This is a genomic window from Egicoccus sp. AB-alg6-2, from assembly GCF_041821025.1.
In the GTDB taxonomy this organism is placed as follows: Bacteria; Actinomycetota; Nitriliruptoria; order Nitriliruptorales; family Nitriliruptoraceae; genus Egicoccus.
On record NZ_JBGUAY010000005.1, the window covers coordinates 401,303 to 457,011 of the forward strand.

Genomic DNA, 55,709 nt, shown 5'->3' on the forward strand with positions numbered 1-55,709 from the left:
CAGCACCTGTTCGTCGGCGGCCTCGCTGCCCTCGCCCGCGGCCAGCCGCCAGGCGCCGGCAGCCGCCCGTTCGATGGTGGCGACGTAGGGGTCGAGGTCGTCGACGCCCGGCGGCGGTCCGAGGCGCTGGAACAGGGCCGAGGGGTCCTCGACCGGCGTGGGGTGCAGCGCGATCGCGTCGAGATCGCCGCCCGCGGCGTACAGGCCGCGTCCGAGGTCGAGTTCGTCGGTGACGAGCGCTGCGCCGCCGCCGCGCTGTGCCCGCAGGTCGCGCAGCAGACGGTCGTGGTCCCGCCCCCGCAACCGCAGCAACACGAACGGGTCGCGGTCGATGGCCGCCCCGGCGACGGTGTAGACGCCGGCCGCGTGCCGGCACAGCTGGTGCCCCTCGTCGCAGCTGCACCGGAAGCGCAGGTCCTCCGGTCGGGGCAGCACCCGCACACCGGCGTCCGCGAGCACGTCCGCGACCCCCTGGGGCAGTTCACCGTCCAGCAGCGCCGCCGTGAACCGCAGTTCCGCGGCCAGCACGCCGGTGGCCCGCACCCACGCCGCCTCGGCCGGTGGTGGCCAGTGGATGGTCACCTGGCACGGCGCGGAGCGGTCCTCGCGGACCGTGCCGCTGACGACGCCCGGCTCCACGCGCACGTCGGTGACCGCGCCACGCCTGGCCAGCCCCTGGCCCCGCTGGACCCGACGGGCGTTGGCGGCACCCGTCGCGTCGAGCACCTCGAGCCACCGCTGTCCCCACCAGCGGCGTGGATCGACCAGGTCGCTCGGCCCGCCACCGGGTCCCACGATGCCGCTGCTCACGCCCGGCCACCGGGGATGGAGGTCAGCATCGGCCGCTGCGGCGCGACCGACGGCGCCTCGTCGTCGTCCTCGTCCGCGAGGTCGTCGGTGGACAGCGACACCAGCTCGCGGAGTTCGTCGTCGCCGAGCTCGGTGATCCAGGTCTCGCCCGTCTCCACGACGGCGTCCGCAAGTGCCCGCTTGCGGTCGAGGAGCGCGGCGATGCGTTCCTCGATGGTGCCCGCCGTCACCATCGTGTGGACGGTCACGGCCCGCGTCTGGCCGATGCGGTGGACCCGGTCGGTCGCCTGGTCCTCCACCGCGGGGTTCCACCACCGGTCGAAATGCAGGACGTGGCTGGCGCGGGTGAGGTTGAGGCCGGTGCCCCCGGCGCGTAGCGACACCAGCAGGATCGGTGGTGCGTCCTCGTCCTCCTGGAACCGATGCACCATCGCGTCACGCCGCGGCAGCTGCAGGCCGCCGTGCAGGAACGGCAGCTCGGGCACGCCGAGCTCCGCGCCGAGGTGGCGCACCAGGAGCTCGCCCATCTCGCGGAACTGCGTGAAGACCAGGGCCCGCTCGTCGTTGTCGACGATCTCTCCGAGGATCTCGGTGGCGCGCGCGAGCTTGCCGGAACGGTTGGCGAGCCGACGGTCACCGTCGGGCCCACCCGCGTCGCGCAGGTACTGGGCCGGGTGGTTGCAGATCTGCTTGAGGGCGGTCAGCAATGCCAGGATCCGGCCGCGACGCTCGAACGCGGTACTGCCCAGCCCCTTGCCACTGAAGGCCTGGTCGATGGCCGCCTGGTACAGGCTCGCCTGCTCCCGGGTGAGCGAGCAGTTGACCGTCAGTTCCTGCTTGGGCGGCAGGTCCACGGAGACGTCGGGATCGGCCTTGCGGCGTCGCAGCACGAACGGCGCCACGAGGCGTTTCAGACGCATGGCGGCATGTTCGTCGTGCCACCGCTCGACCGGGACGGCGAACCGCTCGTTGAACGAGCGTTGCGAGCCGAGCAGTCCCGGGTTGGTCACGTCCACGATCGACCACAGCTCGGCGAGCCGGTTCTCGATGGGTGTGCCCGTCATGGCGATGCGTGCCCGCGCCGTCAGCGACCGCGCGGCCCGGGCACCCTTGGACGCCGCGTTCTTGATCTGTTGCGCCTCGTCGAAGACGACCACGTCCCAGTCGATGTCACCCAGCATCCCGATGTCGCGTCGGAGCAGCGCATAGGAGGTGACGGTCACGAAGCCGGGCTTGAACGCCCGCCGAGACACGGGTCGTTCCGGACCGTGGTGGCGGACGACCGGCACGTCGGGCGCGAACCGTTTCAACTCGCGTTCCCAGTTCCCGACCACCGACGTCGGGCACACGACGAGGTGGGGTCGGTCCTGCGGTCGCGAGGTCAGCAGGGCGATCGCCATCAGGGTCTTCCCGAGGCCCATCTCGTCGGCCAGCACCCCGCCCATGCCGAGCTCGGTCAGCTGCTGCAGCCACGCCACGCCGCGCCGCTGGTATTCGCGCAGGTCCCCGTGGATGTGCTCGATGCGGGCCTCGCCGGGTTCCTCGGTGCGGCGCAGCCGATCGATCAGCTCACCGAGTGCTCCGTCGGCCACGGCGTCGACCCAGCCGACGTCTGGCACCTTGTGCTGCCCCGAGAGCGCGGCCGCGAGCGCCTCGGTGAGCTCCAGCGACGCGGTCTGGCCGGCGAGCTCCGCCATGCGGTCGACCTCGTCGAGGTCCACGCGGATCCAGTTGCCCCGCCAGCGGACCAGCGGCTGCTTGAGCGCGACGATCTCGGCGAACTCGTCCGCGCTGAGCGCGTCGTCACCCAGCGCCACCTCGTAGCGCAGGTCGGCGATCGAGGACAGTCCCAGGGGGTTGGCGCCCTCGACCCGTGGCGCGAGGTCGGTGCTCCGGCCGATACGGATCCGCAGACGCAGACGCTGTTCGCCCGCGTCGCGCAGCTCGGGCGGTACCTCGACGCCGATGCCGCCGGCCGCCAACGCGTCGGCGCCCTCGCTGAGCAGGTTCGCGACCTCGGTGGCCCGCAGATCGAGCCCCTCGGGGCGGGCTTCGGACAGACTGCGGTCGATGGGGGCGTACAGGCGGGCGGCGCTCGCCAGACCGCGCACGAGGGTCGCCTCCGGATCGGGCAGACGCCGGCCGCCGAGTTCGAGTCCGGCGCCCCCACCGGCCCACACCTGCGCGGCCTCGACCCGCGACTGTGGGTCGATCGTGGACTGCAGCAGGTAGGTGAGGTGCCAACTCGATCCGGATGCCGACAGCCTCGCGGCGACGTCCGTGGCACCGTCGTCACCGACGACGGGTGGTTCGAGGCGGACGGCGAGGCGCGCCACGGCCTCGCGGTCGCCTCCGAGCAAGGGACCGGCCCAGTCCTCGATCTCGGCGGCGACTTCGTCGGCCGGCACCCGCAGGTGCCCGACCGTCGGGTCACTTCCCGCGAGGGCATCGGCCCACATCTCCTGCCAGGGCCGACGTGGCCCACGTCGCCGCGGGTCGAGCTCGGGACGCCGGCCCTCGCGTGCACAGGCGTCCGCCACGGCGTCCAGGAAGGCACCGAGCAGTTCGCCGGGTCGCCACAGCTCACCCGACGGACGCCGCACGGCGTGGGCGGCCAGTGGGAGGACCGCGGCCAGTTGCGCCACGCGGGTGTCCGAGGGCGCCGCGACGCGCCAGGAGGCGAGACCCGACGTCGGATGGTCCCCGGGGCGGAAGGTCGGCAGCATCCGGCCGGCCGCCACCGACTCGAGCGCCAGCTTCGCCGCGACGCTCCACGCCAGCACCGAGGCGGCCGGGCGGGCCCAGGCCGGCCAGTCGGCACCGGGCGGAAGCGCGGCCAGACGCCGGACCACCGGCAGCAAGGCCACGATGCGGGCCGGGCGGTCCCGCGGTTCGACGGCACCGTCGACGAGGTCGATCGTCGTCAGCGTGCCGGACTCCCCCTCGGGCAGTTCCAGGCCGCGCATGGCCTCGAGCAGGGCGTCGTCGCCGGGCGACGCGCCGTCGTCGGCCGCCGGCAACCACACCGCGAACACGCCGGAGGCGGGCACCAGCTCGCCGGGCACGAACGTCAACTGCGCACGCTCGGCCAAACGCGGACTCCTCACCACAGACGGCCCACGAGCGTAGCGGTCCGCGCCCGGGCGACCGGTGGGGCGCTCGCCGCGGGAAGACAACCCACCCCTCCGAACGTTGTACGGACAGGGAATCCCGCCCGGTCCCGTCCGGGCGGTCACCCCGAAGCCCCTGACGGCACACCCGCGAGACCGTTTCCTACGAACCACGGGGGAACGACTCGCCATACTTCCCGCTCCCCACCCCCTGTTACGGAGGTTGATCGTGACCGACGCGACCCAGACCACGGCCCCCCCGCGCCAGGCCGGATCCACGCGGACGGACACGCCTCACGGATCGGTCATCGACTGGCTGCACACGGAGTTCCCGGGTTGGCAGTTCAGCGTCGATGAGACCGCGACCTGGGAGGGCGACGCCCGCCCCCTGTGGATCGCCCGTCGAGGCGGCCACCACCCGCAGTCCGAGCTGACGGCGGCCAAGCTGCACACCCGCCTGACCGAGTACCTCGAACGCGAGGCCCGGCGGACCGCGCACACCAACTGAGCGTTCCTCCGCTCCTGACACGACCACGGCGTCCGCGCGAGCGGACGCCGTTCTCGTTCTCCCCCGCCCGGTGCGTCCAGCGCTCCTGCTCCCGCCCTCCAGCGCTCGTGGGAGCGCCCGCTCGTCCCGCGCAGGAGCGGGCTGCTGACGTGTCGTGGCTACGGTTGTCCCCGTGAACCTCCTCGATGTCCTGCTGGTGCTGCTGGTCCTGGTGGCCATCGGCGGTGGCCTGCGCCTGGGCTTCGTCGCCCGGGCGGCGTCGTGGCTCGGCCTCGGCGTCGGTGTGGCGCTGGCGACGTGGACCGTTCCGACCGCGCTCACCTTCGTCGAGGGTGGGCAGCCGGGTGTGCGCCTGTTCGTCGGACTGATCGTGCTGGCCATCACCGTGACCGTGATCGCCTCGCTGTTCCAGGCGGTCGGACTGCGGGCCAGACGCACCATCGCCGCGACGCCGCTCTCGGGCCTGGACCGCGCGCTCGGGGCCGTGGCGGGCGCCGTCGCGATGGTGGCCGTGGTCTGGTTCCTGCTGCCCGCCGCGGCACAGGTGCCCGGCGAGGTGTCGCGGCAGGTGCGCTCGTCGACGCTGGCCGCGACGATCGAGCGTTCGACGCCCGAACCCCCCGACGCCGTCCGCGCGATGCGCAACCTGGTCGACACCAGCCGCTTCCCCGAGGTCTTCGCCGACCTGCAGCCGGCACCGGTCACGGGGCCGCCCCCCGAGGACATCCCGGTTCCGCAGGACATCGTCGACCGGGCGACGGCCGCAACGGTCAACGTCGAGGCCGACGGCTGCAACCGGCGCTACGAGGGCTCGGGCTTCGCCATCGCCGCGGACACCGTGGTGACCAACGCCCACGTCGTGGCCGGCGCGGAGGACGTCGTCGTCAAGCGGCCCGACGGGGAACAGCGCTCGGCGACCGTGGTGGTGTTCGACCCGGACCGGGACCTTGCGATCCTCGCCGTGCCCGAACTCGGACAGGACCCACTGTCCACCGCCCCGCCGGAGGTCGGCGCGGACGGCGCGGTCATCGGCTACCCGGGCGGCCAGGACACCCCGCGGGTCGCTCCCACCCGCGTGGACGACCAGCGCACCGCCGTCGGTCGTGACATCTACGGCCGGGACCGCACCGAGCGAGAGGTGCTGTTCCTCTCCTCCGCCCTCCAGCAGGGGGACTCGGGCTCGCCGGTCATCGACGTGGCCGGCAACGTCAACGGGGTCGTGTTCGCGATCAGCCCGGACAACCCCACCGTCGCGTTCGCGCTCGCCCTCAGTGAACTCGAGGCGATCGTCGCAGCGCCGCGCACGCCCGGCGAGACCGGCCCCTGCATCTGATCGGTGCCGTCGCGGCAGGACGGTCCGGTCGGTCTACGCTGACGACATGAGCCCCACCTTCGCCACTGCCGACCGCGTCGATCGTGACGCGATGCTGGCCTTCGTCCGCCCGCGTCACCACGTGGTGTTGACCACCTTCCGCAGGGACGGCTCGCCACAGTCTTCGCCCGTGTCCGCGGGCGTCGACGCCCAGGGACGCCTGGTCGTGGCCACCTATCCCCAGCGCGCCAAGACCCGGAACCTGCGGCGCGACTCCCGTGCCAGCGCGGTCGTGCTCTCCGACGACTGGAACGGCCCGTGGGTCCAGCTCGACGGCCGCGTCGAGGTCCTGGACGTCCCCGAGGCGGTCGAACCACTGGTCGAGTACTTCCGGGCCATCTCCGGCGAACACCCCGACTGGGACGAGTACCGGCAGGCGATGGTGGGGCAGGGCAAGAGCCTGCTGCGGCTGACGATCGAGCGCTGGGGCCCGATCGCCACCGGCGGCTTCCCACCCGAGCTCGCCGAGCGCGACTGACGGCGTTACGAGGACCGCGTGACTCTGCACATCGCCCTGCTGCTGTTCGACGGCTGCGACCTGCTCGACGTCGGCGGGCCGTACGAGGTCCTGCTGACGGCGAACCGACTGGCGGTGCGGGCGGGCGACGAGCCGCCGTTCGCGGTCACGACGGTGGCCGTCGACGACCGGCAGATGACCGCGTACGGGGGCCTGGGTCTGCGGGCCGAGGTGACGCTCGAGGACCTGGGACCGGTGGACGTGGTCGTGGTCCCCGGCCTCGTCGACGTCGCGGCCGGGACCGGGGACGCGCGGCTGGTCGAGGCCGTACGCGAGTTGGTCGCGGCCAGCGAGGTGGCGACCTCGGTGTGCACGGGATCGTTCCTGCTGGCGGCGGCGGGTGCGCTGCGGGACCGGCCCGCGACGACCCATCACGAGGACCTCGAGGCCCTCGGCCGGCGGCACGACGTCGGATCCGTGGTCGCCGGGCGCCGGTGGGTCGACACCGGCGAGGTGGTGACCGGAGCCGGGCTGTCCAGCGGCATCGCGCTCGGACTCCACCTCGTCGACCGGTTCGCCGGCCGGGATCTCGCCACGGCGACGGCCGCCCAGATCGAGCACGCCTGGGACCCCGAGGGCGCCGACCAGGTGGTCTGACCGGTCCCGCTACGCCAGGCCCGCCCGCACCCGGAGGAGTTGCGCGAAGCCGTTGGGGTCGGCGACGGTCACGGTCATACCGGGATGGGGCAGCCGGTCGCGGCCGGCCAGTGCACCGACCGGCTCGTGGAAACGGACGCACACTCCCGCCCGGGTGTTGGTCCCGAAGGTGACGCCGCGGTCGGCCAGCGAGAGGTGGGGGCCGACGACCCGGTGGGCGCGGTAGGGGCCGCCGACCGTGACGTCCGCGACGTTGTCGAGGGTGGTCGTCAACAGCCAGGGGCCGAACCGGGCCCGGAGCACGCCCTGCGGGCCGCGACCGACCACGACCTGTGCGGTGGAAGGCGTCACGCCCGCCAGCCGGAGCAACGGCTGGTAACGACGGTCGAACTCGAAGTCGAATGCCTGCAGGGCACCAGCGTGGTCGGCCATCACGGGCTCCTCGTCGCGTCGCTGCCGTGGGTACCGGCCGGCGTCGCTGCGCGTGGGCCGCTGCCTCGTCCGCCGGTCCGCCTCCTCAGACGCCGGTACGCTGGAACGTCCCCCTTCGCGCGTCCGTCCGGCGCCCGGGGCTCCACCCCTTCCTCGAACGCTCGGGTTCTCGCTGTGGCTGTCCGTTCCGACCTGCGCAACGTCGCAATCATCGCCCATGTCGACCATGGCAAGACCACGCTGGTCGACGCCATGCTGTGGCAGTCCGGCGCCTTCCGCGAGGGACAGGACGTCGGCGAACGCGTCATGGACTCCAACGACATCGAGCGCGAGCGCGGCATCACGATCCTCGCCAAGAACACCGCCATCTCGCTGCCGGGTATCAACGGCGCTCCGCCGACGATCGTCAACGTCGTCGACACGCCCGGCCACGCCGACTTCGGCGGCGAGGTCGAGCGCGCACTGACGATGGTCGACGGTGCCCTGCTGCTCGTCGACGCCTCCGAGGGCCCGCTCCCCCAGACCCGGTTCGTGCTGCGCAAGGCGCTGGCGAGCAAGCTGCCGGTCATCGTCGTGGTCAACAAGATCGACCGGCCCGACGCCCGCATCGACGAGGTCGTCGAGGAGACGCTCGACCTGCTCATCGACCTCGGTGCGGACGACGACCAGATCGACCTGCCCGTGCTGTACACCAACGCGAAGGACGGCACGGCGACGCTCGACCTCGACACACCCGGCACCGACCTGCTGCCGCTGTTCCAGACGATCCTGGACCACGTGCCCGCCCCCACCCACGACCCCGACCACCCCTTCCAGGCGTTGGTCACCAACCTCGACGCGTCGAAGTACGTCGGCCGGCTCGCGCTGTGCCGCATCCAGCACGGCACCGTCAAACGCGGCCAGACGGTGGCCTGGTGCCGCGCCGACGGCAGCGTCGAGAACGTCAAGCTCAGCGAGCTGTATCTCACCGACGCGCTCGACCGGGTGCCCGCCGACGAAGCCGGTCCCGGCGACCTGATCGCCGTCGCCGGCATCGCCGACGTCACCATCGGCGAGACGCTCACCGACCCGGGTGACCCCCGACCGCTGCCGGTCATCACCGTCGACGAGCCGAGCCTCGGCATGACCCTCGGGGTCAACACCTCGCCGTTGGCGGGCCGCAGCGGCAACAAGCTGACGGCCCGGCTGATCGAGAGCCGTCTGCAGCAGGAGCTGATCGGCAACGTGTCGCTGCGGGTGCTGCCGACCGAACGTCCCGACACCTGGGAGGTCCAGGGCCGCGGTGAGCTCCAGCTTGCGATCCTGGTCGAGAACATGCGCCGCGAGGGCTTCGAGCTCACCGTCGGCAAGCCCCAGGTCGTCACCAAGGAGATCGACGGCACCGTCCACGAGCCGTTCGAGCACCTGTCGATCGACGTGCCGGAGGACTACGTCGGCGTCGTGACCCAGCTGCTCGGACTGCGCAAGGGCCGCATGGAGCAGATGATCAACCATGCGACCGGCTGGGTCCGGCTCGAGTACCGCGTGCCCGCGCGTGGGCTGATCGGGTTCCGCACGGAGTTCCTCACCGAGACCCGCGGCACGGGCATCCTCCACCACGTCTTCGATGGCTACGAGCCGTGGCAGGGCGAGATCAAGACCCGGCCCAACGGTTCACTCGTCGCCGACCGGCAGGGGGCGACCACCCAGTTCGCGCTGCTCAACCTGCAGGAGCGCGGCCAGCTCTTCGTCGGTCCGGGCGTCGAGGTCTACGAGGGCATGATCGTCGGCGAGAACGCCCGCTCCGAGGACATGGACGTCAACCCCGCCAAGGAGAAGAAGCTCAGCAACGTGCGCTCCTCCACCGGCGACGAACTGGTCCGGCTCGCCCCGCCGCGGGCCCTGTCACTGGACCAGGCGCTCGAGTTCATCCGCGAGGACGAAGCGGTCGAGGTCACGCCCGAGCACGTCCGCCTGCGCAAGGTCGAGCTCGAGGCGACCATCCGTGGCCGGCAGGCGAAGCGGGCCAAGCACGGCGGCGCACCGGCCTGAACCGGGGGTCAGACGCTGCCCTCGCTTCCCTCGTAGTCGAAACCGCCCAGCGGGTCGTCCCGGGTCGGCAGCTGCAGGATCTCGGGCACGAGCTCCTCGGCGAACGTGTCGTGGCGCTCGTGGATCGCGCGCAGCGGATCGTCCGCGTCGTCGATGCGCAGGTCCCAGAGCGGATACAGCTCCGTGCCCATGACGACGACCGTCGCGGAGCGGTGCCCCATGGTGTCGCCACCGGCGTCCTCGCCCGCGTCCAGGGCGGCGAGCAGACGCTCGACCAGGGGTTGCCCCTCGCTGGACAAAAACGCCTCGACGGCCCGGTCGACCACCTCGGGTCCGGCGAGCCGGTTGCCCTGACAGGCGTAGTTCGGACCGGTGCGGTGCCCCTTCCAGTCCTCGGGCAACGACCCCGTGAAACTGCCCGCACGGCCCTTCGCGTCCACGAGGCCGAACTGTCGTCCTTCGCGTCCGGGATCGGCGGCGACGAGCCGCTCGACCGCCTCGTCGGCGGCCACGCCCTCGGCCAGGAGCTCCAAGCCGTCGAAGGCCAGGTACGGGTTCATCATCGCCTGCGACGCGGCCGCACCCGTCCGGGCCCGGGCATGCGCCACGAGTTTGCCGACACCGGGCATCGCGGTCATGGCGCCGACGCCGATGTGGCCGCTGTCGGGGTCGAGGGCGACGAGCGAGAAGGTCACGCGGGGTTCCTGTCCTGACGGGGAGAATCGGTCCGCCAAGGTGCCGTCCGAGCGGCGGTCCGGCGCCCCATCGACCCCGTCCTTCGTCGCGCTACCGTCCCCGGGGTGGAACGGCGGAGGAGCGCGAGCATGTTGCGATGGATGCTGCTGCGGGCGGCGGGCGACGAGCGCCTGGCGCGCTGGGCGGCGGCGAGTCCGACGGTGCGTCCGGTCGTCGACCGCTACATCGCCGGTGACACCCTGGGCGCCGGGCTGAAGGCTGCGCGCGGCCTCGCCGACGCCGGCATGGCGGTCACGCTCGACCACGTCGGCGAGTACATCACCGACGCGTCCCAGGCCGACGAGGCGGCACAGGTCTACCGCGAGGTGCTGTCGCAGGTCGCCGCCGAGGACCTGCCGGCCGGCATCAGCGTGAAGCCGACCCAGCTCGGCCTGTTGCTCGAGCGCGACCGCTGCGAGAAGTTGGTCGCCGACCTCGCGCAGCGCGCCGCGGACGCCGCCGTCCACGTCACCCTCGACATGGAGGACCACCCCGTCACCGAGGCGACGGTGGCGCTGGTGGAACAGGCCCATGCCGCCGGCGCGACCAATGTCGGTTGCGCCATCCAAGCGGCGCTGCACCGCACCCCCGACGACGTCCGGCGGCTGACCCGGCTCGGCGCCAGCATCCGCCTGTGCAAGGGCGCCTACGCCGAGCCCGTGCACGTCGCCTGGCAGCGTCGGGTGGAGGTCGACCGGGCCTACCTGGAAGCGGCACGCCACCTGCTCCGGGAAGCCGACTATCCGCGCTTCGCCACCCACGACCACCGTCTGGTCGCGGCCATCAAACGCGAGGCGGCCCACCTCGGGCGGCCCCGCGACAGCTACGAGTTCCAGATGTTGTTCGGTGTCCGTGCCGACATGCAGCGCGCACTGGTCGCCGATGGCTACCGGCTGTGCGTCTACGTTCCGTTCGGGACCGAGTGGTTCCCGTACTTCACCCGCCGGCTCGCAGAACGCCCGGCGAATCTGGCGTTCTTCCTGCGCGCCCTCACCAGTGGAGATCAGCGATGAGCGACGGCCGATTCCAGGTCCCCGAGCCCGTCAACGAGCCGATCAAGGGGTATGCCCCGGGCAGCCCCGAACGCGCGTCGATCGAGGCACGTCTGCGCGAGATGTCGGCCGAACGCATCGAGGCGCCCTGCGTGATCGGGGGTCGCGACGTCACGACGGGCGACACCTTCGTCGCCCGCTCCCCCCACCGCCACGACCTCGAGCTCGCCGACGTCCACGCCGCCGGCCGCGACCAGGTGCAGCAGGCCATCGACGCCGCCCTCGAGGCCAAGCACGACTGGTCCCGCACGCCGTTCGAGCACCGCTGCGCGGTGTTCCTGCGTGCGGCCGACCTCCTCGCCGGCTCGTGGCGTGACACGCTCAACGCCGCGACGATCCTGAACCAGTCCAAGTCGATCCAGCAGGCCGAGATCGACGCCGCCTGCGAACTGATCGACTTCCTCCGCTTCAACGTGGCCTTCGCCCAGCGGGTCTACGACGAGCAGCCGATGTCGGTGCCCGGCGAGTGGAACCGCACCGACCACCGGCCGCTCGAGGGCTTCGTGCTCGCGGTGACCCCGTTCAACTTCACGGCGATCGCCGGCAACCTGCCCACCGCCCCCGCACTCATGGGCAACACCGTGGTGTGGAAGCCCTCCGAGAAGCAGGCCCTGTCCGCGCACCACCTCATGCGCCTGCTGCAGGCTGCCGGTCTGCCAGACGGGGTCATCAACCTCGTCCACGGCGACGGCGCGCAGGCCGTCGACGTCGCCACCTCCTCGCCCCACCTCGGCGGGTTGCACTTCACCGGCTCCGCCGCCGTGCTCTCCGGACTGTTCCGGCGCGTCGGCGAGCGGATCGACACCTTCCGGGCCTACCCGCGCATCGTGGGCGAGTCCGGCGGCAAGGACTTCGTGCTCGCGCACCCCTCGGCGGCGGTCGAACCCCTGGTGGTCGCCCTCGGTCGCGGGGCGTTCGAGTACCAGGGGCAGAAGTGCTCCGCCGCCTCACGGGCGTACCTGCCCCGAAGCGTGTGGGAGGGCGTCCGTGACCCACTCGCCGACCTCGCCAGCTCGCTCACGATGGGTGACGTCGGCGAAGACCTGTCGACGTTCATGGGTGCGGTCATCGACGGCAACGCCTGGGCCAAGCACCGTGACGCCATCGAGCAGGCACAGGAGGCGGGCGCCGAGCTGCTCGTGGGCGGCAAGCCCGACGACGCCGACGGCTGGTTCGTTCCCCCGACCGTGCTGGTGACCGACGACCCGCGGTCGCGGACCATGACCGAGGAACTGTTCGGACCGATCCTGACCGTGCACGTCTACGACGACGGCGACTGGGACGGCATCCTCGACGAGGTGGACCAGGCGGCGCCCTATGCACTCACCGGCGCGGTGTTCGCCGAGGACCTGCGGGCCGTCGCGCAGGCCACCGACGCCCTGCGTGACGCCGCCGGCAACTTCTACGTCAACGACAAGCCCACCGGTTCGATCGTCGGCCGCCAGCCCTTCGGTGGTGCCCGCCGCTCGGGCACCAACGACAAGGCGGGGTCGGTGCTCAACCTGCAGCGCTGGGTCTCGCCGCGGGTCATCAAGGAGACCTGGGCCGCCCCGGTCGACCACCGCTATCCCCACCAGGGCTGAGCGGCAGCGGGCCATGGCCGGACGGCGGCGGAGGGTGGACCGTCCGGCCACGGCACCACCCGAACGACCGCACCCGGACCTGCCGTCGACACGTCACCTTGGCCGTCATCCACCCGGAGGTCATCGTGGCCGAAGTCGCCCGCATCATCCCGGCGTCGCGTGACGCGGTCTTCGCCGCGCTCGCCGAGCCGGACACCTACCCGCGCTGGGTCGTCGGCGCCCAGCGGATCCGTGCCGTCGAGGGGAACTGGCCGGCTCCCGGCGCGACCTTCCATCACGTCGTAGGCGCGTTCCCGCTGCGGCTGCGCGACTCGACCTCGGTGCTCGAGTGCGCCGAGGGACGGCTGCTGGTGCTCGAGGCCCGAGCCCGCCCGATGGGTCGTGCCCGCGTCGAGCTGCACCTCGAGGAGGTACCGGGGGGCACCCGGGTGCGCATGGTCGAGTTCCCGACCTCGGGACCGGCGAGATTCGCGCCCGATCTGGTACTCGCACCCTCGATCCGGCGGCGCAACCACGTCTCGCTGGAACGCCTCGAGGCGGTGGTGACGGGGAGCAGCGACTGACCCGTCAGCGGAGCACTGCGGCGATCGCCCACACCGCGATCATGACGATGCCGACGACCAGCTCGACGATCACGCCGATCCCGTAGGCCCGTGCCACGCCCGCCAGCGACCGCCAGGCGGGTTGCCAGTCCCCGAGGCGGTCGCGCTCGGCGACCAGCAGTCCGACGGCCGCCCCGAGCAGGAAGCCGACGATGGGGACGACGAAGAACCCGACGACGGCACCGACCGCCGCGGAAACCAGCGAGCGCATGGGCACCCCACCACGGCGGCCGTGACGGGCCGGCAGCCACACGGTGGCGGCCGTACCGACGGCGAACAGCACGCTGAGCACGCCCGCGACGGCCCAGCCGGCCGCGTCGGTGCCCGCCAGCAGCGTGCTGCCCACGGCCGCCCCCCACACCAGCAGCAGGCCGGGCAGGACGGGAACGACCACCCCGATCATGCCGACGAGCATCACCGCGAGGGCCAGCGCGGCCACGGACGGGTCCATGTGCGTCGTCTCCTGCTCCCCCGGGCGCCGGTCCGGCGACACCTCGTGGGCCGGGCGGGGCTCGAACCCGCGACCAAACGATTATGAGTCGTCTGCTCTGACCAGCTGAGCTACCGGCCCGCGAAGGACGCGAGGGTAGTCCCCGGTGCCAGCGGGTCAGGGCACCTCACCGAAGGGCGCGGTGGTCGCGGCCAGCGTCGCCTCGGCACGGGTCGCGGCTGGCGCGCCGTCGACGAAGACGGCGACGCGGTACTCCTCGGTGCTGCCCGACGGCAGGGTGGTGGCCCAGGTCACCGGCAGCGCCACGCTGCTGGTGCCGCTGGCGCCGGCCTGGCCGGTCAGGATCGACCACGAGGAGGGGCCCTGGCGGTCGTCACTCGCGCGGAAGACGAACGCCTCGACCTCGCACGGACACGAGCTCGCTCCCTGGTCGGTGAAGACGGTCACCGACCCCTGCAGGACGACGTAGCCGGAACCACCGCGCTCACCGGTGGCATCCACCGTCACAGTGACCGGGACGCCGCTGCCTGCGCTGAGCGTGGTGGTGCTGTGGTCGGCCGTCACCCGCGGCAGCCCGCGGGTGAGGAAGGTCGCCATCTGGCCGCGGTTGACGGCGTTGCCGGCGCAGTAGCGGTCGGTGGTGCAGCCCGCGGTGATCCCGGAACCGGCGAGTTCACCGATCGCGGCGTGGTGGGTGCTGTTGGCGGGCACGTCGGTGAACACGTGGCTGGCCGCGGCCGGGACGGCGACCGCGAGGATGGCGAGCGAGAGCACGAGCAGCAGGCTGCGGCGGCGGGTCGTCAGCATGGGGGAACGCCTTTCGCGGTCGGATTCGGTCGAGGCGACCGACGAGGTGGCGGGACGGCCCGAGCGGGAGGTGGAGGACGACGGATTCATGACAGCTCCGAGGCGCGTCGGGGCGTACGGGGAGCGGTTCCGTCCGGACCGCTGCCGTCGACCGCACGCGCCGGGCGCGGCGACCGGCGCGTCAGACGCTGCACGGCACCGTTGCGGTCGATGACGATCGCGCCGCCGACGAACGATGCCCGCTGCTGCCCGTTCGCGACGCGGACCACGTCGCTGGTGGGAAGCCCGAGCGCGCCGGCAGGACCGCCGGCCTCGTCGTAGGCGGCCAGGATCGGTCCGGACAGTACGCGGGCCCCGGTCCCTGGGCCGACGAAGATCGCCCCGCGTTCGAGGTCGAGGCGACGGCCGCCTCCGACCGCGCGTGGTCTGCCGGCCGGTCGACCGAGCGTGCCGCCAGGGCCGCCCTCCTCGAGGTAGCGGGCCGCGAGGTCGTCGCCGACGGCGACCAACCCGTCGCCGCCGGACGCGACCACGATGCCGCGTTCGAACCGCTGCAGGCGGACCCCACCGGAGCTTTCCTCCTCGGCGACGGGCAGCCCCACCGCGTCGGGCGATCCGGCCGCGGGTACCCGGGCGGCGGCGAGCACGTCGGCGGCCACCTGCACGACCGGTCCGCCCGCCGCCTGTGCCACCGTGACGTGCTCGAACGTGACGACCTGGCCGCCACCGGTGCGACTCGTGCCGGTCGGGTAGCCCCAGGCGCCGGTGGGCCCGCCGGCGGCACGGAACCGTTCGTCGATGGCGCCGAGCACCGGCTGGGGCGTGGCCGAGCGGGTACGGAGGTAGATCGTCCCGCCCTGGTAGCGGACGTGCAGGCCGGCGCCGTCGCCGACGGCCGTCACCTCGGTCAGCGGGTACGCCAACGCGGACGTGTCACCACCGAGTGAGCGATGGGTGGCATCGATCGCGCCGTAGACCGCGAGCGCACCGGTTGCCGAGCGGTAGAAGATCGAGCCGTTCTCGTACCGGCGGTACCGGCCTCCGGCGGCGCCGGCACGTTCGGGCGTGGTTGCGCGTCCGAGGATCGAGCCCGACTGCCCCAGGTCCTGGTAGCGGAGGTCGATGTGCGTGGCGTTGCTGCCGGGCAGACACGTCGAGTTGTGGCTCCGTGTGCGGTTGTCGACCCGCAACGTGCGGTTGCACGAGGCGTCCCACTCCCAGGGGGTCATGCAGGTGACGACGCGGCAGACCACCTCGGTGACGCCGGCGACCTGGGTGTTGCACTGCCCGTAGCGGAAGTTGTTGCAGCAGACCCGTCGCTGGTCGCAGGTGCCGTCGGCGCATCGGCACGAACACGACGCGGACGGGCTGCGGTTGCAGTCGATCACGTAGCGGGCGCGCCCCATGCAGTACGGGGAATCGTCGATCCGCCACCATCCCGCGGCGTACGAACCCGGTGGGCAGGTGTTGGCGCCGTTGTTGACCGTGCAGCAGAAGGCGGTCCAGCCGCTCGAGCACGACGCGCCGGTGCCACACACCTGCGCGTACGCGCTGCCGGGCTTGAGCGCGTAACGGATGGGGTCGACCGCCAGGGCGGAGCCGACGACCGCGACCCGGCCGAGGAAGCGCCGGCGCGAAAGGCCCCGACCGGCGAGGGCACGTCCGAGACGGTCGACGACCCGGACGCTGATGGGACCCGTGTCTTCCGGTGACGCCTGCGGCTCCGTTGCGATGGTCATCTCGTGACCTCCTCCGCCGCGACGGGATCGAGGCGGATCTGCGCCAGGACCTCCTCGACGCGGCGAACCTGTCGGTTGGCGTCGCGGCCGTCGCCGAGGACGACGTAGAGGCAGAAGGCACGACCGGCCTCGGTGAAGAAGTGCTGCCAGCCGGCCTGACCCGGCAGGGAGCGCTGCAGGGACCGGCCGCTGAACTGCCGCGGGTCGAGCCTGCGTGGCAGGCCGTTCGCGGCGAACAGCGGCGTGCCTGCCTCCTCCGCTCCGTACTCGAGCAGCGCGACAAAGCTGTCGTCCCCGGCCATCAGGTCGACGGCACCGGAGCCGAAGTCGCCGCGCTCCGCCGGCAGGGCGAACGTGCCGAGGTGGACCACGGGCGGTGCCTCGGCGACCGCGGCAGGCGCCAACTCGCCGTCGCCCGCCTCGGGAGGCACGCGTTCGCGCCGGATGGCGCCCTCCCAGCCGTCCGGTAGTTCGGCCCGGATGCCGTGTCCACGCAGGTGCATGACGTCCCTTTCAGATCACGGCGCCGGCGACCCCGACAGCGAGGACCGCAACCGAAGCGGCGAGGGCCCCGTCGGTGATGCGCTTGGCGAGTGACGATCGCGCGTCGAGGTGGCGGTGGTAGCGCTGCAGCGCGAGCGGCTCACGCAGCGGTGCAGTCGTCAGCAGGGGCAGCGCCCGCACCAGGCCGAAGGTCGCGCCCAGGGCCGCTCCCGCGGGGATCGACGCCGACGCGACGGCGAACAGCAGCAGCAGGTGGATCGCCGCGGTAGGGATCCGGGTGAGGACCGCCGCCCCGAGCTGGAACCCGAAGCCGGCGCCGTACACCCAGCCGCGGTAGTGGGTCAGCCACCGCTCGTCGACCTGCCGCTGCCAGCTCGGCAGGCGCAGCGGCGCCCGTCCGGCGTCGACGGCGATCGCCAGCAGCCCGGCCAGCGCGAGCCCGCCGAGCACCGCCTCGCGGGGCGGGACGAGCCCGGCCGCACCGAGCCCGCCGAGGAGTGCCCACCCGAGCGCCCCCGCTACGGCGAAGACGGCGCCACCACCGAGGACGGACGCGAGCAGGTAGGCGGCGACCGTGAGGTGCCACCGTTGGCCGCGCGAGGCCTCCCCGACCGGGGAGATGCTGGCGAGCATCGACATGCCTCAGGGGGACCAGGAGCTGCGCAGCGCGGCCACGGCGGCCAGCGTCATCCCGATCGCGAAGATCACGCGTTCGGCTCCACGTCGGCGGCGAACTCGTCGGCGCGGCGGTACAGGCTCGGGTCACCGGGAGCGATCCCCGCCGCCAGCAGGTGCCGGTCGGCATCGCGTTCACGGCGCGCGTCGGCGGCGGCCTTGTCCCGCCCCGATGACCCCTGCAGCAGCAGGCGCCGCACCGCCGGCCAGGTCGCCGCCGTGCCCTCGCCCCGAACGCGGCCCGTCGTGCCGTCGACGTGGACGACATAGGGGCTGCCGGGCACGTCGTGGGCGTCCCAGGTGGCGCTGCTCATCACCACGGTTGCGCCGGGCGGGGCCAGGCGTGCGATGGCGTCCCGGTCCTCGTCCGGTTCCTCCCTGGTCACGATGACGACGCGGGTGTCGGCGGGAACGTCCGGCGCCTCGAGCGCGGGCCAGTAGGGCCGGCAGCCGGTGCACGTCGAGGACAGAAACACCAGCACGGTGTCCTGGCGCACGCCCCGGATCCGCAGGGCGAGCACGTCACCCGTCGGACTGACGCCGACGACGTCCTCCGCGAGGCGTCCGTCGACAGGCGCGGCGGGCGCCGTCTCGAACGCCGTGACGCCCTCGGGCAGCCGGGCACCGAGGCCGGGCTGCTCGGGATCGACGCCCGCACCCAACTCGTGCAGCCGGCGCAGGATCTCGGCGTGGCTGCGCAGCAACCCGACGACGAGGACGAGTTGCGCGGTGACGACGATGCTCAGGACGATCACCACGACGTTCATCCGGTACCTCCATCGATCGCCGCGGTCGGGGACGTGCGCGGCGCCGGCAACGTGACGCGTCGGGTCGCCGCCCGCAGCGCCGGCAGGCGAGTGAACAGCTGCTGCAGCGTCGCGACCGCTACGACCAGGAGCAGCACCGCCAACGCGGTCGGCACGGGCCCGAGGCCGAGCTGCCACGCCGGCGCCGGGGCGCCGGCCCCGAGCGGCAGGGCGGTCGCTGCGGCGGCCACGGCGACCACCGTGTTCGACACGACGTGCGTCGGACCGGCCGGTGCCGAGGCGGCGCCGAAGCAGCCGCAGGCCGCACCGCGACGCTGCTGGCGGTACGCGACGAGCGCGAACCCGAGATAGGCGACCGCCAGGGCTGCCGACGGCCAACGACCGCCAACGCCCAGGACCGCCCCGGCCAGGATCAGCTCCCCGACACCGACGGCCCGCACCAGCAGCAGCGAGTGCGCCGAGCGCAAGCCCAGGGCATCTCGCGCCTCGACCGGATGCCGCAGCTTCGCGATTCCGGCGGGCACGAGCAGCCCCGCGCCGAGCAGCACCAGGACAAAGACACCATCCAGTGCGACCGGTGCCACTCCCCCGAGCTGTGCGAGCAATCGTCTTCCACCCAAGGGCCCGGGTCCGACCCGGGCGTCGCGCGACGCTAGGTCACCCCGGTGGAGCGCGACAACAACCCCGTGTCGGACGGCGAAGGACCGCGCGAGAAGCGCGCTAGTTTTCCCGCCCTTGTCGGTGGTCCGTCTCGGCGGGAACCATCCGGCGTCGCCGACGTTCGCCGGAGGTCCTCGACATCGGTCCCCTCTTGGCGCTCGGCTCGGCGCTCAGCTTCGGCCTCTCGGACTTCACCGGCGGCCTGGCCGCGCGCCGTGCCTCCGCGCTCACGGTCACCCTGCTGGCCCAGCTGACCGGCCTCCTGGTGCTGTTGCCCGCCCTGGCACTGCTGCCGGGCCGCCCGTCGCTGCCCGCGCTGACCCTTGGGGCCGGTGCCGGCCTGCTCGGCAGCCTCGGGTTGGTGCTGTACCTGCGCTGCATGGCGATCGGGCCGATGGGGCTGATCTCGCCCATCGCCGCGCTCGTGGGTGCCGCCGTACCGGTCGGCTGGGGCGTCGTCCTGGCGGGCGAGACCCTGCTGGCGCGCGACGTGACCGGGATTTTGGCGGGCCTGGTCGCCGTCGTCCTGGTCGCCTACCAGCCCGGCACGTCGCTGCTGGCCGCTGGGACGCGTGGTCCCCTGGTCGCCGCCTGCGCCGGTGTTGCCTTCGGGTTGTTCCTGGTGCTGCTCGACGCCACCCCGACCGACTCGGGTCTGTGGCCCCTCCTCGGTGCCCGACTGGCCGGCAGCAGTCTGCTGTTCGCCTGGCTCGCCACGTCACGCCGGCGTTGGCCCCAGGCATCGGCCCGGTGGCTGACGGTGGCGAGCGGCGCGACGGACCAGCTCGCCAACGTGCTGTTCCTCCTCGCGACGCGCACCGGCCTGCTGTCGCTGGCGTCGCTGCTCACCTCGCTGTATCCCGTCGTGGTCGTCGTCCTCGCCCGCCAGCTGCTGCACGAACGGCTCACCCGCCCGCAGAGCGTCGGCGTCCTGCTCGCACTGGCCGCAACTGCCCTCATCGTCCTCTGAACACGACGGATGTGGAGCGAGGTCGCCGAAGCGGCCGCGGGCCGTGGCGATACCGGCTCGATCGGTTCGCGCCACGCGCCGACGCGGACCCGGAGTGCCGTCCCGGACCGCGTGCCGAACCGGTCAGGCGCGGCCACTCCTTCCACGCTGCGCCACCCACAGGATCGCGGCGATCACCAAGAGCGCGATGCCGACCCACGTGAGGATCCAGGTGGGCGCGTCGATGTCGAACTGCGGAGCGAACGCGCCGATCAGGAAGCAGACGATCCCGACGAGCCCCAGGAGCATGGCATTGCGTGGCATGATCGATGCCTCCGTCAGCGCCCGGCAGGGGAGGGGGAGATCAGTTGCGCTCCCTCGTGCACCGGTTCGATGCTACGCCCGCGCCGGTGCGCTCGCCACGACTCACGGGCAGCAGGCGCTCCAGGCAGAGCCGCAGTGCGCAGCCCCGTCCGCGACCCGAACCCTCGCTGTTCCATGCTCGGTCGTCTCGCTCCCGTTGCCCCGCCCACCGAGTTCGCCGGCGAGACCGTCGTAGGGGCGTGGACGCCGTCGCCTCCTCCGGTCAGAGGCCGAGCAGAAAGCGCGGCAATGGATCGATCCGAACCCGACGCCGGCCGCCGAGATCGGACCCTGGTCCACCTGGCCTCCGCGATCAGCGGAGCACGACGGCCTGCGTGTGTCGTCCTGGTCGCCGTCGACGGCGTCGACGGGGCGGGCAAGACCGTGTTCGCCGACTTCTGCTCGAACCGCTGACCGCCCCGGGCGAGCGCTGGGTGGTGCGGCGCGTCTACGACGTCCACGCTGAGCATCCCGTCGAGGCGGTGACGGAGCCGGCGGCCGACGTGCAGGTGCTCGTCTTCGACGGCATCTTCCTTCACCGGCCCGAGCTTCGCGATCTGTGGGACCTCACGGTGTTTCTGGAGGTCGACTTCGAGGTGTCGATCCCCCGCGGCGCTGCCCGCGGGTACGGCGACCCTGACCCCACGGCGGCGTCCAACCAGCGCTACGTCGAGGGTCAGCGGCTGTACCTGGCAGCATGCCGGCCGCGCGAGCGAGCCACATGGGTGATCGACAACAACGTCCTCGCCGACGCCCGCATCACCGATGGGCCCAAGACGTGACGACGGGTGGATCGAGCGCCGCTGGGGAGAGCGCCGGGGTGCCTGGCCCCATCGCGCCGACGACCTAAGGTCGCGGTGTCGTCAGGAGGTCTCGTGGAGCAGCGGCTGAGTCTGGTGACCTTGGGCGTGGACGATCTCCGCCGCGCCCGCGAGTTCTACGAACACCTCGGGTGGCGCGGGCAGGAGGTCGAGGAGACGGTCTTCTTCCAGGCGGGCAGCATCGGAGTCGTGCTCTGGGGGCGCGACAAGCTCGCAGAGGATTGTGGCGTCGAGGTCGCTGCTCCTGGCGGCTTCGGGGGCATCGCGCTCGCGCACAACGTTCGTTCGCGTACCGACGTGGAGGCCGTGGTCGAGGCCGCCGCCCACGCCGGAGGCACGATCACCCGGCCGCCGGCCGACACCTCCTACGGCGGCTATGCCGGGTGCTTCACCGATCTCGACGGACACGTCTGGGAGATCGCCTACAACCCCGGGTTCCCGCTCGATGCTGACGGGGCCATCACCATCCCGGCCCTCGCCGTCGACGGCTGAACGTCTTCGCACAGCAGCTGGCGAGGTCGAGTGAAGCAGGCCCCCTGCGGCCACACGACGTGCCGGATCGGGCAACGATCGCCATGTCGCATGTCGCCGTCCGTGTCGCGCTTCTCCCGCACTTCTGCGCCGAAACCGCGACAGGGGCGGGGAGCCGCGACATCAGCCGCGAGACGGCAGCATGTTGGCGTCGGACACGCCTGAGCGGGTCAGACGGCGAGCGGGTCGAGCCGCTCGGGGGCCGAGGTGCGGACGCCCTTCACGAGCAGGTAGAGGACGAGCCAGAACTCCGCGATGGTGGGCGCGGTGAGCATCGTGTGCGCGAGCGCCGGCAGGTCGGGAGCGATGAAGCCAACGAGGGTGTCGACGATCCAGCTGCCGCCCGCGACGACGAGCAGCACACCGAGCGATCGCGGGAACAGTCCCGACCGATGGGCGAGATAGCCCAATGGAAGCAGCCACAGGCCGAAGAAGATGCCCGCGAGCGCGTACCCGTGCGCATGGAGGTCGAGCAGGAGCAGTACGAGGCCGTCGGAACCAGGCGCGCCGTAGGTGGGATCGGTCGCGACGAGCAGGGCGGCCTGGTGGAGCAGCAGGTTGATCAGGATCATTCCTGCACCCACGGCGACGAAGACCATCATGGCCCCGGCGGCGTGCCGGTCCACGTGACGCAACAGCAGGTGGAGCGTGACGCCGACGAACACGAAGATCGTGGCCATGGCGATGTCGGCGACAAGGGCGAGACGGAACACGGTCGGGTTGGCCGTGAGGTTCTGGACGGTGGCCACCGCGTCACCGTCGACGTGGATGCCGGCACGGACACCGAGGTGGGCCGCGGCGCCGAGGACGCACACGAGCAGGTACAGGGCGCCGGCGAGCCGGGCGAGGCGAGCGGGAGTGGCCATGGATCCTCCGTCTGAAAGGCAGTCCGGCCACGATGACGGAACGTCTGGCCGCCGGCGTCGGTCCGCAGGCTCGAAGAGGCCCAGCCACCCGAACGACGCTCGGCTCGTGCTTTCGGCTGATGCCGGTCCCACACGCCTTCGACGGCCGGCCACGCCGAGACGCGCACGAGTTCCCGCCGACCCGACGCCGCGTCAGCCCTGCGGCGGGTAGCGCTTGAGTTCGCGCCGCGCCAGCGCCATCTCGTGGACCTCGTCGGGCCCGTCCGCCATCCGCAGCGTGCGCGCGTGGGCCCACATCATGGCGAGTGGCGTGTCGTTGGAGAAGCCCGCACCGCCATGGGTCTGGATCGCCTTGTCGAGCACCCACTCGGCCATCGACGGCGCGACGATCTTGATCGCCGAGATCTCCATCCGTGCGCCCTTGTTGCCCACGGTGTCCATCAGGTGGGCGGCCTTGAGCGTGAGCAGCCGGGCCTGTTCGATCCGGACCCGCGCCTGGGCGATCCAGTGCTGGAACACCCCCTGTCGAGCGATGGGCGTGCCGAACGGCTCGCGGCCGATCGCCCGCTCGCACATCAGATCGAAGGCACGCTCGGCCATGCCGATCAGGCGCATGCAGTGGTGGATGCGCCCCGGACCGAGCCGCTCCTGCGCGATGCGGAACCCGTCGCCCTCCTGCCCGATGAGGTTGCTCGCCGGCACCCGGACGTCGACGAACTCGACCTCGGGGTGTCCGCCCTGCCCGTCGTAGTGCCCGAAGACCGGCAACTCGCGCACCACCCGCACCCCGGGCGTGTCCATCGGCACCAGGATCATCGACTGCTGCCGGTAGGGCTGCTCGTCGGGATCGGTGACACCCATGAAGATGCCGACCTTGCAGCGTGGGCTGGCCGCGCCGCTCGACCACCACTTGCGACCGTTGATGACGTACTCGTCGCCGTCGCGATCGATCCGCGACCGGATGTTGCGCGCATCCGACGAGGCCACCTCGGGTTCGGTCATGAAGAACGCGGACCGGATCTCGCCGGCCAACAGCGGCTCGAGCCACTGCTGCTGCTGCTGCGGGCTGCCGAAGAGGTGCAGCACCTCCATGTTGCCGGTGTCCGGAGCGCTGCAGTTGAGCGCCTCGGGCGCGATCACGGGCGAGCGACCGGTCCATTCGGCGAGATGGGCGTAGTCGAGATTGCTCAACCCGGCGCCGTGTCGCTCGTCCGGTAGGAACAGGTTCCACAGCCCCCGGCGTCTCGCTTCGGCCTTCAGTTCCTCGAGCACCTCGGGCTGGTGGTGGCGGTCGCCCGAGGTCGCGATCTCGTCGTGGAAGCGTTGCTCGTTGGGATAGACGTGCGTGTCGAGGAAGTCGAGCAGCTCGACGCGCAGACGTTCACCGTGCCCGCTCAGCCGCAGGTCCACAACCTGGCTCCCCTCGCCCGGATCCGCCGCCGGGCGCCCTGCCCGGCCGGCGCCGCACGTTAGTCGCCGACGCTGCGCAGGTGTCGGTCGGCGGCATCCTCACCGTGGCGCGGCACCCGACCCTGTTCGAACCCGGCGACGGCGGCGAACACGACCTCTTCGCCGCGACGCCGCAGGTCACCGGCGGCCGCAACGGCGCCCGACCTCGCCTTGCGCAGGGCCTCACGACGGAGCTCACGTCGGCGCTCGACGCCGTGCTCGGGGTCCTTGAGGTACATCCAACCGGCGCCGAGCGCCGCACCGGCGGAAAAGGTCATCATCGACCGCAGACGCACAACGGATTCCTCGATTCGGCTGTCCCCACGCTACTACCCGTGGCGCTGCGTCCACGACGACGGCCCGCCGTCATGGTGCGGCGGGCCGTGGTCGGTGACTCGGGCGAACGATCAGCGCAGGCCGAGCTGACGGCTGCAGGAGGGCCACGCCTGCCAGCCCTGGCGCTCGAGGAGGATCTCGGCGCGACGGATCTGCTCCGCCTTCGAGTTCTCGTGCGGGTAGCCGCTACCGCCGACCCACCGCCACGAGTCGATGGTGAACTGCAGGCCGCCGTAGAAGCTGTTGCCGGTGTTGATGCTCCAGTTGCCGCCCGACTCGCACTGTGCGAGGCGGTCCCAGACACTGACATCGACGCCGGAAGTGGCCGGAGCCGGCTCGTCGGGCGCCGGTTCGGGCTCCGGCTCGGGCTCGGGCTCGGGCGCCGGCGCGGGCTCAGGCTCGGGTTCCGGTTCGGGCTCAACGGCGACGAGCTCGGTACGGGCCTCGACCGCCTCCGTCAGCGCAGCGGTCAGGGGTACGTCGCCGGCCGGGCGTGGCTCGACGCGGTCGCTCGGGGTGACCGAAACGGTGCGCACGACGGCCGTGCGCTCGTCGGGCTCGTCGGATGACGCGTTCGCGTCGAGGGTGACGGCAGCCGTCGCGACAGCCACGAGGGCGCCAGCGACGGTGAAGCGTTGGATGACACGGCGGGGGGTGGCGGTCCGGGTCGTGCAGGCACGACGGGACATGCGAACTCCTGGAACGGGGGCAAGGGGGATGGCGGCGAGTGCGGTGCCTGCCCGGCTGGATGACGGGCGGCGGTGAGGGGTGGTGCCGCCGAACGGCTGGAACGGTGACCGGTGTGCGGGTGACCACCCCCACGGGACCCTGCCCATCCGGACACTGGACTCGCGCGGGAGGGCCGCACCCCGGTCGCTCGACCGGGGTGCAACCCGGTCGTGCGGTCAGGGGACGACGAGCGCGTACCGCTCGTGTCCACGGGCGCTTGCATCAGCGCGCACTCGGTATTCTGGCGTTTTCGTCCGGCTGACCGAACGGCAGCCCGAGCTCCCCGGGGCCCCGTCGTGGTCACACCTGGTCCGTCGTCGCCGGCGCGCAACCGTCTCCTCGCAACCTCGAGCGGGACCAACCTCGACGCGTTCGGCACCAGCGAGTGGGGGTTGCTCGCCGCCGTGGCGACGATCTGGGGCACCTCGTTCCTGTTCGTCGCCATCGGCCTGGAGGCGTTCGAGCCGGGGCTGATCACCCTTGCCCGCGTCGGCCTCGGCGCGGCCGCGCTCGCCCTGGTCCCCGCCGCCCGCAGGACCGCGATCGCGCGCGAGGACCTTCCGCGCGTTGCGCTGCTCGGGGTGATCTGGATGGGGATCCCGCTGCTGCTGTTCCCGGTGGCCCAGCAGTGGATCGACTCGTCGGTGGCGGGCATGGTCAACGGCGCGATGCCCCTCACGACGGCGATGTGGTCGGCGTTGCTGCTGCGGCGACTGCCGGGCCGCACCCAGGCCATCGGGCTGGTCGTGGGCTTCTTCGGGATCCTGGCGATCTCGCTGCCGGAGCTCCCGGTCGGCGCCACACGCACCGGCACGGCGGAGACCGCGCTCGGCACCGGTCTGGTCTTCGTCGCGATCGTGCTGTACGGGCTGTCGGCGAACCTCGCCGTACCGCTGCAACAGCGTTACGGCGCCCTGCCGGTGCTGCTTCGCGCGCAGCTGGCCGCGCTGGTGGTGATCGCCCCCTTCGGCGTCGCCGCGATCGGCCCCTCGCGTTGGGACCCGATGGCTGCGCTGGCGATGCTGCCGCTCGGGCTGCTCGGCACCGGGCTGGCCTTCGTGCTCATGGCCACCCTGGTCGGCCGCGTCGGTGGCCCGCGCGGGTCGGTGGCGGTCTACTTCGTGCCGGTCGTCGCCATCGCCGCGGGCATGCTCTTCCGCGCGGAGCAGGTCCATCCACTGGCGCTGCTCGGCACGCTGCTGGTCCTCGCGGGAGCGTGGATCACCTCGCGGCGCGAACCCCTTCCGCCCGCGCCGCTCGGACGCGGCTAGGCCGACTGGGGGCCACGGTCCTGCAACGCCTGCTCGACGCGCCGGGTCTTGTACGCCAGCGAGTGCTCGTGGCCCGCACCGGGATGGTGGTCGAGCTTCATCACCAACGAGACCCGTGGCGCGTAGCGCTCGCAGATGTCGATGCATTCCTTGAGCAGGGCCTGGATCTCGTCCCATTCACCCTCGACGTTGGTGAACATCGCGTTGGTCTCGTTGGGCAGACCACTGGCTCGGATGGCGGCGACACACTCGGCGACGGCATCGCCGACGTGGTTCTGCTCGCCGACGGGAGCGACGGAGAAGGCGACGATCACGGGATGACTCCTTGCTGGGGGACGTCGAGGTCGCAGCCTGCCAGACGTCACGGCCCGCCCAACGGGCCGGTCGCCGAGTGTCGGGGCCCGGGCGCCCGTGGGTAGGCTGCCGCCTCCGTCGGGGGCACGCGCATCGCGCTCCAGCGCCCCCACGTGACGCTCCCCTCCGTCTTGATGCCTCCGCATGAAAGGTGAGGCCGTGTCGGCCGACGCATCGACGTTCGCGTCGGACCGTGGCCGTCGAGGGGCCCGCTTCGTGCTCGGGCTCGTGGCGGTCGTCGCGGTCGCGATCGGCCTCAACCTCCTCTTCGGTCCCGACGCCCGGGCGCAGGAGCCGGGCCTCGGCGCACAGTGGGCACAGGACCCCGAGCTCGTCGACCGCGGCGCGCAACTGTTCGGGGCCCACTGCGCGCTCTGCCACGGTGAGCAGGGCCGTGGACTGCAGCAGCCGGGCCCGCAGGCGGGGCCGCCGCTGCTGGGCGTCGGTGCCGCTTCGGTCGACTTCATGGTGCGGACCGGCCGCATGCCGATGACCGACGCGCAGCACCGGCTGCAACGTGGCGACCAGCGGTTCAGCGACCCCGACCGCCGGGCGCTGGTGGCGTTCGTCGAGAGCCTCGCGCCCGGCGAGGGCCCCGACATCCCCGACATCGAGGGCTGGGAGGAAGCCGACCTCTCGCACGGCCTCGAGTTGTTCACCCGCAACTGTGCGGCCTGCCACGGCCCCACCGCCCAGGGCATCGCCGTCGGCCAGCGCGACGTGTCCTCGACCCTGGACGTCGCCTCACCGATCGAGATCGCCGAGGCGATCCGTTCGGGCCCCGGCGTGATGCCGCGCTTCCTCGACGACACCATGGACGAGGAGGACCTGCAGGCGGTCACGGCCTGGGTCATGGACCTGCGCGACCGCGAACGGCCCGGCGGCTGGTCCTTCGGTCGCTCGGGCCCGGTCGCCGAGGGTGCGATCGCCATCGTGCTCGGACTCGGGCTGCTCGCGATCGTGATGTACCTGCTCGGTGAGAAGGCCCACGACGAGTACGACGAGGTGGAGGAATACCGTGGCGAGCGGTGAGCGGGGCGGCACGCGTGCCGACCAGTGGCGCGAGCAGCGCGAACGCGAGGACCGGGGCGCCCGCGTCGCTGCCCTGTTCTTCGTGGTCGCCATCGTGGCCGCGTTCGGGCTCATGTTCGTCTACGTGGCCGGCGGGCAGACCCAGCTGGAGGGGCTGCTGCTGTTCATCGCGTTCGGGGCCGTCGGCACCGGACTCGGTGTCTGGGGGAAGAAGGTCGTCGGGCCGAAGATCGTGGTCGAGGAGCGTTACCCGATGCGGTCCTCGGACCAGTCGCGCGACGCCTTCGAAGCCGCCTACGAGGAATCGCTCGGTGAGGCGGTCGTCGGCGGCCGACGGCGATTCCTGCTCCGCCTGCTCGCCGGCGCTGGCGCGTCGCTCGGGCTCGCGCTGCTGGTCCCGCTGCGCAGTCTCGGGCCGGGACCGGGCGGTGACATGTTCGTCACCGAGTGGCAGGACGGACGACGGCTCGTCGACGCGTCCGGGAACCCGATCCGCCCCGAGCAGATGTCGGCCGACGAGGTCCGCACCGTCTTCCCCGAGGGCGCCGAGGGCGACGCCAAGGCGCAGGCGCTGCTGATCGGTACCCGTCCCGACCAGCTCGATCGCGACGCGTTGCCGCGCGAGACCGTCGACGACCTCGTCTGTTATTCGAAGATCTGCACCCATGCCGGCTGCCCGGTGGGGCTCTACCGCGCCTCGGTCGGCGAGCTGATCTGCCCCTGCCACCAGTCGACCTTCGACGTCAACCGCGCCGCGATCGTGGTCAGCGGACCCGCCGGCCGTGGCCTGCCGCAGCTTCCCCTGGGCGTCGACGACGCCGGCTACCTGGTCGCCACCGGCGACTTCAGCGAACCGGTCGGCCCCTCGTTCTGGAACATGACCCACGACGTGCAGGCGGAGGACGTGACGTGAGCGCTTCCGACACCCGCCGCCGGCACGGCGGTCCCGTGGACGACCTCGCCCGCTGGCTCGACGACCGTCTGCGTCTCGCCGAAGGCTCGAAGAAGTACCTCAACAAGGCGTTTCCGGCCCACTGGTCGTTCCTGCTGGGCGAGGTGGCCCTGTTCTCCCTCGTCGTGCTGCTGTTCACCGGCACGTTCCTGGCGTTGTTCTACACGCCCGACGCCCGCCTGGTGGTCTACGACGGCCCGTACGCGCCCCTGCAGGGCATGGAGATCTCGGCCGCCTACGAGTCCACGCTCCGCCTGTCGTTCGAGGTGCGTGCGGGCCTGCTGATGCGCCAGATCCACCACTGGGCCGCGCTGGTGTTCGTCGCCGCGATCGTGGCCCACATGCTGCGCGTGTTCTTCACCGGCGCGTTCCGCAAGCCACGCGAACTCAACTGGGTCATCGGCGTCGCGCTGCTCCTGCTCGCCTTCGGCGCCGGCTTCACGGGCTACTCGCTCCCCGACGACCTGCTCAGCGGCACCGGTCTGCGCATCGGCTACTCGGTGGTGCTGGGCATCCCGTTCATCGGTCCGCTGCTCGGCTTTCTGCTGCTCGGCGGCGAATACCCCGGGACGGACACGATCAGCCGTCTCCACATCGCCCACGTGATGCTGATCCCGGCTGGCCTGCTGGCCCTGCTCGGCGCCCACCTCGCCATCCTGATGCGGCAGAAGCACACCCACAAGCCGAGCAACCTCGCCCGCGAGGACAACGTCGTCGGCGAGCCGCTGTTCCCGAGCCAAACCCTGACCACGCTCTCGCTCGGGGCCTTCACGATCGCGGTGCTCTCCCTGCTCGGTGGGTTGTTCGAGATCAACCCCGTGTGGCTGTACGGCACCTACGAGCCCTACGAGGTCTTCGCCCCGGCGCAACCGGACTGGTACATGGGCTGGACCGAGGGCCTGGTCCGGCTGTGGCCGGCGTGGGAATGGACGATCCTCGGCGTCACCCTGCCCTCGACGTTCCTGCCCGCCGTCGGCATCGGGGGCCTGATCTTCACCGTCATGTTCGCCTGGCCGTGGATCGACCGCCGATGGGTGGGCCGTGACGACTTCGAGCACCACCTGCTCGAGCGCCCGCGCGACAACCCGTTGCGGACCGGCATCGGGGTCGCGGCGCTGACCTTGATGGCGGTCATCTTCGTCGCCGGCTCCAACGACGTCATCGCGTCCAACCTGACCATGGGTCTGCAGACGCTGACCAACCTGCTCCGCCTGGCCTGCTTCGTGCTCCCCCCGATCGCGGGGTACGTCGCCTACCGGCTCGCCTGGTCGCTCAAGCGCAGCGAGACCTCGGTCGAGGCCGCGGCGGCAACCCGGTCCGGGTCGGACTGACGTGACGGCGTTCCACCGCTATCTGGGTGCCCTCGTGGTGCTGTTGTTCGTCGTGATCGTGCTGTGGGCGCTGCTGCTGCGCGTCGCCCGGCGCGAGGAGGCGCCCGACGGGCTGTGGGCGGTCCAGCACTGGACCGAGAACCTGCTCGTCGTACAGACGGTGCTCGGCATCGTCCTGCTGCTGCTCGGACGGCGCGTGTTCGCCCAGCCCGACGCCTGGCTGCACTACCTGTACGGCTCGTTGTTCCCGCTCATCGCCATGGTCGCGGGTCGCCTCGCGAGCATGCGCCGTGAGCGGTTCTCCTACCTCGGCCTGGCGTGGGGCGCGTTCTTCGCCTTCGGGTTGACGCTGCGCGCGTTGCAGACCGGCTGCGGGTACAGCATGGGCGAGATCGCCCGTTGTCTGCGTCTGGCCTGATGGCCAGCGTCACCGGGGAAGATCGCGGCGCCTGGTGACGTTGAACCCTGCCCACCCCCTTTCCCCCGACTCGAGGAGTTCGCGTGCGTCTGCGCTTCGGCATCACCTTCGACTACCTGTGCCCGTTCGCCAGGAATGCCAACGAGCACGTGGTGGCAGCCCTACGCGGCGGCGCCGACTGGGACGTCGACTTCGTGCCCTACAGCCTCGCGCAGGGGCACGTCGAGGAGGGGCAGCCGGACGTCTGGGATCACGACGACCCCGAGGCCGCCTCGGGGATCCTCGCGCTGGAGGTCGGACTGCTGGTCCGTGACCGCTACCCCGACGCGTTCCTCGACGTCCACGAGGCCCTCTTCGCCGCCCGCCACGACGAGGGCGGCGACCTCAAGGACCCGAAGGTACTGGCGGCCGCACTCCGTACGGCAGGACTCGATGCCGAGGCCGTGCTCGCCGACGTCGCCGAAGGCGAGGTCCGCGAGCAGCTGCGCAAGGAGCACGACGCCGGCGTCGCGGAGTATCACGTCTGGGGGGTACCGACCTTCATCGCCGGTGACCGTGCCGTGTTCGTGCGCCTCATGGACCGTCCCGAGGGCGACGTCGCCAAGGCGACCCGCAGCATCGAACAGGTCATCGACCTCGTGGTGAACGCGCCCATGCTCCACGAGTTCAAGCAGACCGACCTGCCGCGGTAACGGCCGGCGTCCCTGCCGCGGTAACCGAAGGCGTCAGACGCCCAGGATCTCGCGGGCGCGGGCGATGTCGTCGGCGACCACGACCAGTCGGCTGCCACCCGCGATGTAGGCCTGTTCGATGTTGACGCCGGCATCGGCGAGCTTGCGGCAGGCCGCACCGAGGTGACCGGGTTCGTCGGGCAGCGCGACGATGGCGACCTCGCGCGCCGCCTTGACGTCGAAGCCCGCGTCGCGCAGGACCAGGACCGCCTCGTCGGCCTTGTCGACCAGCAGGTGCACGATGCCCTTGCCCTGCCCGGTGAAAGCGCTGATGGCCTCGATGTTGATGCCGGCCGTGCCGAGCGTCTCACCGAGACGTGCCACCACACCGGGCTCGTCGTCGGGGATGATGACCAGGTCCTTGCTCACAACGGCCTCGCATGTCGGTGGTCGTCGAGGCTAGCCGGCGCACCGTCGCCCGCGCGACGGCGGCGTTCGAGGCTGCCGACGGCCGTTGCTACACTGCCCGCCGCGCTCGGCGCTGCTTCATTCCGGGGTAGCTCAGTTGGCAGAGCGTTCGACTGTTAATCGAAATGTCGCCGGTTCGAGCCCGGCCCCCGGAGCCTCGCAACACCCCGACGGCCGCCCCCTGGGCGGCCGTCGTCGTGTGTCAGCCCGGTCGCGTCGCGCTCAGCCGGACCGAGTCAGCACCAGCTTGCCGAACAGCTCGCCCGCGACCATGCGCCCGAAGGCCGCACGCGCCTCGTCCATCGGCAACACGTCGTCGATCAGGGGCCGCACCCCCGTCGCGTCGAGGAACCGCACCAGCCGCTGGAGTTCGGCGCGCGTGCCCATCGTGGAACCCACGACGCGCAGCTGGCGGTAGAAGACCCGCGCAAGGTCGGCAGGCGGGTTCGGACCAGAGGTGGCTCCCGAGACCACCACGACACCGCCCGGTTCCAGCGCGCGGAGCGAGTGCTTCCAGGTCGCCTCGCCCACGGTCTCGAGCACCGCGTCGACGCGGCCCGGCAGGCGCTCGCCCGACAGCACGCCGACATGGGCGCCCAGATCGAGGGCCTGCGCGAGCTTCGCCTGGTCGCGGCTGGTGACGCTGACGTGCAACCCGGCGGCACGCCCGAGCAGGATGGCGGCGGTCGCGACCCCCCCACCGGCGCCCTGGACGAGCACCCGGTCACCCGGGCGCAGTTCCCCACGGGTGAACAGCATCCGGTACGCGGTGAGGTAGGCCGTGGGCAGGCACGCGGCTTCCTCGAACGACAGCCCAGCCGGCTTGTCGATCAGGTTGCGCGACGGCACCGCGACGAGGTCGGCGAACGTGCCGTCGTAGCGTTCGGAGAGGATGTTGAAGTCGGACGCGAGCGTCTCGTCGCCGTCCGAGGTGGCGACCACGGCGTGCACGACGACCTCCCGGCCGTCCTCGGTCACCCCCGCCGCGTCGCAACCGAGCACGATGGGCAGCCGGTCGGGGTCGATGCCCACGCCGCGCAGCGTCCAGACGTCATGATGGTTGAGTGAGGCGGCCCGCACCCGCACCACCTCCCAGCCGGGAGGGGGCGAGGGGTCGGGGTGCTCCCCCAGGCGCAGGCCCGCGAGCGGGTCGTCGGGTGTGGCGGCGGTGGCAGTGATGGCAAACATGCCGTGACCATAGACGGCGAGCGAGGAACCACCGATGGACGAGTCCCCGCAACGAACGCGCACGCTCGGCACGACGCGCATCGTCGCCCGCACCGGCGACCTGACCGCGCAGGACGTCGATGCGATCGTCAACGCGGCCAACGCCGGACTGCAGCACGGTGGCGGCGTCGCGGGCGCCCTCGCTCGCGCCGCCGGCCCCACCTTGCAGGCCGAATCCGACGAGTGGATCGCCGCGAACGGCCCACTGCGCGACGGCGTGGCGGCCGTCACCGCAGCAGGTGACCTGCCCTCGCAGGTGGTCGTGCACGTGGCAGGCCCGATCTACCAGGCCGATCGTGGCGACAACGCCGACCGCCTGCGGTCGGCCGTGCTCGCCGCCCTCGACGCCACGGCGGCACGCGGGCTGCGCACCATCGCGTTCCCCGCCATCTCGGCCGGGATCTACGGCTACCCGCGGCCGGAGGCCACCCGCATCCTGGTCCAGGCGGTCGCCGACTGGACCGCTCGGCACCCGGGGACCCTCGACGAGGTCCGCCTCGTCGGCTTCGACGCCGGCGCCCGCGACGACTTCGCAGCAGCGCTCGCCTCCCTGCCCTGACCGGTGAACCATCGCGCCCGCCACCTCTCCGACCCCGAAGTCATGTCGCGCCGACGGCTCACGGTCGCGCAGATCCCGCAACGTTGACGACCCGGCGCGACACGGGCCGGCTCCCGCGACATGGACCGGCTGCCGTGACATGGCGGCGGTGTGGGGATCAGGGGGTGGTGGCTGTGGCGTGGAGGTGTTCGGCGGGGCCGGAGGCGAAAGGGCGTTCACCGGCGAGGACGCGTTCGACGAGCCACGCCGCCAGGTCGGGTCCGAGCTGGGCAGCCTCGTCGGCCAGCCGTCGGGCCGCGTCGGCGGGCCGAGGGTCGGCGAGGTGGCGTACGACCGTCCACCGCAGTCGGCGTGGGGAAAGGCGGCCCGGCCGCAGCACCGCGGCGACGCCGGCTTCCTGCAGGCGCGCGGCGGCCTCCCACTGGTCCCCCAGTTGCGGCACGACGACCATGGGGACCGCGGCAGCGGCGGCCTTCGACACGAAACCGCCGCCGCCTGGCCCGATGGCGAGGGCGGCCTCGGCGAGGAGCGGCCGGTGCGGTCCACGCCCGACGACGACCCGGCCGTCGATCCTGGGCGCGAGGTCCGACGAGGTGATCACGACTCTCAGGTCGAGGTGCCGCAGCGCGTCGAGGGCCGCACGCCCGAGTCCCCCGGCCGCGTCCGTGGCGGTCGAATCGGTCACCAGCACGAGCGGGTCGTCGCCGGCCGGAGGCGCCAGTGGTGCCAACGGCGGCTCGACCGCCAGCGGCCCGACGACGTGCGCCCGCGCCGGCCACTGCAGGCGGGGCCGCTCGAGCCCGGGCAGCGTGGCGACCAGCCGCAGGGCGGGGGCGGCGACCCGCTGCAGTCCGATACCACGCGCCGCTTCGGCCGCCTGCCGCCACCCCTCCGCGAGCGAGGCCGCCTGCTTCACGTGGATACGCCGGTCGTCGAAGCGCCGTAGCGGATGCCGTGCCGGATGCCGACCGGATCCCACCGGTGGCAGGTCCGATGCGGGATCGGGCAGGTGGTGCGGGATCGTCTCGACCCACGGCACCCCCAGCAACTGGGCGGCGAAGGAACCGGCGCGGGTGAGCAGGTCGGCGACGACGAGGTCGAGGTCGCGTTGACGGAGGGCGGCAGCCAGGGGCAGCGCCATCGCGGCACCGCGCTGCCACAGCAGGTGGCCGAAGTCACCGTCGTGGTCCGTCGGCTCGAGCAGGGGCAGTTCGAGGAAGTCGCAGCCGTGGTGGGCGGCAAGCCGCGCGTGCTCTCCGCCGCTGCAGAACAGCACGTCATGACCGCGCTGCACCAGCGCTGCACCGACACCGAGCGCCGGATAGGCATGACCGGCGTCTGGACCGGCGACGACGGCGATGCGTCCCACGCTGCCTCCTGACGGCCGCGGCAGCCTATGGTCGCATCGCGTCAGAACGCGAGGTCGGTGACCGTCGGCGTGGTCGGCGTGAGGAACGCGTCGCACCAACCACCGACGCGGGCCGCGAGGCGCGGGTCGTGGACGCGGACGAGGACCTCGACCGCGTCGGGTGCCGGAGCGGCGGGCCACCGAACGACCGTGACACGATGGGCCTCGACGCGCAGGCGCGTCGCCCAGTGGTGGCGCACGGTGTCGGCCGCGGTTCCGTGGCTGGCGCGAACGACGACCCGGATCCGTCCGGCGTCCACCTCGGCGTGGTCACGAAGCCAGTCCAGGCCACGGGCGACGAGCTCCGCCCGGGTCCCGGCGATCGTCAGTGCATGGGGATCGCTCTCGGAGATGGCGGCGAGCAGGCCGAGCCCCGATGCGAACGGCGGGTCGCGCCGCAGCCGGTCCGCCGCCTCGTCGGCGGCCGTACGACGCCGGCTGTCGGCGGCGCGATGGGCGGCAGCGGTCGTGTCGTCGGCGCGGGCCGTCGGTCGCGGGACGGCCGCCAGGCTCTCGCCCACCCAGGCGCGTACCAACAGCTCGTCGGCCGGCAGCCGGGCGGCGATCGCCCGGGGGCTCAGACCCGCGCGCCGCAACGCACGTGCACGCGCCGGGCGGGTGTCATACGGGTCGTCGTCGGGCGTCGGCACCCGCGCAACCGCACCGTCGGCCGGCGCGTCGGTGACGACGGTCAGCGCGGGCAGGCTGGCGGGCGCGACGGCGCGGCGGGCGCGGGCGGTCAGCGCGAACGCGACCGGCTGGTCGGCCTCGTCGTCGAAGGGCAGCAGCGGTTGCGCCGCGGGGACCGAGCGCGCCGCGGGCAACTCGTGAACCTGGTCGTCGTCCATGCCCCGACGCTACGCCGAGGGTGTGACACGCCCGGGCCGGAGCGAGCCGGACCGGATCAACCGCGCAGGTAGCCCTCGAGGGCGTCGGCGAGTGCGGGATGGCGCAGCTTGGCCAGCGCCTTCGCCTCGATCTGGCGGATGCGTTCGCGGGTGAGCCCGAGTTCGGATCCCACCTGCTCGAGGGTCTGCGGCTGTGCGTCGCGTAGGCCGAAGCGGCGTTCGATGACGGTGCGTTCCCGGATCGAGAGCTCGTCGAGGACCATGGCGAGGTGCTGCTGCAGGAGCAGGTAGGCCGCGGCGTCGGCTGGCACGATCGCGTTGGCGTCCTCGATGAGTTCCCCCATCGAGGCGTCGCCCTCCTCGCCGACCGGCGCGTCGAGGGACGTCGGGTCGACCGCCAGCCGCCGGAACTCCTCGATCTTGTCGACGGGGAGCTCCACCGCCCGGGCGACCTCCTCGGTGGTCGGTTCGCGGCCCAGCCGTTGCACCAGCTGGCGTTCGACCCGCTTGATCTTGTTCATCGTCTCGACCAGGTGCACCGGGATGCGGATGGTGCGGGACTGGTCGGCGATGGAGCGGCTGATCATCTGCCGGATCCACCACGTGGCATAGGTCGAGAACTTGTACCCACGGGTGTAGTCGAATTTGTCGACCGCCCGCATCAGGCCGAGGTTCCCCTCCTGGATGAGGTCGGGGAACAGCAAGCCACGGCCGAGGTAGCGCTTGGCGATGGAGACGACCAGGCGCAGGTTCGCCTCGGTCAGGGCCGCCTTGGCGTTGCGACCGAGGCGCTCGATGCGCCGGAGCCGGGCGCGCTGTTCGGGCGAGAGCTCGAGCATGGAGTCGAGCTCCGCACCCGCGGCAGCGCCCGCGTCGACCCGCTTGGCGAGATCGACCTCCTCCTCGGGGGTGAGCAGGTCGACCCGACCGATCTCGTTGAGGTAGAGCCGGACGGCGTCGACGTTGGCCGTGCCGTCTGCCGCCGCCGGCGTCGTCGTCACCCCGTCCGGGGGGCTGTCCTCGACGATCGCGATGCTTGCCCGTCGCAGCTGCCTGGCGACGACCAGGGCGACGCTGCCGTCCAGACCGGCCCGCTTGAGCGCGTCACCGACCTCGGTGGTGGTCACGAAGCCGCGGTCGCTGCCGACCTCGAGCAGTTCTGCCACCTCGGGGGTGCGTGAGATCGACTCGCGCTCAGCGAGGTCGACGACGTCGGCGTGACGAGCGGCATCGGCGGCCGCGGCGTGCACGTCCTCGCCTGGGCCGTGCGCGGTCGCGGCGAGGTCGGCGTCGCTCGGTTCAGGCTCGTGCGGTGGGGGGGGCAGCGCCTCCGGCCGCTCGGCATGCAGGGTCGTCACCGTGGCCACGCCGTCGGTCGCCGCAGGAGCCGTCGACCGGGGCCCGTCGGCAGGCGGCACGGACGACTCCTCTCGGTCCCGTTCGTTGACTGACCGGCCCTCGGCCGGCGAGGCACCGGCGGCCGCTCGACCCCCGCTCCCCCTCGAACCGCAGGCTAACGGTCACCGTCCGCCGAGGGAGGCCGTCTTCGGTGCCGCGCTCGGGTCGCGCACACCCCGCACGAGCTAGTCCTCGCTGACCGACGTCAGCGCGCGCCGACGCGCCTCGAGTTCGCGGAGTTCACCGAGCACCGCCATCAGTTCCTCGCGGTCGCTGGTGTGGTGCAGCGTCTGCAACCGCTGCTTGAGGGTGCGCTCCTCGGCCTGCAGCCGGTCCGCGAGCAACGAGCGGACCCGCCATGCCGCGACGTCGGCGTCGATGGGCACCACCTCGTCCTCGAGCGCGATCTCGCGGATCTTGCCGCGCAACGAGTCGTCGGGCGCCGCATCGAGGACGGCGGCGAGCTCCACGCCGGCGCCCCCAGCCGTCTGGACGGCGGCGAACACCTGGCGCGCCACCGGATGGGTGAAGTCGTCCTCGGCCAACTCGAACCACTCGTCGGGCAGCCACTGCGGTACCTGGAGCGCCGTCCGCAGGACGTCACGCTCGCGACGGACCCTCGCCCGGTCGAGCGAGGCCACCCCGCCGACGCTGCCACCACGCCCCTGCCGCGCCTGCCCCATCGGCGCCACGCCCTCGTGGGCATCGAGTTCGACCCCCAGGCGTTTCGCCGAACGCACGACGAACTCGTAGGCGACGCCGATCCCGGCGGCCACCTCGGTGCGGGCCCACTCGCGGCGCAGGTCGAGGTCGGGCTCGCGGCCCACGATCTCGATCGCCTCGTGCAGGGCGGCCGTGCGACCGGCCTCGGACCCCAGGTCGGCCCCGGCCAGACGGCGTCGCAGCACGAAGGGCACGACGGGCGTCGCGCCGGCGACGGCGTCCCGCATGCCCTCCACGCCCATGTCGCGCACGAGGTCGGCCGGGTCGCGTCCGTCCTCGAGCACCAGCACCCGCAGGTCGAGATCGGCGCCGCCGCCGTCGCCACCGAGGGTCCGGGCGGCTTCCCACGCCCGCTCGGCGGCCTTGACCCCCGCCTCGTCGCCGTCGAAGGCGAACACGACCTTCTGCGCGTAGCGCGACACCATGCGCAGGTGCTCGACCCCGACGGCCGTGCCGCAGGTGGCGACCGCGTTGCCGAACCCGGCCTGGTGCAGCGCCATGACGTCGGTGTAGCCCTCGCAGATCAGCACCTGCTGGGTCCGCACGATGTCGGCGCGCGCCTGCGGAACGCCGTACAGGACGCGGGTCTTCTTGTACAGCGGGGTCTCGGGCGAGTTGAGGTACTTGGGCGGGTCGAAGTCGCCGTAGTCGAGCCCCGGGAGAATGCGCCCGCCGAAACCGATGACGTCGCCGCCGGGGTCGTGGACGGGGAAGATCAGGCGGCCGCGGAAACGGTCACGCAGGCCACCTCGCTCGTTACGGACGACCAGGCCGGTCTCGATCAGGTCCTCGGCGCGGAAACCCTGCCTGGTCAACGCCTGCGCCAGGCGCTCCCACTCGTTCGGGGCGAAGCCGAGGTCGAACCGCTGCGCGTCCTCGCGACCGAAGCCGCGTTCCTTGAGGTAGGCGCGTGCGACCTCCCCGGCATCGGCGTAGAGCGTACGTGTGAAGAACTCCAGCGCCGCGGCGGTCACCTGCACGAGCCGCGAGCGCTGTCCGACGGCTTGTCGGTCGCGCGTGGACATCTCCTCGTAGCGGAGCGTGAAACCGGTGCGCCGTGCCAGGGCCTCGACGGCCTCGGGGAACTCCAGGCCCTCGATGCGCATCAGGAAGTCGTAGAGGTCGCCGGACTCGTCGCAGCCGAAGCAGTGGAAGAAGTTGCCGTCCGGCGCGACGGTGAACGAGGGCGTCTTCTCGTTGTGGAACGGGCACAGGCCCTTGTAGCGGGTACCGGCGCGCTTGAGGGTGGTGTAGTCGCCGACGACCGCGACGGCATCCGCCTGCCTGCGCAGGGTCTCGATGTCGTCCTTGAGGATCCGCCCGGCCACCTACCGCCGCCTTTCGCTTCGCCTGCCGCCCCGGCCCTGCAGCCGCCCCGGGAGCCGCCCCGCAGCCACCTGCCTCAGGCGACGACGTTGGTGTCGGCCCAGTCGGGATCGAGCTCGTGCAGGAACCCCGTGATGCGTTCGACCTCGCTGGTCTCGCCGATCTCGGCCGCGGCGGCGCGCAGGCGGACCAGGCAGACCAGGAAGCCGCGGTTGGTGTCCTGCGACCAGCGGACGAACCCGCGTCCACCCCAGCCAGCGGCACGGAGCGCATCGAGCCCGCGGTGGTAGCCGACGCGCGCGTAGGCATACCGCTCGATCGGTTCGCGTCCGAGCTCCGCCAGCTCCGCCCAGCCCTCGACGAAGGTGGGGTGGTCGGCGACGACCCGGCTCGTGGCCAGCAGCCGCGCGTCGGCGTCGGCCGCGCGCGCCTCCGCCAGCCCTTGACGCGCCGCCTCGGGCGCCAGGGGCAACACGGTCTCGTGCCGGTCGGCCATGGGAAGTTCGGGCACAGCACACCTCGAGTTGTCGACGACGACGCCGCGCCCGCGCATCGGGCACGGCCGACGGTCCACAGGGTCCGTCGCCGAGCGAAGGTAGCCGCCGACGCTGGCTAGCCTCGCCGTCCTCCCCACACCCGTGCGCCCGACCCGGAGGCCGTCGTGACCGTCCGCTACGCCGTCGACCTCCGCGACCGGCTGCACCACCTGGTGCGCGTGACCCTCTCGGTTCCCGCCGAGCACGCCGCCGGCGCCCGGATCGTGCTGCCGGTGTGGACGCCCGGCAGTTACGTGGTCCGGGACTACGTCCACCACGTCCAGTGGATCCGGGCCGTCGATGCCGCCGGCGCCGAGGTCGACCTCATGCCCGACGGGCACACGGCCTGGCGGCTTCCCGAGCGGGCCTCCGGCGCGCACGAGGTCACCCTCGAGCTGTACGCGAACGAACTCACGGTCCGCACCAACCACGTCGACGACCACCACGCGCTGCTGATCCCCGCGGCCACCTTCCCCTACCTCGAGGGAGCCGAGCACGAACCACACGTGGTGCACCTGCCGGCCGTCCCCGCGACCCACCGGGTGTGGTCGCTGCTGCCCGCGGGCGAGGAAGCCGACACCTACGTGGCCGAGCACCGGGACCACCTCGTCGACAGCGCCTTCGAAGTCGGTGACCTGCCGGCGGTCGAGTTCGAGGTGGCCGGGGTTCCGCACGCGTTCGTGTGGGCCGGTCACGGCGGCCGCCCCGACCTCGATGCGATCGCCCGCGACGCGACCGCGATCGGCGAGGCCGCCGTCTCGCTGTTCGACGGCGTGCTGCCGGTCGACCGCTACGTCTACCTGTGCACCGGCTGGCACGAGGGTGGTGGGGGCCTCGAGCACCGCGAGGGCTCGGTGCTGCAGATGCCGATCCGCACGTTCCAGGACGCCGACCTGCTGGCCCGGTTCCAGTCGCTGGTCGCCCACGAGTACCTGCACCTGTGGAACGTGAAGCGCCTGGTTCCCGCTGCGCTCGTCGCACCCGACTACGAGCGCCCCACCCACACCGAGTCGTTGTGGGTCGCCGAGGGCTGGACCGCCTACTACGACGAGCTCGTCCCGCTCCGTGCCGGCGTGTGGACGCTGACCCGGTTCCTCGACAACCTGCGTGACACCTGGCAGCGCGTCCTCGACACCCCGGGGGTCGCGTTGCAGTCGCTGCGCCGCGCCGGCCACGAGGCCTGGGTGAAGCACTACGTCCGCGACGAGAACACGCTCAATGCGAACACCGACTACTACGGGCACGGCGCGTTGGTGGCCTGGTACCTCGACCTCCGGCTGCGCGAACGTCAGCCGGATGGCGACGGGCTCGACGACGTGTTCCGGTTGTTGTGGCGGCGGCACGCCGACACCGCCGAGGGCTACACCGAGGCCGACGTCGAGAAGGCGGTGGCCGACGTCGCAGGCGAGGACTTCGGGCACGTGTTCGCCGCACACGTCGCGGGTACGGAACTCCCGCCCGTCGACGACGCGCTGCACGCTGTCGGCCTGAAGGTCGTCGCCACCAGCGGGGACGAGACGCCCGACCTCGGGGTCCATGTCACCGAGGACGACCACGGCGTCGTCTTCGCCACCGTGCTGCGCGGGCGACCGGCCTGGCAGGCGGGCCTGACGGGTGGCGACCAGCTCGTCGCGGTCGACGGCACACGGGTAGGGCGGGGGCACCTCCCGGGCATGTTGCAGGCCCGTGGTGCCGGCGACACCGTCGAGGTGACCGTGCTGCGGGGCCCCCGGATGCTGACGCGGACCGTGACGCTCGGCGCTCCGCGCCCGGGACGGCGGTTGGTCCGCGACGAGGCCGCGAGCGACGCCCAGCGTGAGGCCTTCCGGCGCTGGACCGGCACCGCATGGGACGCGGCGCCGAGCGCCTGACGTCCCCGGGTCAGGTCGAGTACTGCCACGCCGCGGCGACCAGGGCGACGACGACCACCATCGCCCGGAGCGGGCCGGCGGGAAGTCGCCGGCCGTACCGGCTCCCGAGCCCGCCGCCGATGGTGGCACCGACCGCGACCAGGCCCACGATGCGCCAGTCGACGTCGGCGATCGCGATGAACAGCAGTGCCGAGACCAGGTTGGCGATGCCGGCGAGGACGTTCTTGATGCCGTTGACCTGCGGCATCCCGCCGGCCACGAAGATGCCGAGCACCGCGAGCAGGATGACGCCCTGCGCCGCACCGAAGTAGCCGCCGTAGATGCCGGTGAGGAACACGATCACGTACAACACCGGGCTCGTGCGGATCGCCACGGGTGCGTCCGCAGTCGCGGCGTCGGTCACCGGCACGTGGCCGCCGGGTGCGTCGCTGACCGGTCCGTCGGCCATCGCGGCGTCACCTGCGGTCGCCGCTGCCGCCGCGCTCCGCTCGCGGCGCGCGGCCACCCAGGCCGCCACCCTGGGCTGCGCTGCCGCCAGCACCGCCGAGAGCAGCAACAGCGGTGGGATGACCTGCTCGAACGCCTCGGGTGGCAGGGCGAGCAGAAGCGCGCCGCCGATGATCCCGCCGACCGCGGACGCCGACACCAACTGCAGCACCAGCTTCTTGCGTCCCGACAGCGTCGCTCGGAAGCCGTAGGCGGCCGCGGCCGATCCCGGCACGAGTCCGACGGTGTTGGACACGTTCGCCACGACCGGCGGGAAGCCGAGCGCCAGCAGGGTCGGGAAGGTGATGAGGGTCCCCGCGCCGACGACCGCGTTCATCGCCCCGGCGGCCACACCCGCAGCAAGGATCAGGACCGCATCGACGATGGTCACATGCAAACCTTTGCGAAGCCAGAGCACAAGGGGGCGGGGCGCAGGCTACGGCACGTCGTCACGGGCGCCGCGCACGGAGACGGTGACGGCGCCCCGGTCGACGGTCCAGGTCGAGGTGGCGACCGACGCGGCCAGCCCCTCGTCGTGGGTCACGAGCAGCAGTGCGCCGCCCCAGTCGCGCAGCGCCGTCTCCAGGCGTTCGATCGACGGCAGGTCGAGGTGGTTGGTCGGCTCGTCCAGGACGAGGACGCTCGCCGACCCCGCCAGTGATCTCGCCAGGGCCAGCTTGCGCACCTCGCCCGGTGAGGGCGCGTCGGTGACCAGAAGGCGGTCGGGATCGACGCCGAGTGTCGCGAGCGTGCCGAGCACTCGCCCGCGCTGCCCGGGATCGAGCCGAACGACCTCGCCCAGGACCGCCGCCGGCGCCGGCAGGCGCTGCGGCAGCACCGCCACCTCCTCGGAGGTCTCGGCCAACGCGCGCAGCAGCGCCGTGACCAGGGTCGTCTTCCCGGCCCCGTTGACGCCCTCGACGTGCACCCGTTCACCGCGGTGGAGCGCAACGTCGACGCCGCGCAGCCAGACCTCGCCACCTGCGTGCTCGACGTCGCCGCGAACACGGGCGAGGATGCGTCGGCCCGTGTCGAGGTGCCGGAACCCGATCTCTCCGCCGAGGCTGCGCCGCAGATCGAACGCGTCCGCCGCCTGCTCCGCACGACCGACGCGGGCGTTCATCTGCGTCACCCGGCGGGCGAGTGCCGCTTCCGCCTTGCGCTGGGCGAACTTGCGGCCGGCCTCCCGTGCATCCGGCTGCGAGGCACCGGCAAGCCGCCGCTCGCGGTGGGGTGCGGCCTCGGCGCTGTGGCGATCCCGGCGCAGGTCGGCCAGGACCCGGCGTTGGCGCCCGACCTCACGCCGGGCGCGGTCGTGCGCCGCGCGTTCGGCGGCTTCCGCCTCGCGCCAGCGGGCGGCTGCCTCGACGTAGCTGCCGGCGTGCAGCTCCAGCCGACCGCCGGCGACGCGCACGGTGCGCGAGGTGAGACGCGCGAGGACGCCGCGATCGTGGCTGACGATCAACCCCAGCCCGTCGAAGCCCGCCAGTACCTCCAGCAGCAGGTCGCGGGCCGCCACGTCGAGATGGTTGGTCGGTTCGTCGAGCAGCAGCAGGTCGGGCTCGTCGGCCAGGGCGGCGGCGACCTGCCAGCGCTTTCGCTGCCCCGGCGACAGCGCCGCCCATCCACGTCCGAGGTCGGGATCGAGGTCGTCGGGGTCCAGGGCGAGCCGGCGTCGGAGGCGCTCCGCCACACCGTCCCAGTTCCACGCGAACCCGCGGACGTGGTCGGTCAGCTCGTCCACCTCCTGCGGCACGAGACGCGGCGGTGCGGCCGCATGGACGTCGAGCTGCCCCGACGACGGCGCGAGTTCACCGGCGAGCAGGCGCAGCAGCGTGGTCTTGCCGGCACCGTTCGGTCCGACCACGCCCACGAAGGGACGGGGCTCGGACGCGGTCGGTGCGGCGAGGTCGAGGGTGGCGTCGTCGAGCACGGCCGCCGCGAGCGTGTGGGCGTACGAGACGCCCCGCAGGTGCAGCGAGGTCACGATGGTCCCTTGCATCGCGTGCCGGCGACGACACGCGTGGTCCAGCCGGCGACCGCGTCAGCCGCGCACGAAGGTCGCGGAGGGACGAGCGCCGGGAGCGGCGTGGTCAGCCGTGGACCCGCAAGGAAGGGCTCCGTGGAGGGGACGTGGACACGACCGGCGGCAAGCAGTGCCTGCGGCGCGGACGTCGAGGACGCTAGCTGTTGCCAGGCGGGTGGTCCAGCGTTCCGCGCGGAGCTACAACTCGGTGCGCAACTCGTCGAGGCGACGACGCACCTCGCGCAGCCGCTCGGTGGCGTGGTGCAACACCGCCGGGTCGAGCTCGGGCCGTGCGAAACGGTCGGTCAGCACCTCGACCTCGAGCGTGAGCAGTTCGACCTCGGTCCGCACCCGTTGCACCACGTCGAGGGTGGCCAGCGGCCGGGCCACGATCGCCTCGTGCAGCAACTTGCGGGCTCGCTCGTCGCGACGCAGCACGTCATGGTGGACGTCGGCCCGGCGCAGGAGTTCGTCGAGATCCGGGAGCGCACGGTCGTAGGGCAGGGCGAGCAGGACGTCCTCGAGCCGGACGAGTGCGTCGTCTGCCTCGTGTGGACCCGGTACCGGGTCGTTGCGGTCCTGCGACACGACCGCACCTCCTCACCGAGACGCCATGGTATCCACCGTCGTCAGCGGATCGAGGGCATCACGCGGTCGAAGAAGGTGGCGACCGCATGGACCGCCGGCTCGACCACGGCCTCGTCGTCGTAGAGGGCCACGTGCTCGTCGGTCTCCAGCCAGACCAGTTCGCCATCGGCCGCCGCTGCGAGGCGTTCGGCCGCATCCGGGGCGCAGTAGTCGTCGCGACGGCCGTGGACGACCAGCAACGGGGTCGGCGGAAGCCGTTCGGCCCAACTCGCCGCGTCGAACGTCAGCAGCGCGTGGATGGACCGGCGCGTGACCCGGTTCTGCCAGTGCGGCGATGCGGCCCGCTCGGTGCCGTAGTAGGCGTAGGGCTCCCTGCCCGGCATCGCTGCTTCGCCGTCCCCGTCGGCGACGGCGGCGAGGTAGGCCGGCTCGCCGCTGGCTCGCTCGTGGGTCGCCACCTCGCTGAGGTCGCGCAGCACCCGCCGGTAGTTGTCAGGCCCCATGCCGCTGCGGAACGCCGCCGGATCGTTGAAGCAGCCCGCGACCACGGCGCACGCGGCGACGCGCGGATCGGTGGCGGCGAAGCGGACCGCGTAACCGCCGCCGAGGCAGATTCCCAGCACGCCGAGGCGACCCGCGTCCACGTCGGGATGAACGGCGAGTTCGGTGAGCGCATCGGTCAGGTCCGCCAGCTTGCCGCCGCTGTCCTCGTGTTGGCGGGGGGTGCCGCCGGACTCTCCGAAGTTGCGGTGATCGAAGGCGAGCGTCGCGAATCCGAATTCGCTCAGCCGTGCCGCGTACCCGCCCGTGACCTGCTCCTTGACGCCGGTGAGCGGCCCGGTGAGGACGATCCCCGGCCACGGCCCCGGCCCGGGCGCCTGCGGGAGGCGCAGGTGCCCCACGAGCTCGACCCCACCACTTCCGAAGGTCACGCGTTCCACGGGCGGTCTCCCTCGCTCCCCTGGCAGTATCCGCCGATGGACGCCGACGTCACCGTCCCAGTCGCGGCGCGCACGGCAACCGTTGTCGTGCTGCCGGAAGCGAGCGGGGAGGACGCGCGTCGTCAGCAGCGCCGGAGCTCGTCGGGCAGGATGTGACCATGGAACACATCCCCTCCCCCAAGGAACTCCGCAGCGCCGCGCGCGCCTGCACCTTCCTCGCCTACGCGGCCGGTCTGGCCGGCGTCGCCGGCGGGACGCTGATGCTGCGCGACGACGAGCTGGCCATGGCGCTGGTGCTGTACACGGTCACCTTCGCCGTCGGTGCCGCGCTGATGGGGGTCGCCGTCCTGGTGCGCGCCGTCGCCGGGATCTCGACCCAGCTGCACCGGGTCGAGTCCGACGTACGGGTACTGGTCGGCGACCGCGTCCGCGGCGGACCGGGTCCCGGGGAACGCGATCCATGGACCGGCCACCACCCGCCCTACTGAGTCACCATCCGGGCAGGCGTTCGGCGAGGTAGTCGACCAGGCGGTCCATCGACACGCGGTCCTGCGACATCGTGTCGCGGTCGCGGACGGTCACGGACTTGTCGTCGACCGACTCGAAGTCGACCGTGACACAGAACGGGGTCCCGATCTCGTCCTGGCGGCGGTACCGCCGGCCGATGGCCTGCGTCTCGTCGTAGTCGCACATCCAGCGCACCTTGACCGCGTCGAAGACCTGCTTCGCCAGCGGGGTCAGTTCCTCCTTGCGCGACAGTGGCAGCACGGCGACCTTGTAGGGCGCGAGCCGCTTGTCGAGCTTCAGGACGGTCCGGTCCTGCAACTCGCCCTTGGCGTCGGGCGCCTGTTCGACGCGGTAGGCGTCGAACAAGAACGCCAGGGTCGCGCGCGTGGCACCGGCCGCCGGCTCGATCACGTAGGGCACGTAGCGGTGGTCGTTGGGCTGGTCGTAGTACGACAGGTCCTTGCCGGAGGCCTCGGCGTGGGCCTTGAGGTCGAAGTCGGTGCGGTTGGCGAGCCCTTCGAGCTCGGACCAGCCCATCGAGGCGTCCGGGAAGTAGTACTCGATGTCGACCGTGCGCTTCGCGTAGTGGGACAGCTCGTCCTCGTCGTGCTCGCGGATGCGCAGGTTCTCGGGACGGATGCCCAGTTCGGTGTACCAGCGCATGCGCTCGTCGATCCAGTACTGGTGCCACTCCTCGTCGCTGCCCGGCTCGACGAAGTACTCCATCTCCATCTGCTCGAACTCGCGCGTGCGGAAGATGAAGTTGCCCGGCGTGATCTCGTTGCGGAACGACTTCCCCATCTGCGCGATGCCGAACGGCGGCTTCTTGCGGGTGGAGCGCTGCACCGTCGCGAAGTTGACGAACATGCCCTGTGCGGTCTCGGGGCGCAGCCAGGCGATGTTGGTGTCGGAGGCGATCGGACCGACGTGGGTCTTGAACATCAGGTTGAAGTTGCGCGGGTCGCCCAGCGTCGGCTTCTTGCAGGTCGGGCACTGGATCTCGCCCTCGGCGGTCTCCGAGCCCAGCTGGGCCTCGCGCAGGTGGTCCTCGCGGAAGCGCTGGTGGCAGTTGCTGCACTCGACCAGCGGGTCGGAGAAGTTGGCGAGGTGCCCCGATGCCTGCCACACCTCGGTGGGGCCGAGGATCGCCTGCTCCATGCCGACGACGTCGTCGCGCAGTTGCACCATCGTGCGCCACCACTGGCGCTTGACGTTCTCCTTGAGCTCGACGCCCAGCGGCCCGTAGTCCCAGGTGGAGCGCACGCCGCCGTAGATCTCGGCGGTCGGGAAGATGATGCCGCGCTGCTTGCACAGCTCGACGATCGTGGCCAGTTCGACGCTGACGCTGGGGGACGCTTCGGACACGGGTCTGCTCCTGACAGGACGCACGCCACCGCTGGCTGCGGCGGCGAGCCGCTCAGCCTATCGGCCGCCGTCGATCCGCTTCCGCCGTGCTCGCGGCCCGGTACGGCCCGATGAGTTCCGCGGGTCGTGGTCGTCAACCCACACGGAACGAACGGAAAAAGGCGAGGCGATCATGCAGGAGCCACGACTGGCGATCGAGGCCGCCGGGCTGGTCAAGACCTATGGCGAGGTGCGGGCGCTCGACGGCCTGGACCTGCGGGTCCCGGTCGGCGGCGTCTATGCCGTGCTCGGCCCCAACGGGGCCGGCAAGACGACCGCGATCCGGCTGCTCGCGACCTTGATCCCGGCCGACGGTGGTCGCGCCTCCGTCCTCGGTCACGACGTCGCGACGGCCGCGGACGACGTCCGATCGCGGGTCAGCCTGACCGGCCAGTTCGCTTCGCTCGACGAGGACCTGACCGGGCTGGAGAACCTGGTGCTGATCGCCCGACTGCTGGGATTCGACCGCGCTGCCGCCGCCCGTCGCGGGCAGGAGTTGCTGGGGGCCTTCGGGCTGGCCGACGCCGCGGCACGGCAGGTCAAGCACTACTCCGGTGGCATGCGCCGCCGGCTGGACATCGCCGCGTCGATCGTCGTGCGGCCCGAACTGCTGTTCCTCGACGAGCCGACCACCGGGCTCGACCCCTCGAGCCGTGGTCAGGTGTGGGACATCGTCCGGGCGCTCGTCGCCGCCGGCACCACGGTGCTGCTGACCACGCAGTACCTCGACGAGGCCGACAAGTTGGCCGACCGCATCGCGGTGGTCGACCTGGGCCGCGTGATCGCCGAAGGAACGGCCGGCGAACTCAAGGCATCGGTCGGTCGTGGCACGCTCCACGTGCGGGTGCGCCACCCCGACCAGCGACCAGCGGCACTGGCGCTGCTGCGCGAGTCCCTGGGCGTCGACGTGCACGCCGACGGTGACGCCGTCGCGCTCTCGGCGCAGGTCGACGATCCGGGTGCGGTCGCGCGGGCGCTGGTCCGGCTCACCGACGCCGGCATCGTCCCCGGCGAGTTCGCCCTGGGTCAGCCGAGCCTCGACGAGGTGTTCCTGGCGCTCACGGGGCGACGGCCGACCGCGTCGGAGACCCCACCGAACGAGGAAGATGCGGCATGAGCACGACCCACGATGCACCGATTGTCTACGACGTCGATGCGATCGTCGCGGTGGCCGTCGCCTCGGGCGACCGGCCCCCGCGACCGTCGGCGGTGTCCACCTCCCTCACCTTCGCCTGGCGGGCGCTGCTGAAGATCCGTCACATCCCCGAGCAACTCCTGGACGTGACGGTGTTCCCGGTCATGTTCCTGCTGATGTTCACCTACCTGTTCGGCGGCGCGGTCGCCGGCTCCACCGGGGCGTACCTGCAGGAGGTCGTCCCGGGAATCCTGGTCATGCAGGTGGCCTGGATCAGCATGTACACCGGGCACACGCTCAACCGCGACATCACCAAGGGCGTCCACGACCGCTTCAGGTCGTTGCCGTTGTGGCAGCCGTCCACCCTGGTCGGCCCGTTGTTGGCCGACTCGGCGCGCTACACGATGGCGTCGACGGTGATCCTCGGACTCGGCTTCGTGCTGGGATTCCGGCCAGGCGCGGGCGTGAGCGGCCTGCTGCTCGGCATCGCGGTGCTGCTGGTGTTCTCGTTCAGCCTGTCGTGGATCTGGACGACGGCGGGGCTGCTGCTGCGCTCGGAGAACGCCGTCTTCTCGGTCGGCAACATGGTGATGTTCCCGCTGACGTTCGTCAGCAACGTGTTCGTGCCCACCGAGACGCTGCCGGGCTGGCTGCAGGGCTTCGTGCGGGTCAACCCGGTGACGCTGGTGGTGACCTCGGTCCGCGGCTTCGTCCACGGCGACCCGCAGGCGGGCGCGACCGTGGCGGTGCTGGCGATCAGCGCCGTGCTCGTGGCGGTGTTCGGGCCACTCACGATGTGGCTGTACCGCCATCCGAGGTAGGGGCGCCGTCCACGGTGTCGTCGCCGCGACCACCGGCGGCGCGCGGCCCGGAGGCGCGCGGCCCGGGCACGACGTCGAACGCGACCGGCACGTCGAAGGCGGCCTTGCGGGAGGCGCGGCGCATCGCACGCAGCAACGGACGGCCGGTGAGCAGCACCAGCCCGGCGGTGACCAGCGCCCTCGGGACGTCGAAGCCCAGCGAGGTCAACGCGCTGAAGGCGAGGAACCGTCGCAGGTTGTCGGCAAGCGGATCGCCGGGAACGAACGAGATCGCGGTGGTTCCGGGCAGGGTGAAGGGCCAGAACGACAGGTTCAGCAGCAGCCCGTACAGCAGACCGGCCGCCAGGCCGTAGGCGGCGAGCAGCGCCAGTTCGGCGCGGCCCCGCATTGGTGGGAGCAGGCCAGCGCCGGCAGCGACCCAGGCTGCGCCCAGCATCTGGAACGGCAACCAGGGTCCGACACCTCCGGTCGTGAGTGCGGACGCGAACAGGGTCGTCGCCCCGAGCACGAACCCGAAGCCGGGGCCGTGGACGCGTCCGGCGAGGACCAGCAGGAAGAACACCGGTTCGAAACCGGCGACGCCGGTCCCGAGTGGCCGCAACGCCGCGCCGACCGCCGTCAGCACGCCCAGCATGGCGACCGCCTTGGCGTCGATGCCGCCGTCGGCGATTTCGCTGAGCACCACCAGCAGTACCAGCGGCAACAGCACGGTGAACAGCAGCGGTGCTTCCCGCAGATGGGCGATGCCAGTCCCGGGGTCGACCAACAGCGGCCACGCGAAGGCGGCGAGCCCGACGATCGACGCGAGCAGGACGGCGGCCGCCGCGCGTGGACGCAGCCGGATCGAACGGCTGGGCCGCGGTCTGGCCGCCGGTGGCGTCCCGGTCGTGGCGGTCACGGCAGCACCGCCAGCGCCTCGGCGACCTCGCCCGGCGTCAACCACACCGCCGGTGCCAGCACCTTGGCGACCTGGGGTGAGAAGGCCGGTGAGCCGACGACCACCTCGTCGGTCGGACCGTCGGCGACGACCTCACCATCGGCGATCACGACGGTTCGTGTCGCGATCTCCGCGGCCAGTTCCACGTCGTGCGTGGCCAGCAGGATCGCCGTCCCCTCGGCGGCCAGCTCCGCGAGCAGCAGTGCCAGTCGCTCCTTCGTGCGGTAGTCCAGGCCCCGCGTCGGCTCGTCCAGCAGCAACAGCGGCGGCCGACCGACGAGCACGAGGGCAAGCACGAGGCCGAGGCGTTGTCCCTCGGACAGGTCACGCGGATGCCGGTCGTCGTCGAGCCCGGGCACCAGCCGGTGAAGCAGGGCCCGGCAGGAACCGGCGGCCACACCGGCATCGTCGTCGGCGTGGGCGCACTCCTGTGCGACCGTCTCGGCGTACAGCAGGTCGGCCGGTTCCTGCGGGACCAGGCCGACCTGCCGGATCAGCGCCCTGGGCCGCAGCGACGCCGGGTCGAGACCGCCGAGGCTGACGGTGCCCTGCAGCGGCCGGTGGAGGCCGACCAGCGTGCGGAGAAGCGTCGACTTCCCCGCGCCATTGCGGCCCATGACGGCCACGACCTCGCCCGCGCTGACGTCGAGGTCGACGTCCCGGACGGCGAGGACGGGCCCGAGGCGCACGCTCACCTTCCGCATGGACGCGACCACCGGGGCGTCGGGTTCGAACGCCCAGCGGCGCGGTCGCGGACGGTCGACGAGCCGCTCCCGCAGTTCCGGGGCACGCCGGCGTGCGTCGCGCACCGACAACGGCAGCGGATCCCAGCCGGCGATGCGGCCGAGCTCGACCACCGGTGGCGCGACCGGCGTCGTCACCAACACCTCGGCCGGTGGGCCGACCTGCAGCGCCCTGCCGTCACCGGGCACGTGGATCACCCGGTCGGCGTACTGCACCACCCGTTCGAGCCGGTGCTCGGCCAGCACGACCGTGACCCCGAGGTCATGCACGAGTCGTTGCAGTGCGGCCAGGACCTCCTCGGCCGCCGGTGGGTCCAGTGCCGAGGTGGGCTCGTCGAGTACCAGCACCTTGGGATGCGCGGTCAGGACCGAACCGATCGCGACGCGCTGCCGCTGGCCGCCCGAGAGCTGCTCGAGGGGCCGGGCACGCAGGTCGACCAGTCCGAGCAGGTCCAGGGTCTCCTCGACCCGTCGGCGCATGACCTCGCCGGCGAGGCCGAGCGACTCCATCCCGTAGGCGAGCTCCTCCTCGACGGTGTCGGTCACGAATCCCGAGCGCGGGTCCTGGCCGACGACCCCGACGACGTCGGCGAGTTCACGGGGCGGGTGCAGGCGCGTGTCGCGGCCGTCGACGACGACCCGGCCGTGCAACGTGCCGCCGGTGAAGTGGGGCACCAACCCGTTGATGGTGCCGAGCAACGTCGACTTGCCGGAGCCGGTGCGCCCGACGACCAGGCACAGCTCACCCTCGGGGATCTCGAGGTCGACGTCCTGCAGCGCGGGGCGTTCGGCCCCGGCGTAGGTGACCCCGACGTGCTCGAACCGGATCATGCGTCCACCTCCACGGGACGCCGTGGCGCCGGGACGCGCCCGCCCGGGAGCGTGCCGCCGTCGCCCGCGGGCACCGGGGGTGGTGTCGTCCACGCCGGCGCCAGTGCCAGCAGCAGTCCGATGGCGGGCAGCAGCGGAAGCGTCGGCACGGACAACGGGAGCGCCGCCGGGCGCAGGGCGGCGGGGTCGAGGATGCCACCGGCCATGACGGCCGCCGCGGCGACGACGCCGGCCGCGACCGTGGCACGTTCAGCCGCCGCCCACCGGTCCGGCCGATACCGCGTGCGCACGGTGCGGCGGCCGGCGAGACGGATGCCGCTCCCGGCCGCCACCAGGCCCAGGACCAGGGTCGGGCCGCCCAGCAGCAGCGGGCTTCCGGCATCCAGGAGGCCGTACACGCCGACGCTGATTCCGAGCAGCCCCATCAGCGACAGCACCCCGGTGATGCGGCGGACGCCCGCCGGCACGTCGGCACGGCGTCCGTAGCCGCGGGAGTCCATGGCGGCGGCCAGCGCCAGGGACCGGTCGAGCGCGTCCTCGACGACCGGCATGGCGACGGTCAGCACGCTGCGCAGTCCACGGTCCGGGCGGCCGCGCAGCCGGCGTGCCGAGCGGATGCGTTGGACCGAGGCGACCAGCGAGGGAGCGAACGACAGGGCGACCACGACGGCCACGCCGATCTCGTAGACGGCCGCCGGCAACGAGGCGAGCAGACGCTTCGGGTTCGCGAGGGCGTTCGCCGCGCCGACGCACGCGAGGATCGTTGCCAGCCGCAGGCCGTCGACGAACGCGGCGACCACCGATTCGAGCGTCACCGGCCCGCCGAGCGACACGCCGGCCGCCCAGTCCGGCAACGCCGCCTCGGGCAGGGTGAACAGCAGCATGTCGCCCTGCGGTAGTCCCAGGACGACCTGGAACACCAGGCGGACGGCCAGCACGACCAGGCCGAGCTTCAGGAACACCGCGAACGACCGCCCCCAGGGGGCCGAGGTGCGCCGGGCCGCGACCACGTAGCCGGCCACCACCAGCACCAACGCGAGCAGCAACGGGTTGGTGGTACGGGTCGCCGCCGTCATCAGTCCGAGCGCCCACAGCCACCACGCCCCAGGATGCAGGTTGCGCGGGATGCGGCGGCTGACGGCGGCGGACGACATCGGCCTCAGCCGCCCACGGGGTCGCGGCGGCGCGCGCGCAGGGCGCCGGCGGCTGCGAGGGTGGCGACGAGTGCGCCGCCACCGATCGCGCCGAGGGGTGCGCGGCCACCCGGCGGCGTCTCGCCGAGTGCGACCATGTCGTCCTCGGCGATGTCGCGTCGTCGACCGTCGGCGTCGGTGGCGGGCTCCGCGTCGGCCCCATCCGCGGCGGGCGAAGCATCGGCCGCGTCCTCGGTGTCCTCGACATCGGATGCCTCGGACCTCTCGGGACGTGCCTCCACGGCTTCGTCGGCGTCGGGCTCGGCAGCGTCGGGGTCGGCGCCGTCCGGTTTCTGGTCGTCGCCGGGCTCCTCGGCGGCCGAGTCGGGGGCTGACGAGGTCGCACCGTCGGGCGTGGCGGAGGATTCGGCGGGCTTGTCGGCAGCGGGCGTCGTCGTCTCCGACCCCGACGATGAGGACGTCGGCGACGGCGAGGGTGCGGCCGTTGGTGTCGGACTCGGACCCACGCCGGCGGTCGGCGTGGCGGTCGGTGACGGGCTCGGCGCGGGGGCGGTGGGCGCCGACGCGGCGGGGGGCTTGCGTGCAGGTGGCTCGCCCGCACCGAAGGACCAGCCCTCGACGCTGCCCCGGGGCGGGGTCCGGTTGCCGGCCCCCCGGGTGCTGTAGGTCCAGCTGCCTCCGGCCTCGGCGTGCCAGTAGGACCAGTAGGCATCGCTGGGGGCGCCGTTGCACGGGTCGGGCCGGCCGTTCAAGGTGCAGACCAGGCCCGGCTGGCGCTCCACGAAGGCGTACGAGACACCGGCCAGGCGCAAGGCCTCGAGCCCGTTGGCCGGCGACCCGGGAGCGCAGAGGGTGCGGACGTCGGCGCCCAACCGCTGCGCGTCGATCACGACCCAGACACCGTCACACTCGTCGGCGGCCGCCGGCGCGACGCCCGCCGCCGTCCCGGCCACGAGGGCCAGGACGACGGCGAGCAACCGTGCCGAGCGGTGGAGACGGGCGCCCGACGTCACGGGGCGTCCACGACCTCGACCGCGCGATACAGCAGCGACGCGATCTGGTCGCGCTGCAACGTGCGGGCCGGCGAGTAAGTCGCTCCGCTACCGGTGCCACGGGCCACACCGGCGTCCGCCAGCGCGTTGATGAGCTGACGGTGCTCGAGACCGGCGACGTCGGTGAAGCGGTCGGTTGCGACCGGCGACAGCTCGAGCCAGCGCGCGATGAGTGCCGCCGCCTGGTCACGGCGAACGACCTGCGTCGGGCGGAAGCTGCCGTCGGGATAACCGTTGATCACCTCCGCTTCGGCCAGCGCCTTGATGTAGCCGGCGTGGACGTAGCTGGCCGGCACGTCGGAGAAGCCCGTGGCGCCGCCGGCCGGCTCGATGCCGGCCGCGCGTCCGATGAAGGTCGCCAGCTGTGCCCGGGTGACCCCGGCTGCGGGTGCGAAGCTGCCGTCACGACGCCCCTCGATGATGCCGGCCTCGGCAAGTGCGGCGATGGCCCGGGCGTGCGTGGAGCGGTAGTCGACGTCGTCGAAGCGGAACGGGCACGCCGGCGCGGTGGCGCCACGTTGGGCGCCCGCGGTGGTGACCTCGGACAAGCCGACCCCGGTGAGCCCCGGCAGTGCCTGGGCCGTCGAACGCGTCAGGTCGCCCTCGTCGGAGCTGGTGTAGGGCAGCGCGCCTGGCTCGGGGCCGGCGCAGTCGAACTGCGCGGCACCCAGCCACGCCGCAGCCGCTGCGGCGGCCTGCTGTTCGCCGGCGACCGCGAGCGCGACGGCGGCGAGACCGGTCGAGTTGGTGTTGGCGTCGGTGCCACCACCGCCGAAGCTGCCATCGTCGCGCTGGACGGCCAGCAGCCAGTCGACGGCGGCATCGGCGGCCTCGACCTCGCCGGCCGCGAGGAAGGCCTGGACGGCGAACCCGGTCGCGTCGACGGCACTGGTGCAGGTCGCGGCCCCGAACTGTTCGGGGATGCCCCCGTCGTCGCAGGCGGCGTCGGCGAGGAAGGACACCGCCGCATCGGACGCGCCGGTGTCGGTTGCCCGTTCGAGGGCGATGACGGCGAGCGACTGGGTGATCGCGTTGCTGTAGTCGCCCCACTGCGACGCGTCGGAGAACCGGCCCCGCTCGTCCTCGAGCGCATGCAGCTGCCCGACGAGGTCGCGACCGCCGAACTGGCGCGCGTCCCGCCCGGTCGTCTCCGCCACGAGGACGAGCTTCGCGGTCGGGCCGGCGTACACCTCGGAACTGCCGTCGCCCGTGTATGCCCCGACCTGCGTCTGCAGCCAGTCGGTGGCTGACCCGATGGTGTCACCGGCGACGCCGGTGCCCGCCAGCGCGAAGATGGCATCGGCGGTCAGGCCCCAGTCGGGATAGGTCTGGCCGTCGAAGGTGGTCTCGATGCGTTCGCCGGCAACGAAGCGGCCCTCGAGCCAGCCCGCGGCGTCTTCCGCCGGCTGGACCGGATCGGATGGCGCCGGGGAAGCCGAAACGGCGGTGGCAGTGGCGATGGTCAGCGCGGCGGACGCGATGCCGACGACGATGCGGCGACCTGGACCTCGCAGGGTTCGCATGCAGGGGGCCTCTCTCTGGACGGAAGGACCGAGAAGCCGTGCCCGGTGACGACGTGGGAGACGAGATCGCCCTCCGACGCGCGAACGCGTGGAGGGCGGTTTCGGCTCGGACGGGTCGTCCGGGCTCCGCCCCGCAATCCTCGACGGGTTTCTGGTGGAGCCGCGCGTCCGT

General features: G+C 72.4%; 57 protein-coding genes and 2 tRNA genes (1 of these 59 cut by a window edge). 24 read left to right on the forward strand and 35 right to left on the reverse strand.

Annotated features, from left to right (window positions below):
* Both ACERMF_RS11290 and ACERMF_RS11295 read right to left on the reverse strand, forming a co-directional pair.
* Positions 1-810: the 5' portion of a hypothetical protein gene (locus ACERMF_RS11290; RefSeq protein ID WP_373669184.1), read on the reverse strand. Its footprint begins 165 nt before the window's first position; 810 of the gene's 975 nt are visible here — the first part of the coding sequence; the start codon lies at positions 808-810; its stop codon lies beyond the left edge, outside the window.
* Positions 807-3,902, reverse strand: coding sequence for an SNF2-related protein (locus tag ACERMF_RS11295; protein WP_373669185.1), 3,096 nt, complete (start codon positions 3,900-3,902; stop codon positions 807-809). The genes ACERMF_RS11290 and ACERMF_RS11295 overlap by 4 nt, the downstream gene beginning before the upstream one ends.
* Before the next feature lie 247 nt (positions 3,903-4,149).
* On the opposite strand from ACERMF_RS11295, the gene ACERMF_RS11300 reads away from it, so the two are divergent.
* From ACERMF_RS11300 to ACERMF_RS11315, 4 genes are all read left to right on the forward strand, one after another.
* The gene (locus ACERMF_RS11300) at positions 4,150-4,428 is read left to right on the forward strand and encodes a hypothetical protein (protein WP_373669186.1); all 279 of its coding nucleotides are present in this window, start codon (positions 4,150-4,152) and stop codon (positions 4,426-4,428) included.
* Between the two features lie 172 nt (positions 4,429-4,600).
* Positions 4,601-5,761, forward strand: coding sequence for a MarP family serine protease (locus ACERMF_RS11305; RefSeq protein ID WP_373669187.1), 1,161 nt, complete (start codon positions 4,601-4,603; stop codon positions 5,759-5,761).
* 46 nt (positions 5,762-5,807) lie between these two features.
* Positions 5,808-6,278 carry a PPOX class F420-dependent oxidoreductase gene (locus tag ACERMF_RS11310; protein WP_373669188.1) on the forward strand — a complete coding sequence of 157 codons (471 nt, stop codon included), beginning with the start codon at positions 5,808-5,810 and terminating at the stop codon, positions 6,276-6,278.
* 18 nt (positions 6,279-6,296) lie between these two features.
* A complete protein-coding gene (locus tag ACERMF_RS11315) occupies positions 6,297-6,914 on the forward strand; it encodes a DJ-1/PfpI family protein (RefSeq protein ID WP_373669189.1) in 618 nt (205 codons plus the stop codon).
* Positions 6,915-6,923: 9 nt separating this feature from the next.
* Here the strand turns inward: ACERMF_RS11315 and ACERMF_RS11320 are convergent, their stop codons facing one another.
* Positions 6,924-7,346 carry a hypothetical protein gene (locus ACERMF_RS11320; protein WP_373669190.1) on the reverse strand — a complete coding sequence of 141 codons (423 nt, stop codon included), beginning with the start codon at positions 7,344-7,346 and terminating at the stop codon, positions 6,924-6,926.
* Positions 7,347-7,520: 174 nt separating this feature from the next.
* On the opposite strand from ACERMF_RS11320, the gene typA reads away from it, so the two are divergent.
* Entirely contained in the window at positions 7,521-9,377 is a 1,857-nt protein-coding gene (gene typA, locus ACERMF_RS11325) for a translational GTPase TypA (RefSeq protein WP_373669191.1), read from the forward strand.
* An 8-nt stretch (positions 9,378-9,385) separates the two neighbouring features.
* Here typA and ACERMF_RS11330 read toward each other — a convergent pair whose 3' ends face one another.
* Positions 9,386-10,072, reverse strand: a complete 687-nt coding sequence (locus ACERMF_RS11330; RefSeq protein ID WP_373669192.1) for a DUF1028 domain-containing protein — start codon at positions 10,070-10,072, stop codon at positions 9,386-9,388.
* 129 nt (positions 10,073-10,201) lie between these two features.
* Here ACERMF_RS11330 and ACERMF_RS11335 point away from each other — a divergent pair, with 129 nt between their 5' ends.
* From ACERMF_RS11335 to ACERMF_RS11345, 3 genes are all read left to right on the forward strand, one after another.
* Positions 10,202-11,125 (forward strand): proline dehydrogenase family protein, encoded by a 924-nt coding sequence (locus ACERMF_RS11335; protein ID WP_373669193.1) that lies wholly within the window; start codon positions 10,202-10,204, stop codon positions 11,123-11,125.
* On the forward strand, positions 11,122-12,747 hold the full coding sequence (gene pruA / locus ACERMF_RS11340) for an L-glutamate gamma-semialdehyde dehydrogenase (protein WP_373669194.1): 1,626 nt from the start codon (positions 11,122-11,124) through the stop codon (positions 12,745-12,747). Before ACERMF_RS11335 ends, pruA begins: the two co-directional genes overlap by 4 nt.
* A 125-nt stretch (positions 12,748-12,872) precedes the next feature.
* Positions 12,873-13,310, forward strand: coding sequence for an SRPBCC domain-containing protein (locus tag ACERMF_RS11345; RefSeq protein WP_373669195.1), 438 nt, complete (start codon positions 12,873-12,875; stop codon positions 13,308-13,310).
* A gap of 4 nt (positions 13,311-13,314) precedes the next feature.
* Here the strand turns inward: ACERMF_RS11345 and ACERMF_RS11350 are convergent, their stop codons facing one another.
* The 8 genes from ACERMF_RS11350 to ACERMF_RS11385 all read right to left on the reverse strand — a co-directional run bounded on the left by ACERMF_RS11350 (position 13,315) and on the right by ACERMF_RS11385 (position 18,897).
* Entirely contained in the window at positions 13,315-13,800 is a 486-nt protein-coding gene (locus tag ACERMF_RS11350) for a DUF456 domain-containing protein (protein WP_373669196.1), read from the reverse strand.
* 46 nt (positions 13,801-13,846) lie between these two features.
* A tRNA-Ile gene (locus tag ACERMF_RS11355) sits at positions 13,847-13,920 on the reverse strand.
* A gap of 36 nt (positions 13,921-13,956) precedes the next feature.
* The gene (locus ACERMF_RS11360) at positions 13,957-14,607 is read right to left on the reverse strand and encodes a hypothetical protein (protein WP_373669197.1); all 651 of its coding nucleotides are present in this window, start codon (positions 14,605-14,607) and stop codon (positions 13,957-13,959) included.
* An 86-nt stretch (positions 14,608-14,693) separates the two neighbouring features.
* Positions 14,694-16,346 (reverse strand): LGFP repeat-containing protein, encoded by a 1,653-nt coding sequence (locus ACERMF_RS11365; protein ID WP_373669198.1) that lies wholly within the window; start codon positions 16,344-16,346, stop codon positions 14,694-14,696.
* Positions 16,343-16,849, reverse strand: coding sequence for a hypothetical protein (locus ACERMF_RS11370; RefSeq protein WP_373669199.1), 507 nt, complete (start codon positions 16,847-16,849; stop codon positions 16,343-16,345). Before ACERMF_RS11370 ends, ACERMF_RS11365 begins: the two co-directional genes overlap by 4 nt.
* 10 nt (positions 16,850-16,859) lie before the next feature.
* The gene (locus ACERMF_RS11375) at positions 16,860-17,483 is read right to left on the reverse strand and encodes a hypothetical protein (protein WP_373669200.1); all 624 of its coding nucleotides are present in this window, start codon (positions 17,481-17,483) and stop codon (positions 16,860-16,862) included.
* 71 nt (positions 17,484-17,554) lie between these two features.
* Positions 17,555-18,292 (reverse strand): hypothetical protein, encoded by a 738-nt coding sequence (locus tag ACERMF_RS11380; protein WP_373669201.1) that lies wholly within the window; start codon positions 18,290-18,292, stop codon positions 17,555-17,557.
* On the reverse strand, positions 18,289-18,897 hold the full coding sequence (locus ACERMF_RS11385) for a MauE/DoxX family redox-associated membrane protein (protein WP_373669202.1): 609 nt from the start codon (positions 18,895-18,897) through the stop codon (positions 18,289-18,291). The genes ACERMF_RS11380 and ACERMF_RS11385 overlap by 4 nt, the downstream gene beginning before the upstream one ends.
* A gap of 206 nt (positions 18,898-19,103) precedes the next feature.
* On the opposite strand from ACERMF_RS11385, the gene ACERMF_RS11390 reads away from it, so the two are divergent.
* Positions 19,104-19,922 (forward strand): EamA family transporter, encoded by an 819-nt coding sequence (locus ACERMF_RS11390; RefSeq protein ID WP_373669203.1) that lies wholly within the window; start codon positions 19,104-19,106, stop codon positions 19,920-19,922.
* A gap of 123 nt (positions 19,923-20,045) precedes the next feature.
* Here ACERMF_RS11390 and ACERMF_RS11395 read toward each other — a convergent pair whose 3' ends face one another.
* The gene (locus tag ACERMF_RS11395) at positions 20,046-20,225 is read right to left on the reverse strand and encodes a hypothetical protein (protein ID WP_373669204.1); all 180 of its coding nucleotides are present in this window, start codon (positions 20,223-20,225) and stop codon (positions 20,046-20,048) included.
* Positions 20,226-20,513: 288 nt separating this feature from the next.
* Here ACERMF_RS11395 and ACERMF_RS11400 point away from each other — a divergent pair, with 288 nt between their 5' ends.
* The 3 genes from ACERMF_RS11400 (at position 20,514) to ACERMF_RS11410 (ending at position 21,577) form a co-directional block, all read left to right on the forward strand.
* Complete coding sequence (locus ACERMF_RS11400; RefSeq protein ID WP_373669205.1) at positions 20,514-20,678, forward strand: hypothetical protein; 165 nt, start codon at positions 20,514-20,516, stop codon at positions 20,676-20,678.
* A 20-nt stretch (positions 20,679-20,698) separates the two neighbouring features.
* On the forward strand, positions 20,699-21,046 hold the full coding sequence (locus ACERMF_RS11405; RefSeq protein WP_373669206.1) for a hypothetical protein: 348 nt from the start codon (positions 20,699-20,701) through the stop codon (positions 21,044-21,046).
* Between the two features lie 93 nt (positions 21,047-21,139).
* A complete protein-coding gene (locus tag ACERMF_RS11410) occupies positions 21,140-21,577 on the forward strand; it encodes a VOC family protein (protein ID WP_373669207.1) in 438 nt (145 codons plus the stop codon).
* A gap of 209 nt (positions 21,578-21,786) precedes the next feature.
* On the opposite strand, the gene ACERMF_RS11415 is transcribed toward ACERMF_RS11410, so the two are convergent.
* The 4 genes from ACERMF_RS11415 to ACERMF_RS11430 all read right to left on the reverse strand — a co-directional run bounded on the left by ACERMF_RS11415 (position 21,787) and on the right by ACERMF_RS11430 (position 24,956).
* Entirely contained in the window at positions 21,787-22,482 is a 696-nt protein-coding gene (locus tag ACERMF_RS11415) for a DUF4386 domain-containing protein (RefSeq protein WP_373669208.1), read from the reverse strand.
* A 192-nt stretch (positions 22,483-22,674) separates the two neighbouring features.
* Entirely contained in the window at positions 22,675-23,892 is a 1,218-nt protein-coding gene (locus tag ACERMF_RS11420; protein WP_373669209.1) for an acyl-CoA dehydrogenase family protein, read from the reverse strand.
* A gap of 59 nt (positions 23,893-23,951) precedes the next feature.
* Positions 23,952-24,227, reverse strand: a complete 276-nt coding sequence (locus tag ACERMF_RS11425; RefSeq protein WP_373669210.1) for a hypothetical protein — start codon at positions 24,225-24,227, stop codon at positions 23,952-23,954.
* Positions 24,228-24,338: 111 nt separating this feature from the next.
* Positions 24,339-24,956 carry a transglycosylase family protein gene (locus ACERMF_RS11430; RefSeq protein WP_373669211.1) on the reverse strand — a complete coding sequence of 206 codons (618 nt, stop codon included), beginning with the start codon at positions 24,954-24,956 and terminating at the stop codon, positions 24,339-24,341.
* Between the two features lie 336 nt (positions 24,957-25,292).
* On the opposite strand from ACERMF_RS11430, the gene ACERMF_RS11435 reads away from it, so the two are divergent.
* A complete protein-coding gene (locus ACERMF_RS11435; protein WP_373669212.1) occupies positions 25,293-26,267 on the forward strand; it encodes a DMT family transporter in 975 nt (324 codons plus the stop codon).
* Here the strand turns inward: ACERMF_RS11435 and ACERMF_RS11440 are convergent.
* Positions 26,264-26,581, reverse strand: a complete 318-nt coding sequence (locus ACERMF_RS11440; protein WP_373669213.1) for an MTH1187 family thiamine-binding protein — start codon at positions 26,579-26,581, stop codon at positions 26,264-26,266. The two genes, ACERMF_RS11435 and ACERMF_RS11440, sit on opposite strands and share 4 nt — an antisense overlap.
* Before the next feature lie 199 nt (positions 26,582-26,780).
* Here ACERMF_RS11440 and ACERMF_RS11445 point away from each other — a divergent pair, with 199 nt between their 5' ends.
* From ACERMF_RS11445 to ACERMF_RS11465, 5 genes are all read left to right on the forward strand, one after another.
* A complete protein-coding gene (locus tag ACERMF_RS11445; RefSeq protein WP_373669214.1) occupies positions 26,781-27,653 on the forward strand; it encodes a c-type cytochrome in 873 nt (290 codons plus the stop codon).
* Positions 27,640-28,566, forward strand: coding sequence for a Rieske 2Fe-2S domain-containing protein (locus tag ACERMF_RS11450; RefSeq protein WP_373669215.1), 927 nt, complete (start codon positions 27,640-27,642; stop codon positions 28,564-28,566). The genes ACERMF_RS11445 and ACERMF_RS11450 overlap by 14 nt, the downstream gene beginning before the upstream one ends.
* Positions 28,563-29,936 carry a cytochrome bc complex cytochrome b subunit gene (locus tag ACERMF_RS11455; protein ID WP_373669216.1) on the forward strand — a complete coding sequence of 458 codons (1,374 nt, stop codon included), beginning with the start codon at positions 28,563-28,565 and terminating at the stop codon, positions 29,934-29,936. Before ACERMF_RS11450 ends, ACERMF_RS11455 begins: the two co-directional genes overlap by 4 nt.
* A 1-nt stretch (position 29,937) precedes the next feature.
* Positions 29,938-30,354, forward strand: coding sequence for a hypothetical protein (locus tag ACERMF_RS11460; RefSeq protein ID WP_373669217.1), 417 nt, complete (start codon positions 29,938-29,940; stop codon positions 30,352-30,354).
* Positions 30,355-30,437: 83 nt separating this feature from the next.
* On the forward strand, positions 30,438-31,046 hold the full coding sequence (locus ACERMF_RS11465) for a DsbA family protein (protein ID WP_373669218.1): 609 nt from the start codon (positions 30,438-30,440) through the stop codon (positions 31,044-31,046).
* Positions 31,047-31,079: 33 nt separating this feature from the next.
* Here the strand turns inward: ACERMF_RS11465 and ACERMF_RS11470 are convergent, their stop codons facing one another.
* Positions 31,080-31,454 (reverse strand): ACT domain-containing protein, encoded by a 375-nt coding sequence (locus ACERMF_RS11470; RefSeq protein ID WP_373669219.1) that lies wholly within the window; start codon positions 31,452-31,454, stop codon positions 31,080-31,082.
* Between the two features lie 121 nt (positions 31,455-31,575).
* Here ACERMF_RS11470 and ACERMF_RS11475 point away from each other — a divergent pair.
* Positions 31,576-31,648 (forward strand) — tRNA-Asn (locus ACERMF_RS11475).
* Positions 31,649-31,715: 67 nt separating this feature from the next.
* Here the strand turns inward: ACERMF_RS11475 and ACERMF_RS11480 are convergent.
* The gene (locus ACERMF_RS11480) at positions 31,716-32,681 is read right to left on the reverse strand and encodes a zinc-binding dehydrogenase (protein ID WP_373669220.1); all 966 of its coding nucleotides are present in this window, start codon (positions 32,679-32,681) and stop codon (positions 31,716-31,718) included.
* Between the two features lie 34 nt (positions 32,682-32,715).
* On the opposite strand from ACERMF_RS11480, the gene ACERMF_RS11485 reads away from it, so the two are divergent.
* Positions 32,716-33,279, forward strand: coding sequence for a macro domain-containing protein (locus ACERMF_RS11485; RefSeq protein ID WP_373669221.1), 564 nt, complete (start codon positions 32,716-32,718; stop codon positions 33,277-33,279).
* Between the two features lie 157 nt (positions 33,280-33,436).
* Here ACERMF_RS11485 and ACERMF_RS11490 read toward each other — a convergent pair whose 3' ends face one another.
* The 5 genes from ACERMF_RS11490 to ACERMF_RS11510 form a co-directional block, all read right to left on the reverse strand.
* The gene (locus ACERMF_RS11490) at positions 33,437-34,648 is read right to left on the reverse strand and encodes a glycosyltransferase (RefSeq protein WP_373669222.1); all 1,212 of its coding nucleotides are present in this window, start codon (positions 34,646-34,648) and stop codon (positions 33,437-33,439) included.
* A gap of 41 nt (positions 34,649-34,689) precedes the next feature.
* On the reverse strand, positions 34,690-35,535 hold the full coding sequence (locus ACERMF_RS11495) for a hypothetical protein (RefSeq protein WP_373669223.1): 846 nt from the start codon (positions 35,533-35,535) through the stop codon (positions 34,690-34,692).
* Between the two features lie 56 nt (positions 35,536-35,591).
* On the reverse strand, positions 35,592-36,953 hold the full coding sequence (locus ACERMF_RS11500) for an RNA polymerase sigma factor (RefSeq protein ID WP_373669224.1): 1,362 nt from the start codon (positions 36,951-36,953) through the stop codon (positions 35,592-35,594).
* Between the two features lie 165 nt (positions 36,954-37,118).
* Positions 37,119-38,984, reverse strand: a complete 1,866-nt coding sequence (gene dnaG / locus ACERMF_RS11505; protein WP_373669225.1) for a DNA primase — start codon at positions 38,982-38,984, stop codon at positions 37,119-37,121.
* Positions 38,985-39,058: 74 nt separating this feature from the next.
* Positions 39,059-39,493, reverse strand: coding sequence for a DUF3151 family protein (locus tag ACERMF_RS11510; RefSeq protein ID WP_373669226.1), 435 nt, complete (start codon positions 39,491-39,493; stop codon positions 39,059-39,061).
* Positions 39,494-39,643: 150 nt separating this feature from the next.
* Here ACERMF_RS11510 and ACERMF_RS11515 point away from each other — a divergent pair, with 150 nt between their 5' ends.
* A complete protein-coding gene (locus tag ACERMF_RS11515) occupies positions 39,644-41,389 on the forward strand; it encodes a M61 family metallopeptidase (protein WP_373669227.1) in 1,746 nt (581 codons plus the stop codon).
* Positions 41,390-41,399: 10 nt separating this feature from the next.
* Here ACERMF_RS11515 and ACERMF_RS11520 read toward each other — a convergent pair whose 3' ends face one another.
* From ACERMF_RS11520 to ACERMF_RS11535, 4 genes are all read right to left on the reverse strand, one after another.
* A complete protein-coding gene (locus ACERMF_RS11520; protein WP_373669228.1) occupies positions 41,400-42,266 on the reverse strand; it encodes a sulfite exporter TauE/SafE family protein in 867 nt (288 codons plus the stop codon).
* 45 nt (positions 42,267-42,311) lie between these two features.
* Positions 42,312-43,862, reverse strand: coding sequence for an ATP-binding cassette domain-containing protein (locus tag ACERMF_RS11525; RefSeq protein WP_373669229.1), 1,551 nt, complete (start codon positions 43,860-43,862; stop codon positions 42,312-42,314).
* 237 nt (positions 43,863-44,099) lie between these two features.
* Positions 44,100-44,489, reverse strand: coding sequence for a hypothetical protein (locus ACERMF_RS11530; protein ID WP_373669230.1), 390 nt, complete (start codon positions 44,487-44,489; stop codon positions 44,100-44,102).
* A gap of 41 nt (positions 44,490-44,530) precedes the next feature.
* Entirely contained in the window at positions 44,531-45,430 is a 900-nt protein-coding gene (locus tag ACERMF_RS11535; protein ID WP_373669231.1) for an alpha/beta hydrolase, read from the reverse strand.
* 158 nt (positions 45,431-45,588) lie between these two features.
* Between ACERMF_RS11535 and ACERMF_RS11540 the strand changes: the two genes are divergently transcribed.
* A complete protein-coding gene (locus ACERMF_RS11540) occupies positions 45,589-45,918 on the forward strand; it encodes a hypothetical protein (protein WP_373669232.1) in 330 nt (109 codons plus the stop codon).
* Between the two features lies 1 nt (position 45,919).
* Here the strand turns inward: ACERMF_RS11540 and ACERMF_RS11545 are convergent, their stop codons facing one another.
* Positions 45,920-47,269, reverse strand: a complete 1,350-nt coding sequence (locus tag ACERMF_RS11545) for a glycine--tRNA ligase (protein ID WP_373669260.1) — start codon at positions 47,267-47,269, stop codon at positions 45,920-45,922.
* A gap of 205 nt (positions 47,270-47,474) precedes the next feature.
* On the opposite strand from ACERMF_RS11545, the gene ACERMF_RS11550 reads away from it, so the two are divergent.
* Entirely contained in the window at positions 47,475-48,458 is a 984-nt protein-coding gene (locus tag ACERMF_RS11550; RefSeq protein WP_373669233.1) for an ATP-binding cassette domain-containing protein, read from the forward strand.
* Positions 48,455-49,297, forward strand: a complete 843-nt coding sequence (locus ACERMF_RS11555) for an ABC transporter permease (protein WP_373669234.1) — start codon at positions 48,455-48,457, stop codon at positions 49,295-49,297. Before ACERMF_RS11550 ends, ACERMF_RS11555 begins: the two co-directional genes overlap by 4 nt.
* On the opposite strand, the gene ACERMF_RS11560 is transcribed toward ACERMF_RS11555, so the two are convergent.
* The 5 genes from ACERMF_RS11560 to ACERMF_RS11580 are packed head-to-tail and all read right to left on the reverse strand — an operon-like array spanning position 49,266 to position 55,537.
* Positions 49,266-50,195, reverse strand: a complete 930-nt coding sequence (locus ACERMF_RS11560) for an ECF transporter S component (RefSeq protein ID WP_373669235.1) — start codon at positions 50,193-50,195, stop codon at positions 49,266-49,268. The two genes, ACERMF_RS11555 and ACERMF_RS11560, sit on opposite strands and share 32 nt — an antisense overlap.
* On the reverse strand, positions 50,192-51,808 hold the full coding sequence (locus tag ACERMF_RS11565; RefSeq protein ID WP_373669236.1) for an ABC transporter ATP-binding protein: 1,617 nt from the start codon (positions 51,806-51,808) through the stop codon (positions 50,192-50,194). Before ACERMF_RS11565 ends, ACERMF_RS11560 begins: the two co-directional genes overlap by 4 nt.
* Complete coding sequence (locus tag ACERMF_RS11570; RefSeq protein WP_373669237.1) at positions 51,805-52,962, reverse strand: energy-coupling factor transporter transmembrane component T; 1,158 nt, start codon at positions 52,960-52,962, stop codon at positions 51,805-51,807. Before ACERMF_RS11570 ends, ACERMF_RS11565 begins: the two co-directional genes overlap by 4 nt.
* A gap of 5 nt (positions 52,963-52,967) precedes the next feature.
* On the reverse strand, positions 52,968-53,975 hold the full coding sequence (locus ACERMF_RS11575) for a hypothetical protein (protein ID WP_373669238.1): 1,008 nt from the start codon (positions 53,973-53,975) through the stop codon (positions 52,968-52,970).
* Positions 53,972-55,537 (reverse strand): S-layer homology domain-containing protein, encoded by a 1,566-nt coding sequence (locus ACERMF_RS11580; protein ID WP_373669239.1) that lies wholly within the window; start codon positions 55,535-55,537, stop codon positions 53,972-53,974. Before ACERMF_RS11580 ends, ACERMF_RS11575 begins: the two co-directional genes overlap by 4 nt.
* Positions 55,538-55,709 lie beyond the last annotated feature (172 nt).

What these genes read in the sequence shown, in the direction of transcription:
- ACERMF_RS11365 (WP_373669198.1), bottom strand. Translation starts at nt 16,346, where the DNA reads ATGACCATCGCAACGGAGCCGCAGGCGTCACCGGAAGACACGGGTCCC.
- ACERMF_RS11310 (WP_373669188.1), top strand. Translation starts at nt 5,808, where the DNA reads ATGAGCCCCACCTTCGCCACTGCCGACCGCGTCGATCGTGACGCGATG.
- ACERMF_RS11555 (WP_373669234.1), top strand. Translation starts at nt 48,455, where the DNA reads ATGAGCACGACCCACGATGCACCGATTGTCTACGACGTCGATGCGATC.
- ACERMF_RS11550 (WP_373669233.1), top strand. Translation starts at nt 47,475, where the DNA reads ATGCAGGAGCCACGACTGGCGATCGAGGCCGCCGGGCTGGTCAAGACC.
- ACERMF_RS11360 (WP_373669197.1), bottom strand. Translation starts at nt 14,607, where the DNA reads ATGCTGACGACCCGCCGCCGCAGCCTGCTGCTCGTGCTCTCGCTCGCC.
- ACERMF_RS11335 (WP_373669193.1), top strand. Translation starts at nt 10,202, where the DNA reads ATGTTGCGATGGATGCTGCTGCGGGCGGCGGGCGACGAGCGCCTGGCG.
- ACERMF_RS11370 (WP_373669199.1), bottom strand. Translation starts at nt 16,849, where the DNA reads ATGCACCTGCGTGGACACGGCATCCGGGCCGAACTACCGGACGGCTGG.
- ACERMF_RS11400 (WP_373669205.1), top strand. Translation starts at nt 20,514, where the DNA reads ATGGATCGATCCGAACCCGACGCCGGCCGCCGAGATCGGACCCTGGTC.
- ACERMF_RS11320 (WP_373669190.1), bottom strand. Translation starts at nt 7,346, where the DNA reads ATGGCCGACCACGCTGGTGCCCTGCAGGCATTCGACTTCGAGTTCGAC.
- ACERMF_RS11415 (WP_373669208.1), bottom strand. Translation starts at nt 22,482, where the DNA reads ATGGCCACTCCCGCTCGCCTCGCCCGGCTCGCCGGCGCCCTGTACCTG.
- ACERMF_RS11485 (WP_373669221.1), top strand. Translation starts at nt 32,716, where the DNA reads ATGGACGAGTCCCCGCAACGAACGCGCACGCTCGGCACGACGCGCATC.
- pruA (WP_373669194.1), top strand. Translation starts at nt 11,122, where the DNA reads ATGAGCGACGGCCGATTCCAGGTCCCCGAGCCCGTCAACGAGCCGATC.
- ACERMF_RS11430 (WP_373669211.1), bottom strand. Translation starts at nt 24,956, where the DNA reads ATGTCCCGTCGTGCCTGCACGACCCGGACCGCCACCCCCCGCCGTGTC.
- ACERMF_RS11480 (WP_373669220.1), bottom strand. Translation starts at nt 32,681, where the DNA reads ATGTTTGCCATCACTGCCACCGCCGCCACACCCGACGACCCGCTCGCG.
- ACERMF_RS11540 (WP_373669232.1), top strand. Translation starts at nt 45,589, where the DNA reads ATGGAACACATCCCCTCCCCCAAGGAACTCCGCAGCGCCGCGCGCGCC.
- ACERMF_RS11495 (WP_373669223.1), bottom strand. Translation starts at nt 35,535, where the DNA reads ATGGACGACGACCAGGTTCACGAGTTGCCCGCGGCGCGCTCGGTCCCC.
- ACERMF_RS11375 (WP_373669200.1), bottom strand. Translation starts at nt 17,483, where the DNA reads ATGCTCGCCAGCATCTCCCCGGTCGGGGAGGCCTCGCGCGGCCAACGG.
- ACERMF_RS11580 (WP_373669239.1), bottom strand. Translation starts at nt 55,537, where the DNA reads ATGCGAACCCTGCGAGGTCCAGGTCGCCGCATCGTCGTCGGCATCGCG.
- ACERMF_RS11570 (WP_373669237.1), bottom strand. Translation starts at nt 52,962, where the DNA reads ATGTCGTCCGCCGCCGTCAGCCGCCGCATCCCGCGCAACCTGCATCCT.
- ACERMF_RS11565 (WP_373669236.1), bottom strand. Translation starts at nt 51,808, where the DNA reads ATGATCCGGTTCGAGCACGTCGGGGTCACCTACGCCGGGGCCGAACGC.
- ACERMF_RS11350 (WP_373669196.1), bottom strand. Translation starts at nt 13,800, where the DNA reads ATGGACCCGTCCGTGGCCGCGCTGGCCCTCGCGGTGATGCTCGTCGGC.
- ACERMF_RS11380 (WP_373669201.1), bottom strand. Translation starts at nt 18,292, where the DNA reads ATGAACGTCGTGGTGATCGTCCTGAGCATCGTCGTCACCGCGCAACTC.
- ACERMF_RS11395 (WP_373669204.1), bottom strand. Translation starts at nt 20,225, where the DNA reads ATGCCACGCAATGCCATGCTCCTGGGGCTCGTCGGGATCGTCTGCTTC.